The 57,501-nt window shown below is 43.3% G+C and carries 62 protein-coding genes (1 of these 62 only partly in view); 48 read left to right on the forward strand and 14 right to left on the reverse strand.

Annotation, left to right across the window (positions count from 1 at the left end; translation table 11 throughout):
* The 7 genes from P4V41_RS03975 to P4V41_RS04005 form a co-directional block, all read left to right on the forward strand.
* Window positions 1-180 (forward strand): hypothetical protein (locus tag P4V41_RS03975; protein WP_328083520.1); only part of this gene is annotated, 180 nt, incomplete at its 5' end.
* A gap of 50 nt (window positions 181-230) precedes the next feature.
* On the forward strand, window positions 231-1,523 hold the full coding sequence (locus P4V41_RS03980) for a UDP-N-acetylglucosamine 1-carboxyvinyltransferase (protein ID WP_328083521.1): 1,293 nt from the start codon (window positions 231-233) through the stop codon (window positions 1,521-1,523).
* A gap of 84 nt (window positions 1,524-1,607) precedes the next feature.
* A complete protein-coding gene (gene glpX / locus P4V41_RS03985; RefSeq protein ID WP_137791146.1) occupies window positions 1,608-2,576 on the forward strand; it encodes a class II fructose-bisphosphatase in 969 nt (322 codons plus the stop codon).
* A gap of 336 nt (window positions 2,577-2,912) precedes the next feature.
* Window positions 2,913-4,199, forward strand: coding sequence for a transcription termination factor Rho (gene rho / locus P4V41_RS03990; RefSeq protein WP_328083522.1), 1,287 nt, complete (start codon window positions 2,913-2,915; stop codon window positions 4,197-4,199).
* A gap of 104 nt (window positions 4,200-4,303) precedes the next feature.
* A complete protein-coding gene (locus P4V41_RS03995; protein ID WP_066399025.1) occupies window positions 4,304-4,549 on the forward strand; it encodes a type B 50S ribosomal protein L31 in 246 nt (81 codons plus the stop codon).
* Between the two features lie 212 nt (window positions 4,550-4,761).
* A complete protein-coding gene (locus tag P4V41_RS04000) occupies window positions 4,762-5,388 on the forward strand; it encodes a thymidine kinase (RefSeq protein WP_328083523.1) in 627 nt (208 codons plus the stop codon).
* Window positions 5,389-5,710: 322 nt separating this feature from the next.
* Complete coding sequence (locus P4V41_RS04005; RefSeq protein ID WP_328083524.1) at window positions 5,711-6,181, forward strand: hypothetical protein; 471 nt, start codon at window positions 5,711-5,713, stop codon at window positions 6,179-6,181.
* Between the two features lie 49 nt (window positions 6,182-6,230).
* On the opposite strand, the gene P4V41_RS04010 is transcribed toward P4V41_RS04005, so the two are convergent.
* Window positions 6,231-7,565, reverse strand: a complete 1,335-nt coding sequence (locus P4V41_RS04010) for an FAD-dependent oxidoreductase (RefSeq protein WP_328083525.1) — start codon at window positions 7,563-7,565, stop codon at window positions 6,231-6,233.
* A 154-nt stretch (window positions 7,566-7,719) separates the two neighbouring features.
* On the opposite strand from P4V41_RS04010, the gene P4V41_RS04015 reads away from it, so the two are divergent.
* The 4 genes from P4V41_RS04015 to prmC all read left to right on the forward strand — a co-directional run bounded on the left by P4V41_RS04015 (window position 7,720) and on the right by prmC (window position 10,820).
* Window positions 7,720-8,046 carry a hypothetical protein gene (locus P4V41_RS04015; RefSeq protein WP_197128283.1) on the forward strand — a complete coding sequence of 109 codons (327 nt, stop codon included), beginning with the start codon at window positions 7,720-7,722 and terminating at the stop codon, window positions 8,044-8,046.
* Window positions 8,047-8,088: 42 nt separating this feature from the next.
* Entirely contained in the window at window positions 8,089-8,733 is a 645-nt protein-coding gene (locus P4V41_RS04020; protein WP_328083526.1) for an MOSC domain-containing protein, read from the forward strand.
* Between the two features lie 145 nt (window positions 8,734-8,878).
* Complete coding sequence (gene prfA, locus P4V41_RS04025) at window positions 8,879-9,952, forward strand: peptide chain release factor 1 (RefSeq protein ID WP_328083527.1); 1,074 nt, start codon at window positions 8,879-8,881, stop codon at window positions 9,950-9,952.
* Between the two features lies 1 nt (window position 9,953).
* Window positions 9,954-10,820, forward strand: coding sequence for a peptide chain release factor N(5)-glutamine methyltransferase (gene prmC, locus P4V41_RS04030; protein WP_328083528.1), 867 nt, complete (start codon window positions 9,954-9,956; stop codon window positions 10,818-10,820).
* Window positions 10,821-11,154: 334 nt separating this feature from the next.
* On the opposite strand, the gene rbsB is transcribed toward prmC, so the two are convergent.
* Genes rbsB through P4V41_RS04060 form a run of 6 tightly spaced genes read right to left on the reverse strand, consistent with a single transcriptional unit; the run spans window position 11,155 to window position 16,791 of the window.
* Window positions 11,155-12,072: a ribose ABC transporter substrate-binding protein RbsB gene (gene rbsB / locus P4V41_RS04035; protein ID WP_328083529.1), complete on the reverse strand. Its 918-nt coding sequence runs from the start codon at window positions 12,070-12,072 to the stop codon at window positions 11,155-11,157.
* 12 nt (window positions 12,073-12,084) lie between these two features.
* Window positions 12,085-13,041, reverse strand: coding sequence for a ribose ABC transporter permease RbsC (gene rbsC, locus P4V41_RS04040; RefSeq protein ID WP_144696880.1), 957 nt, complete (start codon window positions 13,039-13,041; stop codon window positions 12,085-12,087).
* 1 nt (window position 13,042) lies between these two features.
* On the reverse strand, window positions 13,043-14,524 hold the full coding sequence (locus P4V41_RS04045; protein WP_328083586.1) for a sugar ABC transporter ATP-binding protein: 1,482 nt from the start codon (window positions 14,522-14,524) through the stop codon (window positions 13,043-13,045).
* Between the two features lie 14 nt (window positions 14,525-14,538).
* Window positions 14,539-14,934 carry a D-ribose pyranase gene (gene rbsD / locus P4V41_RS04050; protein WP_328083530.1) on the reverse strand — a complete coding sequence of 132 codons (396 nt, stop codon included), beginning with the start codon at window positions 14,932-14,934 and terminating at the stop codon, window positions 14,539-14,541.
* Window positions 14,931-15,809: a ribokinase gene (rbsK, locus tag P4V41_RS04055; protein ID WP_328083531.1), complete on the reverse strand. Its 879-nt coding sequence runs from the start codon at window positions 15,807-15,809 to the stop codon at window positions 14,931-14,933. Before rbsK ends, rbsD begins: the two co-directional genes overlap by 4 nt.
* Window positions 15,802-16,791 (reverse strand): LacI family DNA-binding transcriptional regulator, encoded by a 990-nt coding sequence (locus tag P4V41_RS04060; protein WP_328083532.1) that lies wholly within the window; start codon window positions 16,789-16,791, stop codon window positions 15,802-15,804. Before P4V41_RS04060 ends, rbsK begins: the two co-directional genes overlap by 8 nt.
* Window positions 16,792-17,178: 387 nt before the next feature.
* On the opposite strand from P4V41_RS04060, the gene spoIIR reads away from it, so the two are divergent.
* From spoIIR to P4V41_RS04075, 3 genes are all read left to right on the forward strand, one after another.
* Entirely contained in the window at window positions 17,179-17,862 is a 684-nt protein-coding gene (gene spoIIR / locus P4V41_RS04065) for a stage II sporulation protein R (protein WP_328083533.1), read from the forward strand.
* Window positions 17,863-18,019: 157 nt separating this feature from the next.
* Window positions 18,020-18,457 (forward strand): GNAT family N-acetyltransferase, encoded by a 438-nt coding sequence (locus tag P4V41_RS04070; RefSeq protein ID WP_066398985.1) that lies wholly within the window; start codon window positions 18,020-18,022, stop codon window positions 18,455-18,457.
* A gap of 123 nt (window positions 18,458-18,580) precedes the next feature.
* The gene (locus P4V41_RS04075; RefSeq protein ID WP_328083534.1) at window positions 18,581-19,636 is read left to right on the forward strand and encodes an L-threonylcarbamoyladenylate synthase; all 1,056 of its coding nucleotides are present in this window, start codon (window positions 18,581-18,583) and stop codon (window positions 19,634-19,636) included.
* 274 nt (window positions 19,637-19,910) lie between these two features.
* On the opposite strand, the gene P4V41_RS04080 is transcribed toward P4V41_RS04075, so the two are convergent.
* Complete coding sequence (locus P4V41_RS04080) at window positions 19,911-22,130, reverse strand: PAS domain S-box protein (RefSeq protein WP_328083535.1); 2,220 nt, start codon at window positions 22,128-22,130, stop codon at window positions 19,911-19,913.
* Window positions 22,131-22,325: 195 nt separating this feature from the next.
* Here P4V41_RS04080 and P4V41_RS04085 point away from each other — a divergent pair, with 195 nt between their 5' ends.
* The 4 genes from P4V41_RS04085 to P4V41_RS04100 all read left to right on the forward strand — a co-directional run bounded on the left by P4V41_RS04085 (window position 22,326) and on the right by P4V41_RS04100 (window position 25,075).
* The gene (locus P4V41_RS04085; protein ID WP_328083587.1) at window positions 22,326-22,868 is read left to right on the forward strand and encodes a manganese efflux pump MntP family protein; all 543 of its coding nucleotides are present in this window, start codon (window positions 22,326-22,328) and stop codon (window positions 22,866-22,868) included.
* Window positions 22,869-23,302: 434 nt separating this feature from the next.
* Window positions 23,303-23,911: a low molecular weight protein arginine phosphatase gene (locus P4V41_RS04090; protein WP_328083537.1), complete on the forward strand. Its 609-nt coding sequence runs from the start codon at window positions 23,303-23,305 to the stop codon at window positions 23,909-23,911.
* A 108-nt stretch (window positions 23,912-24,019) separates the two neighbouring features.
* Window positions 24,020-24,460, forward strand: coding sequence for a ribose 5-phosphate isomerase B (gene rpiB / locus P4V41_RS04095; RefSeq protein ID WP_328083538.1), 441 nt, complete (start codon window positions 24,020-24,022; stop codon window positions 24,458-24,460).
* 42 nt (window positions 24,461-24,502) lie between these two features.
* Entirely contained in the window at window positions 24,503-25,075 is a 573-nt protein-coding gene (locus P4V41_RS04100) for a TIGR01440 family protein (RefSeq protein ID WP_197128294.1), read from the forward strand.
* Between the two features lie 318 nt (window positions 25,076-25,393).
* On the opposite strand, the gene P4V41_RS04105 is transcribed toward P4V41_RS04100, so the two are convergent.
* The gene (locus P4V41_RS04105) at window positions 25,394-25,858 is read right to left on the reverse strand and encodes a GNAT family N-acetyltransferase (protein ID WP_328083539.1); all 465 of its coding nucleotides are present in this window, start codon (window positions 25,856-25,858) and stop codon (window positions 25,394-25,396) included.
* Between the two features lie 177 nt (window positions 25,859-26,035).
* Between P4V41_RS04105 and P4V41_RS04110 the strand changes: the two genes are divergently transcribed.
* The gene (locus P4V41_RS04110) at window positions 26,036-27,574 is read left to right on the forward strand and encodes a gluconokinase (protein WP_328083540.1); all 1,539 of its coding nucleotides are present in this window, start codon (window positions 26,036-26,038) and stop codon (window positions 27,572-27,574) included.
* 16 nt (window positions 27,575-27,590) lie between these two features.
* Here P4V41_RS04110 and P4V41_RS04115 read toward each other — a convergent pair whose 3' ends face one another.
* A complete protein-coding gene (locus P4V41_RS04115; RefSeq protein ID WP_328083541.1) occupies window positions 27,591-28,046 on the reverse strand; it encodes a hypothetical protein in 456 nt (151 codons plus the stop codon).
* Window positions 28,047-28,234: 188 nt separating this feature from the next.
* Here P4V41_RS04115 and glyA point away from each other — a divergent pair, with 188 nt between their 5' ends.
* From glyA to upp, 6 genes are all read left to right on the forward strand, one after another.
* Window positions 28,235-29,470, forward strand: coding sequence for a serine hydroxymethyltransferase (glyA, locus tag P4V41_RS04120; protein WP_066398968.1), 1,236 nt, complete (start codon window positions 28,235-28,237; stop codon window positions 29,468-29,470).
* Window positions 29,471-29,609: 139 nt separating this feature from the next.
* Complete coding sequence (locus tag P4V41_RS04125) at window positions 29,610-30,527, forward strand: ABC transporter ATP-binding protein (protein WP_328083542.1); 918 nt, start codon at window positions 29,610-29,612, stop codon at window positions 30,525-30,527.
* On the forward strand, window positions 30,524-31,270 hold the full coding sequence (locus P4V41_RS04130) for an ABC transporter permease (RefSeq protein ID WP_328083543.1): 747 nt from the start codon (window positions 30,524-30,526) through the stop codon (window positions 31,268-31,270). Before P4V41_RS04125 ends, P4V41_RS04130 begins: the two co-directional genes overlap by 4 nt.
* Window positions 31,271-31,430: 160 nt before the next feature.
* Window positions 31,431-32,795, forward strand: coding sequence for a copper amine oxidase (locus P4V41_RS04135; protein ID WP_328083544.1), 1,365 nt, complete (start codon window positions 31,431-31,433; stop codon window positions 32,793-32,795).
* 72 nt (window positions 32,796-32,867) lie between these two features.
* Complete coding sequence (locus P4V41_RS04140) at window positions 32,868-33,512, forward strand: class F sortase (protein ID WP_328083545.1); 645 nt, start codon at window positions 32,868-32,870, stop codon at window positions 33,510-33,512.
* Between the two features lie 405 nt (window positions 33,513-33,917).
* A complete protein-coding gene (gene upp, locus P4V41_RS04145) occupies window positions 33,918-34,547 on the forward strand; it encodes a uracil phosphoribosyltransferase (RefSeq protein ID WP_328083546.1) in 630 nt (209 codons plus the stop codon).
* A 445-nt stretch (window positions 34,548-34,992) separates the two neighbouring features.
* Here the strand turns inward: upp and P4V41_RS04150 are convergent, their stop codons facing one another.
* A complete protein-coding gene (locus tag P4V41_RS04150; RefSeq protein WP_328083547.1) occupies window positions 34,993-35,403 on the reverse strand; it encodes a DUF3889 domain-containing protein in 411 nt (136 codons plus the stop codon).
* 291 nt (window positions 35,404-35,694) lie between these two features.
* Between P4V41_RS04150 and P4V41_RS04155 the strand changes: the two genes are divergently transcribed.
* The 10 genes from P4V41_RS04155 (at window position 35,695) to P4V41_RS04200 (ending at window position 42,864) form a co-directional block, all read left to right on the forward strand.
* Entirely contained in the window at window positions 35,695-35,919 is a 225-nt protein-coding gene (locus tag P4V41_RS04155) for an AtpZ/AtpI family protein (protein WP_066244770.1), read from the forward strand.
* Window positions 35,916-36,302: an ATP synthase subunit I gene (locus P4V41_RS04160; RefSeq protein WP_144696912.1), complete on the forward strand. Its 387-nt coding sequence runs from the start codon at window positions 35,916-35,918 to the stop codon at window positions 36,300-36,302. Before P4V41_RS04155 ends, P4V41_RS04160 begins: the two co-directional genes overlap by 4 nt.
* Before the next feature lie 6 nt (window positions 36,303-36,308).
* Window positions 36,309-37,019 (forward strand): F0F1 ATP synthase subunit A, encoded by a 711-nt coding sequence (gene atpB / locus P4V41_RS04165; protein WP_197128303.1) that lies wholly within the window; start codon window positions 36,309-36,311, stop codon window positions 37,017-37,019.
* An 83-nt stretch (window positions 37,020-37,102) separates the two neighbouring features.
* Window positions 37,103-37,315 (forward strand): F0F1 ATP synthase subunit C, encoded by a 213-nt coding sequence (gene atpE / locus P4V41_RS04170; RefSeq protein ID WP_066244772.1) that lies wholly within the window; start codon window positions 37,103-37,105, stop codon window positions 37,313-37,315.
* 112 nt (window positions 37,316-37,427) lie between these two features.
* Entirely contained in the window at window positions 37,428-37,946 is a 519-nt protein-coding gene (gene atpF / locus P4V41_RS04175) for a F0F1 ATP synthase subunit B (protein ID WP_144696913.1), read from the forward strand.
* Complete coding sequence (locus tag P4V41_RS04180) at window positions 37,943-38,494, forward strand: F0F1 ATP synthase subunit delta (RefSeq protein ID WP_328083548.1); 552 nt, start codon at window positions 37,943-37,945, stop codon at window positions 38,492-38,494. The genes atpF and P4V41_RS04180 overlap by 4 nt, the downstream gene beginning before the upstream one ends.
* Before the next feature lie 19 nt (window positions 38,495-38,513).
* The gene (gene atpA / locus P4V41_RS04185) at window positions 38,514-40,013 is read left to right on the forward strand and encodes a F0F1 ATP synthase subunit alpha (protein ID WP_198768672.1); all 1,500 of its coding nucleotides are present in this window, start codon (window positions 38,514-38,516) and stop codon (window positions 40,011-40,013) included.
* A 122-nt stretch (window positions 40,014-40,135) separates the two neighbouring features.
* Window positions 40,136-40,987 carry an ATP synthase F1 subunit gamma gene (gene atpG, locus P4V41_RS04190; RefSeq protein ID WP_066398937.1) on the forward strand — a complete coding sequence of 284 codons (852 nt, stop codon included), beginning with the start codon at window positions 40,136-40,138 and terminating at the stop codon, window positions 40,985-40,987.
* A 58-nt stretch (window positions 40,988-41,045) separates the two neighbouring features.
* A complete protein-coding gene (atpD, locus tag P4V41_RS04195) occupies window positions 41,046-42,434 on the forward strand; it encodes a F0F1 ATP synthase subunit beta (RefSeq protein ID WP_328083549.1) in 1,389 nt (462 codons plus the stop codon).
* A 22-nt stretch (window positions 42,435-42,456) separates the two neighbouring features.
* A complete protein-coding gene (locus P4V41_RS04200) occupies window positions 42,457-42,864 on the forward strand; it encodes a F0F1 ATP synthase subunit epsilon (RefSeq protein WP_066398933.1) in 408 nt (135 codons plus the stop codon).
* Window positions 42,865-43,602: 738 nt separating this feature from the next.
* Here P4V41_RS04200 and P4V41_RS04205 read toward each other — a convergent pair.
* Window positions 43,603-43,782, reverse strand: a complete 180-nt coding sequence (locus P4V41_RS04205; RefSeq protein WP_328083550.1) for a hypothetical protein — start codon at window positions 43,780-43,782, stop codon at window positions 43,603-43,605.
* Between the two features lie 190 nt (window positions 43,783-43,972).
* Between P4V41_RS04205 and P4V41_RS04210 the strand changes: the two genes are divergently transcribed.
* The 4 genes from P4V41_RS04210 to P4V41_RS04225 all read left to right on the forward strand — a co-directional run bounded on the left by P4V41_RS04210 (window position 43,973) and on the right by P4V41_RS04225 (window position 48,967).
* A complete protein-coding gene (locus P4V41_RS04210) occupies window positions 43,973-44,518 on the forward strand; it encodes a glycerol-3-phosphate responsive antiterminator (protein WP_066398926.1) in 546 nt (181 codons plus the stop codon).
* 195 nt (window positions 44,519-44,713) lie between these two features.
* The gene (locus P4V41_RS04215; RefSeq protein ID WP_328083552.1) at window positions 44,714-45,541 is read left to right on the forward strand and encodes an MIP/aquaporin family protein; all 828 of its coding nucleotides are present in this window, start codon (window positions 44,714-44,716) and stop codon (window positions 45,539-45,541) included.
* 33 nt (window positions 45,542-45,574) lie between these two features.
* A complete protein-coding gene (glpK, locus tag P4V41_RS04220) occupies window positions 45,575-47,077 on the forward strand; it encodes a glycerol kinase GlpK (protein ID WP_328083553.1) in 1,503 nt (500 codons plus the stop codon).
* A gap of 231 nt (window positions 47,078-47,308) precedes the next feature.
* Window positions 47,309-48,967, forward strand: coding sequence for a glycerol-3-phosphate dehydrogenase/oxidase (locus P4V41_RS04225; RefSeq protein WP_328083554.1), 1,659 nt, complete (start codon window positions 47,309-47,311; stop codon window positions 48,965-48,967).
* 319 nt (window positions 48,968-49,286) lie between these two features.
* On the opposite strand, the gene P4V41_RS04230 is transcribed toward P4V41_RS04225, so the two are convergent.
* Both P4V41_RS04230 and P4V41_RS04235 read right to left on the reverse strand, forming a co-directional pair.
* The gene (locus P4V41_RS04230) at window positions 49,287-49,676 is read right to left on the reverse strand and encodes a DUF1722 domain-containing protein (protein ID WP_328083556.1); all 390 of its coding nucleotides are present in this window, start codon (window positions 49,674-49,676) and stop codon (window positions 49,287-49,289) included.
* A gap of 32 nt (window positions 49,677-49,708) precedes the next feature.
* Complete coding sequence (locus tag P4V41_RS04235; RefSeq protein ID WP_066398908.1) at window positions 49,709-49,906, reverse strand: hypothetical protein; 198 nt, start codon at window positions 49,904-49,906, stop codon at window positions 49,709-49,711.
* A 219-nt stretch (window positions 49,907-50,125) separates the two neighbouring features.
* On the opposite strand from P4V41_RS04235, the gene P4V41_RS04240 reads away from it, so the two are divergent.
* From P4V41_RS04240 to nuoL, 9 genes are all read left to right on the forward strand, one after another.
* On the forward strand, window positions 50,126-50,500 hold the full coding sequence (locus P4V41_RS04240) for an NADH-quinone oxidoreductase subunit A (RefSeq protein WP_066398906.1): 375 nt from the start codon (window positions 50,126-50,128) through the stop codon (window positions 50,498-50,500).
* Complete coding sequence (locus P4V41_RS04245) at window positions 50,491-51,006, forward strand: NuoB/complex I 20 kDa subunit family protein (RefSeq protein WP_137791106.1); 516 nt, start codon at window positions 50,491-50,493, stop codon at window positions 51,004-51,006. The genes P4V41_RS04240 and P4V41_RS04245 overlap by 10 nt, the downstream gene beginning before the upstream one ends.
* Window positions 51,003-52,427 carry an NADH-quinone oxidoreductase subunit C gene (locus P4V41_RS04250; RefSeq protein ID WP_328083557.1) on the forward strand — a complete coding sequence of 475 codons (1,425 nt, stop codon included), beginning with the start codon at window positions 51,003-51,005 and terminating at the stop codon, window positions 52,425-52,427. The genes P4V41_RS04245 and P4V41_RS04250 overlap by 4 nt, the downstream gene beginning before the upstream one ends.
* Before the next feature lie 5 nt (window positions 52,428-52,432).
* The gene (locus P4V41_RS04255; protein WP_328083558.1) at window positions 52,433-53,533 is read left to right on the forward strand and encodes an NADH-quinone oxidoreductase subunit D; all 1,101 of its coding nucleotides are present in this window, start codon (window positions 52,433-52,435) and stop codon (window positions 53,531-53,533) included.
* On the forward strand, window positions 53,530-54,531 hold the full coding sequence (nuoH, locus tag P4V41_RS04260) for an NADH-quinone oxidoreductase subunit NuoH (protein ID WP_328083588.1): 1,002 nt from the start codon (window positions 53,530-53,532) through the stop codon (window positions 54,529-54,531). Before P4V41_RS04255 ends, nuoH begins: the two co-directional genes overlap by 4 nt.
* A 520-nt stretch (window positions 54,532-55,051) precedes the next feature.
* Window positions 55,052-55,471, forward strand: a complete 420-nt coding sequence (gene nuoI, locus P4V41_RS04265) for an NADH-quinone oxidoreductase subunit NuoI (protein ID WP_328083559.1) — start codon at window positions 55,052-55,054, stop codon at window positions 55,469-55,471.
* Complete coding sequence (locus P4V41_RS04270; protein WP_066398893.1) at window positions 55,468-55,980, forward strand: NADH-quinone oxidoreductase subunit J; 513 nt, start codon at window positions 55,468-55,470, stop codon at window positions 55,978-55,980. Before nuoI ends, P4V41_RS04270 begins: the two co-directional genes overlap by 4 nt.
* Window positions 55,977-56,291 carry an NADH-quinone oxidoreductase subunit NuoK gene (gene nuoK / locus P4V41_RS04275; protein ID WP_144696957.1) on the forward strand — a complete coding sequence of 105 codons (315 nt, stop codon included), beginning with the start codon at window positions 55,977-55,979 and terminating at the stop codon, window positions 56,289-56,291. The genes P4V41_RS04270 and nuoK overlap by 4 nt, the downstream gene beginning before the upstream one ends.
* An 18-nt stretch (window positions 56,292-56,309) precedes the next feature.
* On the forward strand, window positions 56,310-57,501 hold the 5' portion of the coding sequence (gene nuoL, locus P4V41_RS04280; protein WP_328083561.1) for an NADH-quinone oxidoreductase subunit L. 677 nt of this gene lie beyond the right edge of the window; the window shows 1,192 of its 1,869 coding nt (coding positions 1-1,192); its start codon is at window positions 56,310-56,312; its stop codon lies beyond the right edge, outside the window.

Genomic DNA, 57,501 nt, shown 5'->3' on the forward strand with positions numbered 1-57,501 from the left:
TCCTGCGGGACAGGTGGGCAGGTGAGACACTTAAGAGTGAAACGTACGAATGTGGCTCACCGCCTGCCCCGCGGAAAGCGAGCACCTGAAAAGGAAATCAACTACTTTCAAACGCAACAAAGCAACACACAAATTTTCATACATGAAAAGAAAATATTGGTAAATAATAGTACTATCTAAAAAGGTAATGCAATCACAACTTTTGTGACTCTTACTGAAAGGAGTTTACCATGGAAAAACTGATGATTGAAGGGGGCTATCCTCTAGAAGGAACGGTCCATATAAGCGGAGCAAAAAACAGTGCGGTGGCGTTGATCCCCGCAACGATATTAGCAGAATCCACCGTTACCATAGATGGTTTGCCTAACATATCAGACGTTCGAATTTTACGTGATCTGTTAGAGGAAATCGGAGGGGAAGCTTACCTGGATGAGAATCAGACTCTAACGGTTAACCCTGAAAAAATGATTGCGATGCCGCTACCGAGCGGAAAAGTAAAAAAGCTTCGTGCTTCGTACTATTTGATGGGTGCGATGCTCGGCCGTTTCAAAAAAGCGGTCATCGGATTGCCGGGAGGCTGTAATTTAGGACCTCGCCCGATTGATCAGCACATCAAAGGCTTTGAAGCGTTAGGCGCAAAAGTAACGAACGAGCAAGGCGCGATCTATCTACGCGCGGACGAGCTCGTTGGTGCACGAATCTACTTAGATGTTGTTAGTGTTGGTGCGACCATCAATATCATGCTCGCGGCAGTAAGAGCAAAAGGGCAAACGATCATTGAAAACGCGGCTAAAGAACCTGAAATCATTGATGTAGCTACCCTTTTAACAAGTATGGGTGCGAAGATCAAAGGAGCAGGAACAGATGTTATTCGTATCGATGGTGTTGACAAGATGCATGGCTGCCGTCACTCGATCATTCCTGACCGCATTGAAGCGGGAACATACATGATTTTAGCAGCATCAATGGGTCAGCAAGTATTGCTAGACAATGTGATTCCTCTACACTTAGAATCTCTCATTGCCAAATTGAGAGAGATGGGTGTATACATTGAAACAAAAGATGATCAAGTGCTCGTTTATCGTGGAAAAGATCCACTGAAGAGCGTTGACATAAAAACGCTCGTCTATCCAGGGTTTCCAACGGATCTGCAGCAGCCGTTCACTTCACTCTTAACAAGCTCTGAAGGAACGAGCATTGTAACGGATACGATCTACAGTGCGCGTTTCAAACATATCGACGAACTTCGCCGTATGGGAGCGAATGTGAAAGTAGAAGGACGTTCTGCTATAATAAATGGGCCAGCGAAGCTTGAAGGTGCAAAAGTGAAAGCTTCTGACCTTCGTGCTGGAGCAGCGCTAGTTGTAGCGGGTCTTATGGCTGAAGGTGTTACAGAAATCTCTGGCCTTGAGCATATCGATCGCGGCTATGAATCTTTAGTAGACAAGTTAAAAGGGCTTGGTGCTAAAGTTTGGCGTGAGAGCTTAGGTGCTGAAGAGATGGAAGAGCTTAAGAATTCATAAGTTAAAGTGAGAAATCACCATCACCTGGTGATTTTTCTTCAGGATAAATATGCAAGCGGTTAAGTTATGGGGAGGGGAACACACATGGAGAGAAGTTTATCGATGGAGCTTGTTCGTGTAACAGAAGCGGCAGCTCTTGCATCAGCACGATGGATGGGAAGAGGAAAGAAAGACGAAGCGGATGATGCAGCAACAACTGCGATGCGTAACGTTTTTGACACGGTTCCGATGAAAGGGACAGTTGTAATCGGTGAGGGCGAGATGGATGAAGCTCCTATGCTTTATATCGGTGAAAAATTAGGGACAGGCTATGGCCCGCGCGTTGATGTTGCAGTTGATCCGTTAGAAGGAACGAACATCGTCGCATCAGGAACGTGGAATGCTTTAGCGGTCTTAGCGATTGCAGACCACGGAAACTTACTTCACGCACCAGACATGTACATGGACAAGATCGCTGTTGGTCGTGAGAGTGTTGGGAAGATTGACATCAACGCACCTGTTATTGATAACTTACGAGCAGTAGCAGAAGCGAAAAATAAGAATATCGAAGACTTGGTTGCGGTAATTCTAGACCGACCGCGTCACGAGAAAATCATTCAAGATATCCGTGAAGCGGGTGCGCGTATCAAGCTGATTTCTGATGGCGATGTTGCGGCGGCGATCAATACAGCGTTTGACGATACGGGCGTTGATATTTTATTCGGTTCTGGTGGAGCTCCTGAAGGTGTAATCGCAGCTGTTGCGTTAAAATGCCTTGGCGGAGAGCTTCAAGGAAAGCTTCTTCCTCAAAACGACGAAGAATTAGAACGCTGCAAACGCATGGGCATCGACGACGTTAATCGTGTATTATACATGGACGACCTTGTAAAAGGCGACGATGCGATTTTTGCTGCAACAGGCGTTACAGACGGCGAGCTTTTAAAAGGAGTGCGTTTTGACGGATCAACGGGTACAACTCAATCCGTTGTTATGCGTGCAAAGTCTGGAACCGTACGATTTATTGATGGAAGACATAGTTTAAAGAAGAAACCAGATCTTGTAATCAAACCATAAGTAAAAGGGAAGGCCGGACAATTTCGTCCGGTCTTTCCGTTACAAATACATGAACAAATTTCGATTTCAGTTGCAAAAGCTCAGCATGTATTGTAAATTCTCGTTAGATAGTCATTTGCTTGAGTTTCTGTTGCTTGATTAAAGACCAAATATGTGGTTAAAATAAGAAGTATGATTCATTAGGTTAATATTTTCTTCATACCCACTAATACCCTTAACTTTCAAAGGAACTCCTTCCATTTTCAAAAACCAAACCAACAAAACAAACACAAAAATCCCATCATAATTTTAAAATATATGTTTAGTTAGTTATTAATAGAAAAGCGTGGTGTCACTATGGGGATAGATTTAGCAACATTAGAGACAAAGAAATTAAAAGAGCTTTATGAGCTTGCCAAACAATTCAATATTCAATATTACGGGAAACTGACAAAGCGTGAGTTGATGTTCTCGATTTTAAAAGCACAAGCAGAGCTTGACGGTTATTCTTTTATGGAAGGTATTTTGGAGATTATTCCGAACGAAGGTTTCGGCTTCTTACGTCCGATCAACTATTCACCAAGTTCTCAAGATATCTATATCTCAGCTTCACAGATCCGTCGCTTCGATCTAAGAAACGGTGATAAAGTATCAGGGAAAGTTCGTCCTCCTAAAGAAAACGAACGTTATTATGGTCTTTTACAGGTTAACGCGGTTAATGGTGAGGATCCTGAAACGGCGAAAGAACGCGTGCACTTTCCTGCACTCACGGCTCTTTATCCGGAAAAGAAAATGGTTATGGAGACAACGAGCAACAACATTTCAACGCGTATCATCGATATGATGGCACCTGTAGGTTTTGGTCAGCGTGGTCTGATCGTCGCTCCTCCAAAAGCAGGTAAGACAAGCTTGCTGAAGGAAATCGCACATAGTGTGACGACGAACAACCCGCAAGCAGAACTGATCGTTTTGCTTATCGATGAGCGTCCTGAGGAAGTAACAGATATTGAACGTTCTGTAAAAGGAGACGTAGTAAGCTCAACGTTTGATGAAGTGCCTGAAAATCATATTAAAGTAGCAGAGCTTGTTCTGGAACGTGCGATGAGACTTGTTGAGCATAAGAAGGACGTTGTAATTCTGCTTGATAGCATCACACGTCTGGCGCGTGCATACAACCTGGTTATTCCTCCAAGTGGTCGTACTCTATCTGGTGGTATCGATCCTGCTGCGTTCCACCGTCCGAAGCGTTTCTTCGGTGCGGCTCGTAACATCGAAGAAGGTGGAAGCTTAACGATTTTAGCAACGGCACTAGTCGATACGGGATCTCGTATGGATGATGTGATCTACGAGGAGTTCAAAGGAACAGGAAACATGGAGCTTCACTTAGACCGCAAGCTTGCTGAGCGCCGTATCTTCCCTGCGATCGACATTCGCCGTTCTGGAACGAGAAAAGAAGAGATGCTTATCGCAAAAGATCATCTTGAAGCACTTTGGTCGATCCGTAAAACGATGGATGATTCGTTCGATTTCGTAGATAAGTTCATGAAACGTATGCGTAAAACAGAGAATAACGAAGAGTTTTTCGAGCTTTTTGAAAGTGAAAAAAAGGGCGCGCCAAAGAGAGCTAAACCCGTAACAAACTAACAAAAAAGTATGGTTGCAAATGGGTTTTGTCCCTGTTATACTATTTTTATGTGTTTATAACTCTGCTTCCGCATAGGAAACAGGGCAGAAGGAGTGGAATTAGAATGAAACAAGGAATTCATCCGAATTATAAAAAGGTTATCTTTGTTGACGCTCAAAGCGGATTTAGCTTCCTTTCAGGTTCAACTTTGTCTTCAAGCGAGACAATGAAATGGGAAGATGGTAACGAATATCCAGTAATCAAAGTGGATGTTAGTTCTGACACTCACCCGTTCTACACTGGACGTCAGAAGTTCTCTGATGTTGGTGGACGTGTTGACCGCTTTAAGAAGAAATACAACCTTAAGTAATTTGTTGCAAGTAAAAGGGCAGGAGTCTTTCTTGCCCTTTTTTCTTTTGTATTTTATAGAAAACAAGAACTCGGTAACTGTTTTGATGGACCGGGTTTTTTATACGCCTTAAAAGGAGTCGAGCACTCCAGTACCGAACGTTTATGTATGGTAAAACATCATGCATTTCGTACATACTAAGGGAAACATTGTTGCGAAAGGGGGAGCAGGCCATGTATGTGATGAAACAAAATGGCTGGATCGAATTGATCTGCGGAAGCATGTTCTCTGGAAAATCAGAAGAACTTATCCGCCGTGTAAGAAGAGCGACGTATGCAAAGCAAAAAGTACAGGTGTTTAAGCCGCTGATTGATAACCGCTACAGCGAGGAATCGGTTGTGTCTCATAATGGAACAGCTGTTATGGCTGAACCAGTTGGGCGTTCTGTTGAGATCTTAAAAAATGTATTACCCGAAACCGAAGTCGTAGCGATCGACGAAGTGCAATTCTTTGATGAAGATATCATACCAGTTGCTCAAGAACTAGCGGACCAAGGACTGCGCGTTATCGTTGCAGGACTTGATCAAGACTTTAAAGGCGAGCCGTTCGGACCCGTTCCGAAGATGATGGCTCTTGCTGAACATGTGACAAAGCTTCAAGCAATCTGCATGGTTTGTGGATCACCTGCGAGCCGTACACAGCGTTTGATCGATAACAGACCTGCTTCTTACGATGATCCAGTGATTTTAGTGGGAGCCTCGGAGTCATATGAACCGCGCTGCCGCCATTGTCATGAAGTACCAGGAAAGAAAAGAAACCTCCTATCAGGCGCAGAGGGCTTAGAAGGTCGGTTGAAATAATATAGTGTGTGATTTGATATGATATCGTCCGGGAGCTTTGTGCTCTCGGGCTTTTTTTGACGTTGGTGGTGCTTGCGGAAGACAGCATGCAGTTGGAGTGGGGTCGGAAAATGTCGCAGTGTGTCGACTCGTGGATAAATGCCCAAAACTTGTGGATTGAATGCAGGAATTTATGGATTGGAGGCCAAAACTTTTGGATTCTAGCTCCAAATTTGTGGATTCATCGCTACTCATCACAATTATCCCCCTAGAAACGGCTCACCACCTAACAACATAATCACCTCCAAAACAGGAAATCCTAACGATATGGGAGGTGTTTATAGTGAAAAAGGCAATGTATGCGCCGCTTTTTGCACTATTGGTAACAACAGCATGTTCACCTATGCAGTCTTATAAAGAAGAAGGGGCTAAAATTGAGCCTGCCGCTCATGAAGATAAACGGGATATTCGGGATAACCTGTTTGGTCATGGGATTATCAATTACCACCTAACCAAAAACGAACCACGAAACAACTTCAGCTATGACACGAATATGAATCCAAATGATTATCGGACGATGAATACCACGCGATTTGACCTGTCCGATGATCAGGATATGATTCGTCAGGCTGTTATTGACTCATCTGGGATCAATCCGCAGATGGTCACAGTAAATGGAAATTATGCACACATTCATGTAAATGTACCGCATGATATGTCCAAGAAAGAACGAGCAGCTACGCATCGTAAAATTATGAACGCCGTAGAACGAGCTGTTCCGAGATATAATTTCTCACTGAAAATCGATCATTAAACATTGTGGGAAATAAAACGGGAAATGGGGTCAGACCCCATTTCCCAATTTATTTCCCAAGTCTTCGAGCTGCTTGCTGAATGGGATCCCACGAACCGTTATATGGAGGAGCGTATGCCAGATCTAAATCTGCCAATTCCTCTACGTCCATCTCATGATAAAGGGCTGTTGCGAGGACGTCGATCCGTTTATCTACGCCTTCTTCACCGACAATTTGTGCACCTAGTAACTTCTTTGTCTCTTTGTGATACGTTAGTTTTATTTCTAATTTCTTTGGATCAGGATAATAACCGGCATGACTTTTCGATGTAATCTTGATCTCTGCAAAAGGAATATTCAGTTTTTCTGCTTCTTTATTTGACAGGCCGGTTTTTCCTAGTGTTAGGTCCATGAATTGTATGATTGACGTTCCGACAATTCCTTTGAAAGGTTTCTTCACACCAACCATGTTCAATCCAGCGATCCGCCCTTGTTTGTTCGCTGTTGTTCCAAGTGGAATATGATCATTTAGTTTCTTAACTCGGTGATAATGGGTCGCGCAATCACCTGCAGCATACACACCATCCACATTTGTTTCCATCGACTCATTTACGACGATAACTCCCTGTTCATTGAGTGCCACGTCCGTATCTTTTAAAAAGTCTGTATTCGGCGACACACCAACCGAAACGATAACAAGATCTGTTGGATAGTCTTTTTTGGCTGTTTTTATGAATTGAACATGATCGTCGCCTTTAAAACCGAGCACTTCTTCTTCTAAACAAAGTTCCATACCATGTTTCTCTGCTTCTTCATGAATGAATGGAGCAAAATCCGAATCAAAGATATTTCCAAGCTGATTGCTGCGCTGGATGATACGTACCTTTTTACCGAGTCTTAGTACGTTTTCAGCCATCTCAAGACCGATGTATCCTCCACCGATGATGGTTACGTGTTGAACATTTTTTAACCCAGCCATTAGATTCTCGGCATCAGGAATCGTCTTAAGCGGATAGATTCCTTGTAGATGCAATCCTGTCCATTGCTTCGGTATGATCGGACTAACCCCTGTCGCAACTAAGAGCTTATCATATGGCACCTCAAAAGATTGCCCTGTCTTCGTATGTATACCAGTCACTTTTTTAGAGGTGGTATCTACAGCTTTTACCTCATGAAACGTACGAGCATCCATGCCGTATTTTTCCCGGAACGTCTCAATACTGCGAGCGATAAGTTCATCAGTAGAAGGGATGAGCCCGCCTACTACATAAGGAAGTCCACATTGTCCATAAGAATAGATACCGCCTTTTTCAAGAACGGTTATGTTAGCATCTTTTTCATTTCGAACAATCTGCATCGCGGCACTCATACCAGCCGCATCTCCACCAATAATGCAATATTTCATCTGATCAGCTCCTTACGTCTCTCTAACCATATAGTATTCCCATTGTTGCGAAAAAAGTAACGTTTATAAGTATGATGCCACAACTCTCTTCACTTTGACCAACAAGAAGTGCAGAGTTAAAACGAACTATGATAGTAGAAAGAGGTGGTGGACTGTGCTAGAGATCAAATCGAACGGAACGGACTGGAACGCACCGGTTCAGCCGATTCATACACTGATAAAAAAGCTTGAACAAAAACCATTGGATCCTGTCTATGAAGGCATGGGCAATTTTATTATTAAATATAAGAATCAAAATCAAACGGACAATCCGCGTTATGTTGGCTGTACGCATTTTCTAGGTCATTTTGCGACCATCCCTTATGTGTTCAATGTGATCACGAACGAAAAAGTGGTGATCGAGGAGCTGACGAAAGCGATTCGAATGAACCAAGAACGTATCGATTACGAGCAGTTGCGTCGCAATATCTTTTCCTATTAATTTCCTTTTGTCCTGTGCTATGCTTTTTGTGAGGTGAGGGGAATGATGGGCAATATAGCATCGTTAAACATTAAGCTGCCAGAAGAAGTTAAGACACAAACTAAAACTTTTTTTACAGCCTATAATAAAACGCCGCAGCAGCAACCTGTTTTTTTACATAAAACTCATTTTGAAGGTGACGGAGTAGGGGATACGAAGCACCATGGTGGAACAGATAAAGCAGTATGTGTGTATCCATCTGAGCACTATGAAAAGTGGACGACTGAGCTGAATTTAAAAGCGCCGTTGTCTGTCCCCGCATTTGGAGAAAACCTTACTGTTAAAGGTCTTTTAGAGGATGATGTTTGTATCGGTGACGTGTTTTCAGTCGGTGAGGCGATCGTACAGATCACACAGCCTCGTCAACCTTGTCAGACACTAGCTTCTATACTTTGTCGACCAGATATGATCAAAAAGGTAGTAGATACAGGGCGAACCGGTTATTACCTGCGTGTTATAAAAGAAGGATTGGTTGCAGCAGGTGATGAGATGGTCTTAATTGAAAAACACCCTGCGCGTATTTCAGTTACAGAATCCAACAGAATCAAGTATGGCTTTTTAAAAGATGCTGCGAAGGTACAAAGATTGATCAACGTGAAAGAATTGGCAGAATCGATGAGAGAGTCGCTGCAAAAACGAAAAATGTAAATATCGTCTTTAAGTTTCATAAAGGCTCTCTTTTTAAGGAAAGGGCGGCCTTTTTTATTGATTTCGTTCCTTTTTGCTTTTGACTGTAACACCTGTAATAGTCTATAATTATAATGTTATGCATATAAAACAGAGGTGAAAAACCATGTTAGAACGTTTAGAGACGATCGAAGCAAGATATGACAAGTTAAATGAATTACTCAGTGACCCTGAGGTTATAAATGATACGAATAAGCTGCGCGATTATTCAAAAGAGCAATCTTCCCTTCAAGAAACGGTAGCTGTTTACCGTGAGTATAAAGAAGCGAAAGAGCAATTAGATGAAGCAAAACTAATGCTTGAAGATAAGCTTGATGCTGAGATGACTGCGATGGTAAAAGAAGAGATCTCTGGCCTTAACCAACAGATCGAAGAATTTACGGCTCAGTTAAAAATTCTATTGCTTCCAAAAGATCCGAACGATGACAAGAACGTTATCGTCGAGGTTCGTGGTGCAGCAGGTGGAGACGAGGCAGCACTTTTCGCTGGCGACCTTTACCGTATGTACACACGCTATGCAGAGATGCAAGGATGGAAGTCTGAAGTAATCGAAGCTTCATACACAGAGCTTGGCGGATACAAAGAAATTATCTTTATGATCAATGGTGCCGGTGCTTATTCGAAGCTTAAATATGAAAACGGAGCACACCGTGTTCAGCGTGTCCCTTCAACTGAATCAGGCGGACGTATCCATACGTCTACAGCGACGGTTGCTGTACTTCCAGAGGCTGAAGAAGTTGAAGTGGAGATTCATGAAAAAGACGTTCGTGTTGATACGTTTACATCTTCTGGTCCTGGAGGGCAGTCTGTAAACACGACTCAATCAGCGGTTCGTTTAACACATGTTCCTACAGGTACAGTTGTATCGTGTCAGGATGAAAAATCACAGATCAAGAACAAAGAAAAAGCGATGAAGGTTCTTCGTGCACGTGTATATGATAAGATTCAGCGCGAAATTCAAAAAGAGTATGATGAAACACGTAAGAGTGCGGTTGGATCAGGTGACCGTTCAGAGCGTATTCGTACGTACAACTTCCCGCAAAACCGTGTGACCGATCACCGTATCGGTTTAACGATTCAAAAGCTTGATCAGATCCTTCTTGGTAAGATGGATGAGTTCGTTGAAGCATTGATTACAGAAGACCAAACAAGCAAGATGAAAGCTCAGGCGGACGCGTAAAATGAGTACAAAAGTTCATGAAGCCCTCGCGTGGGCTTCTTCTTTTTTAGCTGAAAACGGACGGGAAAGCTTTGCAGCAGAAATTTTGATGAGACATGTTTTAGGCGATGTGAACAGAACGGAGATGCTTATGCGTCTTCATGATGTGATGAGTGAAGAGATGGAAGCGCAGCTTAAATCTGCGGTCGCTCGCCACGTTGAAGGAGAGCCTGTTCAGTACATTACCGGTAAAGAGGAATTTTACGGTCGAACGTTTTCTGTGAACAAAGAAGTTTTAATTCCGAGACCAGAAACAGAAGAGTTGGTAGAGCACACACTAGCGCTTATTTCAGAACATTTTCGTGAAGATGAGCAGGTGGATGTTGCAGATATCGGAACAGGTAGCGGTGCCATTTCGATCTCGTTAGCACTGGAGAATGAACGACTGAACGTTTTCACGGTTGATATAGCAGAGGAATCGATTGAGGTAGCAAAAGGAAACGCAGAACGACTTGGTGCAGAGGTTACATTCCTGCACGGTGACCTTTTACAGCCTTTTATCAGTAGTGGGAAAAAACTTGATGTTGTCGTATCGAATCCGCCGTACATTCCTGATCATGAGATCGCGGTCCTTGAAACGATCGTAAAAGACCGTGAACCGATGAGGGCATTAAGCGGTGGGAAAGACGGTTATGTGTTCTATAGACGATTCATGGAAGAATTGCCTCTCGTTCTAAAAGAAAAAGCGATCGTAGGCTTTGAAGTAGGAGCAGGGCAGGGTGAGACGGTAGCGGGCATGCTTCGTGTCACGTTCCCTGGTGCGGATGTGTATGTAAAGGAAGACATCAGCGGCAAGGACCGCATGGTGTTTGCCCTCCTCGGGAAATAAAGTGGGAAATGGGGTCTGACCCGGGTCAGACCCCAAAGACAAACGGCCGACATAATCCGTCGGCCGTTTGTGTGAAAATTAAACATTCTTAAATAATGAGTGCCTTTTACGGTACGTGTATTTATTATTATTACACGTTCGCACACTTTTAGGTCATTTACACTCACTTTAAGGAACTTTGCGCACGTTTTAATATCAACTCCACACTATTCGACATAACTTTCGCACACTTCATCTAATTTTACACACATCAGCCACATACGTTAATGAATGAAAACTAAAATCCGGAGAAGTACATGGTACTTCTCCGGATTTTAGTTACTTTTCTTTGCTCTTATTCTTTCACCATCAACTTCAGAGGTGCTGCAATCTTCTTTTCTACTTTCTTTCCTGCAAGTACGTCTGATGCTGCTTTTACAGCGAGTTCACCGATCAGGTCAGGCTGCTGTGCGACGGTTGCTGCGAGTTTTCCTTCTTTTACAGCATTGATCGCATCTTCATTTCCGTCAAAGCCAACAACAAGAACATCACGTCCAGAGCTGTTGATCGCTTGAAGTGCGCCCAGCGCCATTTCATCGTTATGCGCGAACACGGCTTTAATATCTGGATTTCCTTGAAGGACGTTTTCCATGACGTTTAACCCTTTTGTACGGTCGAAGTCAGCCGTTTGTTTAGCTACAACGTCTAACTTTTCATCAGCTACATTGTGGAATCCTTTTCCGCGTTCACGTGTTGCCGAAGCTCCAGGAACACCTTCTAATTCAGCCACTTTTGCACCTTCACCGAGCTTTTCTGCTATAAAGTCACCCGCCATCTGGCCACCTTTTACATTATCAGAGGCAACAAGAGTGGCGACATCTCCTTTATCTGTTGAACGGTCGAGTGTGACAACTGGAACATCCAGGTTGTTCGCGGATTGAACAGCCGTTGAAATTGCTGCTGAATCAGTTGGATTGATCAACAGAGCGTCAATGCCTTGCTGCAAAAGGTCTTCTACATCGTTTACCTGTTTCGCAGAATCATTCTGTGCATCGACAACAATCACTTCGGCACCTTGCTTTTTCGCTTCATCAATCACGCCATTTTTCATAGATACGAAGAACGGGTTGTTAAGCGTTGAAACGGATAAACCGATTTTAATCTTTTCTCCGTCACCTTTTTTAGCCGGCTTTGCCCATGAAGGGGGCTCTAATGAACAGGCACCTAACAAGAAAACAGATAAAGACATGATGAGTATTAAAGCTTTTTTCATTTAGAAACCCTCCTACGCTGCTTTTTTACGGTCGATCAATACCGCGATCAGAATAACGATCCCTTTTACGACCATTTGGAAGAATGATGATACACCTAATAGATTCAAACCATTGTTCAACGTCCCGATGATCAATGCACCGATCAATGTTCCGACGATCAGTCCACGACCACCGGATAAGCTTGTTCCACCAAGAACAACAGCTGCGATCGCATCGAGTTCATACGATGTGCCGGCAGTCGGTTGAGCAGAGTTCAGACGCGACGTAAGGATGGCCCCAGCCAGTGCAGCTAATAGTCCTGCTAGTGAATAGATCATGACTTTAACTTTTGTCACTTTGATACCTGAGATAATCGCGGCTTTCTCGTTTCCGCCAATCGCATACGTTTTTCGACCAAACGGTGTTTTATGAAGGATCACCCAAAACGCTGCAAAAGCAAGCATCATTGTAATCGCTGGAACAGGTATGCCTAAGAAATAACCGCGTCCAAAAAGTTGGAACATATAGCTCTCGCCAAGACCCGTGATCGGATTACCATCTGTATATACTAACGTTAGTCCACGGAAAATGGTCATCGTTGCGAGTGTAGCAATAAAAGGAGCCATTTTTCCTTTTGTGATCAAAAGGCCGTTGATCGCACCCATTACAGCACCTAGCAAACAGCCGATTAAGATCGCTAGCATCGGATCGACGCCGGATACGATCATTCCCGCCATCAGTGCACTCGATAACGCGAGTATGGCACCAACGGATAAGTCGATTCCGCCTGTTAGAATAACGAATGTCATACCAAAGGCGATAAGTGCGTTTATTGCGACTTGTCGCAGCAAGTTTAATAAGTTTAGTGGTTCTAAAAAACTAGGATTTAGAATCGAGACAATCGTGACGAGAATCAACAGTCCTAATAGAGGTCCAAGTTTTTGCATTAAATTTTCTACATGATTTACTTTAGCCGGTGACGTTTTCATTTTATTGTCCTCCCGTTGCATATGTCATAATTCTTTCTTGTGTCGCTTCAGTCTTCGTGAGCTCACCGCTGATCTGTCCTTCGTGTACGACAAGAATGCGATCACTCATACCAAGAATTTCTGGAAGTTCTGACGAAACCATGATGATCGCTACACCACGATCGGTGAGTTCGTTCATCAACTGATAGATCTCCCGTTTCGCACCAACGTCAACGCCTCTTGTTGGCTCGTCCAATATCAATACTTTCGGTCCGATCCCAACCCATTTCGCGATTACAACTTTTTGCTGGTTGCCACCGGAAAGGTTCTTGGCGTTCGTTTCGCCCGATTCGGTTTTAATCTGTAATCGCTTGATAAGCATGTCTACAAAGTCAGTCTCTGTTTTATAATCGATCACGCCATTTTTAGAAAAACTTTTCAAGTTCGGCAGCGCCATGTTTTCACGTATCGAAAAATCGAGCACTAAGCCTTCGTTCTTTCTGTCTTCAGTAATAAAACCGATCCCACGTTTCACTGCTTCGTATGGGTTTTTGATCGTTACCTTCTGACCGCTAACTAAGATCTCGCCAGAATCAAGCTGATCGAGACCGAATAATGCGCGCATGATCTCCGTACGACCTGCACCCATTAGGCCTGAAACGCCAACGATCTCACCGGCCCTTACTGAGAAACTGATATTTTCAAAGATCCCATTTCTCGTCGCGTTCTTTATTTCTAAAACAGTCTCACCAACTTGCGGATTTCGTTCCGGAAAGCGATCTGTAAGCTCACGGCCTACCATCTTTCGCACCACTTCATCAAAACTAGTCTCTGAGATTGCTTTAGTATCAACCGTTTTACCATCCCTCATCACCGTAATACGGTCACAAATCGCGAAAATCTCTTCCATTCGGTGTGAGATGTAAACGATCGATACACCATCTTTTCGTAGGGCGTTGATCACATCAAACAATTTTTCGATCTCACGCTCTGTAAGGGCAGCGGTCGGCTCATCCATAATGATAACTTTGGCGTTTGTCATAAGCGCCTTCGCGATCTCGATCATCTGCTGTTGTCCAACTGAACAGAGTCCTGCGTCTTTTTCAAGTGGAATGGTGACGGCTAGTTTTTCAAATTGCTTTTTTGCCAACGCTTTCATTTCTTTTGTTTTTAAAAGACCGAACGGTGACCGCAGCTCTTTTCCGATAAAAAGGTTATCGAGCACGGTCATGTCAGGCCATACGTTCAATTCTTGGTGTATGAACGCGACTCCGTGCTTCTCAGCTTCTTTCGGGTTATCAAAATATTGTTCTTGTCCATCGATCTTGATGGTTCCCGAATCTCGTTTATGAAGTCCGGTTAAAATGTTCATCAATGTTGATTTCCCGGCACCATTCTCACCCATTAGGGCATGCACTTCGCCTCTTTGAAGGTCGAAGTCAACACCGGATAAAACTTGATTGGCACCAAATGCTTTATATATGTCGTTCATTTGAATGTGCAACACGATCACCTCTTTTAGAAGATTACACCTGCTTGCAGGATACAGTTGGCATATGGTGTCATTTCACCGGTTCGAATGACTACTTTCGCCTGCTTTGTTAATTGTTTGAACGCTTCGTGAGAAACGAATTTTTTTTCTGTTTCAGAGAAAGTTTCGTTTATAAACATCAAAGTTTTCTCATTTTTCTCTTTGATCTCACTTGCAAGTATCACTTGTTCCACGACCATATCATTTGATACAGCGGAAACAACATCTGTAAAGCTCGGTACGCCAAGCGTGAGTGCCAGATCGATCCGCGGAACATCGCTTGGAATAGGAAGACCAGCATCCGCGATCACGATAAGATCGGTGTGGCCGAGGTCACTTAACACTTTTGAAATATGACTGTTTAAGATGCCGTGTCGTTTCATAGAGATTCCTCCACTTCTATACGATTTGGCATGCCGCCTTGAGCACCGAACTTCGTAACGGATAGGGAAGCGGCTCGGTTAGCGAACTGCAAACTTTCAGTGATGTTTTTACCTTCTGCTAAAGCAACAGCTAATGCCGCATTGAACGTATCTCCAGCACCGGTCGTATCTATCGCCTCTACTGTGTAAGAGGGAACGGTGATCTCTTTTTCACCATCAAAATAACGAGCGCCTTTTTTTCCTTCTGTAATAAACACTTTGTTCGAATACTGTTTCAGTGCTGACTCTGTTGATAGGCCATTGAAAAGAACAGCAGCTTCATGCTCGTTCGGTGTAATGTAGCTAGCCGAGTCGATCACTTTTTTAGAGAGTGGGCGAGCTGGTGCTGGATTCAATAACAATGGAACATCAAGCTCCTTGCAAAGCTCACTTACATATTCTACCGTTTCTTCAGGAATCTCTTGTTGAATGAGTACCATATTCGCTTGTTTGATGAGTGATTCTGATTTTTTTACATATTCAGGTGTCACATAGTCATTTGCACCTTTTACGACGACGATGCTGTTATCACCTTCAGCTAAAATAATATGAGCTGTACCACTCTCTGTATCTGTAACCGGTTCCACATTCGTTACATCAACACCGTTTTGTTTAAAGTTCTCTAAGATCGCCGCTCCATAATGGTCGTCGCCCACGCATCCAATCATGTAAACATCCGCTCCAAGACGAGCAGCCGAGACTGCTTGGTTCGCTCCTTTTCCTCCGGGTACGGTTTTAAATGAACGTCCGAGAACGGTTTCTCCTGCTCCTGGACGTTGATCAGATGTAACGACGAGATCCATCGAAGAACTTCCGATAACTACGATTTTAACCATTTTCATCAACCTTTCTTGTTGTGTTTCGATCTATAAATGTAACAGGCAGTTGAACTTGATGTTGCTGGATTTTTTCTTGATTAGTGATCTTCATAAGCAGCTGTGCCGCTTCTTTTCCCATCTCATAAGCCGGCTGACGAATGGTAGAAAGGGAAGGGAACAACAAACTGCTCTGCGGAATATCATCAAATCCAATGATCTGCAGTTCTTCCGGAATTGATTTTCCGAGCCGAAGAGCTTCATGTAAGACGGCTGTGGCGACAATATCGTTGCTCGCTAACACACCATCTGTATCAGGATACGTTGCAAAAAGCTCTTTCGCCCATTTCTCTGCGTCTTCAAAGGCAAAAGACGTAGTCGACATCACATGAAAATCAATGTTCGATTGACTTAAAACTTCTAACGCGCCTTGAAAACGATCTTGAGCAGGCTGGATGTGCGCGGGACCTTTTAAAATCGTGATCCGCTTGCTGCCTCTTTTTACAATCTCTTCTGCAGCCATTCTTCCACCTTTTTTTCCATCCGCATAGACCGATGGATAATCAGTCGATGTTCGGTCTAGGAAGACTACAGGAATGGAAAGATTTTTATAGTTGTCTTTTGCTTTATTGTTCGTGGCTGAGATGATGCCTACTACATTGTTTTGAATAAACGTGTTCAAATAATCTAGCTCTTTCTCAGCATTCTCATCACTGTTTCCAAATAAAATACGATAACCGCCTTTTTGCATCTCGTCTTCCACACCTCTTGCCAGCTGTGGAAAGAAGGGGTTCGTGATGTCCGGCAGCAACAAACCGACCAGTTTGGATTTCTTTTTATAGAGGGAACGGGCGACTTCATTTGGGCTGTACTTCAGTTCATCAACAGCAGCCATTACTTTTTTTCGCGTATCTTCATGAACGTATCCATTCGCATTCAAAACGCGAGATACCGTCGCAATCGATACACCTGATTTCTTTGCCACATCACGAATGGTAACCAAATTTTCGCCTCCTCTAAAACTAATATGTAACCGTTTACACATTTAAGTTAACAGAAAAAGAACCAGCATGCAAGTTGGTAAATTTTTCTCCTGTTTGGTTGTCTTTGAAAAGACTTTCTTCAGGTCTTACTCTCCCACATCTTTGAAAAGTTGATTGAAGTGAAAGATGCGAGACTCCTGGGGGATCAGCGGGACAGGTGAGACACCTAACAGTGCAGAGCGCTAGGTGGCTCACCGCACGCCCCCCGGAAAGCGAGCATCTGTAACGGAAATCAACCACTTTTAACGAATGTCGAATCAGACAGAACGAAATTTAGTAGATTACTAGTATGAAAAAATCCCACCGTGTCCAAACTGTGGTTAGATACGACGGGGGAGGAAAAAACAATGAAAAAACGCAATCATTTCTTTATTCTAGTTCTTATCTCTTTAGCGGTGATGTTCTTATTTTTTGAAACACAAACCAAGGTGGCGAACGCAACAATGAACGCCTCTGTTAAAATACCTGAAGAGTCGATCAGACTTCGCATTCTAGCAAACAGCAATACAGCTGCTGACCAAAAGCTGAAGCGCGAGATCCGTGACGAAGTGAACGCCCAGATCACAACTTGGGTGGATGAGTTATCTACGATTTCTGAAGCACGTGAGATCATTCGTAAACAACTGCCAACGATTGAAAAGATCGTTCAAAGTAAGCTAGATGAAGCAGGCCTTGAGAAGACGTTTTCTGTAGAGTTAAACAAAGTGGCTTTTCCTACTAAAATGTATGGCGATTTCATCTATCCAGCCGGACAATATGAAGCAGTATTGATTACACTTGGTGAAGGTGAAGGGAAGAACTGGTGGTGTGTACTATTCCCGCCATTATGCTTCCTAGATTTTGAAAATGGCGATGCTGTAAAAGAGAACAAAGAAGGCAAAAGTGATGCAGTAGATACGGCTGCTGATGCAGGTGCGGATGAAGCGGATCAAGCAGATCAAGCAGATCAAGCTGAGGAAATAGAGACGAAATTCTTTGTGGTAGAACTATTTGATAGCCTGTTTAGCTTTGTAGGCTCCTTATTCTCTTAAAATGTGCATATTTTCCTCCCTATTTTCATAGATTATAGAAAATGAAGAAGGTAACCGAATGGTGGTTAGCCTTCTTTTTTTAAAAATGATTTTCGGATGAAGTGATGGAAAACAGCCGAACGAAGGCTGAAATTATATAGGAATAGGGGAGTTAGTGATGACGATTATTTTAAGGCAGGCTATGCAACACGAAGCAAAAGATCTTTTACAGCTAGTCGGAAAAGCTGGACTTCAGTCAGAAGGCATCAAAGATAGCATCGAAAATTATTTAGTCGTGGTAAACGATCAAGGCGAGACGATTGGTACAGTAGGTTTGGAGAGAATCGGAAACGACGGTTTGCTCCGTTCTTTCGTACTGAAGCAGAAATATTCCTCAGAGACGCTTCTGCTTAAACTCATTGATAAAATTTTGGTATACTCAAAAGATAAAGGAGTCGAAACCCTTTATTTACTTACGAAAGCTGTTCACATGTTTGAGCAACTTTCGTTTAAAACGATTCCTAAAGATAAAGTGCCTCCACATATTGAGAGTGCAGATCATATAAAAAATAACGCAACATCAGGAGCAGAACTTTTAGCTTATGCACTGGATTAATCAGAGATTGTCAACAAGTTGTCCACAATTTCCGACAAAATGTGTATAACTCTGTGGATATAAAAGTTTTGTAATCGACCTTTCCGTATCATGTCGACCTGAGTAATAGAAAGGATTTATCATATGAAATCATTCCAAACGGAACGCTGGCCTGTGGATAAAATAGAAAAATCTTTAATAAATCATCCACATATTATTCAAGCTTCCCTGTGGATAAATAAGAACGAAGTAGTCGCTATCCCAACAGAAACGGTCTACGGATTGGCTGGAAATGCGAGAAGCGATGATGCGATTAAACGCATCTTTGAAGCAAAGGGAAGACCAAGTGATAACCCTCTGATCGTTCATATCTCTGATACCTCGCAATTGGAAGGTCTAGTTTCTTCTGTTTCAGACACTGCTCAGAAATTGATGAATGCATTTTGGCCGGGACCTTTGACGATTGTTTTGCCAAAAGGTGAAAACGTTAGTGAAAGAGTGACGGCAGGGTTATCCACAGTTGCGGTAAGGATGCCAGACCATGAGATCGCACTCGCCGTTATCGCAGCTTCAGATGTTCCGCTTGCAGCACCAAGCGCGAACCTATCTGGAAAACCAAGTCCCACTTCAGCTCAGCATGTTTATGAAGATCTGAAAGGCAGGATTCCGGGAATTGTAGATGGCGGCTCAACAGGTGTTGGCGTTGAATCTACGGTTGTTGAATGTACAGGTGAGGTTGTCACAATATTAAGACCTGGCGGAATCACGTTAGAAGAGCTAGAAAAAGTTGCCGGTGCAGGGCGAGTTGTTGTTGATCCGGGATTAGAGAACGAAAAGCATACACCGAAATCGCCAGGTATGAAATACACACACTATGCACCTGACGCACCGTTCGTTCTTGTGGACGGAAGTGTGGAATTTTTGCAGAGACTTGTGGATAAAGAGCGCGAAGCAGGAAAGCGGATAGGAATTTTGACGACAGAGGAAAGAGCAGATGTTTATAAAGCGGATTGTGTGATTCCAGCTGGCAATCGTTCCAACCCAGAAACGGTGGCTCAACACCTATACGAAGCGTTGCGAGCATTTAACGAAGCGGATGTAGATCAGATTTTCGGAGAGGTTTTTCCGAAAACAGGCGTTGGAGTCGCGATTATGAACAGACTTGAAAAATCAGCAGGTGGGAATGTCATTAAAGAGTAGCTTTATGGTTCTGATTCAATGTTTATTGATTGAATCAGAGCTTTTTTTGTTCAAAAAACTAGGAAGTACCAAAAGTAAGGCAGCGACACTAACTTCAACGTATTCTGAATGCCTCTTTAAAAGATAATTACGAGGTAATCCATAATAATTACGAGGTAATCCCAAAAATATCCGTAAATAAAAGCAATATATCCGTAGATAAAAATTTTTATCGGATTTTCGACAAACCGCGGGCTAAACCAAGAGCCCCAGAAGAAAACAAGCCCGCGTCTCCTTAAGACGCGGGCTTGTTTTTATCGATCGGAAGCAGGATGGAGAAGGTCGTTCCTTCATCAATCTTGCTGTTGATCAAGATTTTACCATGATGGTTCTCTACAATCTTATAACAGATCATGAGGCCGAGGCCGGTACCTTTTTCTTTTGTGGTATAAAACGGCTCACCTAAGGTTGGTAGACGTTCTTCTGAAATTCCACAGCCATGATCGATGAAAGAAGCGACTACGTATCCGCCTTCTCTCTTTAAATGGATATGTACAGAGCCACCGGTTGGCATCGCTTCGATCGCGTTTTTTAGCATGTTCACGAACACTTGCTTGATTTGATTGTCCACACACCATATTTCTGGAAGATCAGGTTCACTCTCAAAATAGATCTGAACATTCGTTAAAATCGCCTGTGTATCAAGAATCGATATAACGTGTCGCAACAATTGGCGAAGATCGGTTTGTGTAAAGTTCATCGCTTGCGGTTTGGCGAGTAACATAAACTCTCCGACGATGCTGTTGATTCGATCGATCTCTGAGAGCATGATCTCGTAATAATCTTCATTCTCTGAAGCCTTCGATTGCAGAAGCTGAAGAAAGCCACGAATTGAAGTAAGTGGATTGCGGATCTCGTGCGCAACACCAGCTGCAAGCTGACCGAGTACAGAGAGTTTGTCAGACTTTCTTAGCATTTCTTCTGTCTTTTTTCGTTCAGTTAGGTCGCGGGCTACAACAACGAACGAGTCAGGCTGGTCTGAATCGTTTGCGATCGGGGTCGCATTCGCTTCAAGGGTTACCCAATGTCCATGAGCATGCTTGCATCGGACTTCAAACTTCACAGGCTTTTGAGTTTGAACCATCTCGTTCATCGCCATTCTTACTTTTGCCCGATCATCTGAATGAAAGAATCCTTGAATCTTTTTTCCATCATAAAGCGACGGATCAAAGCCGAGTAGAAGACGATTGGATGGGGATACGTATTTGACGTTTCCTTCTAAGTCGACGACACCAATTAGATCCGTCGTGTTCTCTGCAATAATCCGATATTTTTCTTCGCTTTCTTTCAACGCTTTTTCTTTTAGTTTTTTATCCGTAATATCTCTTGAGATCGCAGAGAGTGCGACGACTTCACCTTTCTCGCCATAGATCGGACTTAAGGAAAGGCTTACATTTAATCGTTTGCCACACTTCGTCAATCGTATGGTCTCTACACCTTTTACGTAGCCTCCATGCTTGACGATCGTCATCAGTCTTTCAGATTCAGCTTCTTTATCTTCAGGTACTACGGGAAGGATATGTGAAGTCAGGTTGCTGAGCTCTTCTTGAGACCATCCGTATATGAATTCGAACGCCGGATTTACTTTTACAGAGTAATCAGTTAAGTGGACGACAGAAATCGCATCACTAGAATGATAGATAACAGATTCCAGAAGATCCTTTGTTTCGCGGAGTTCTTTTTCCGCTTCTCTTTTTGCTGTTACGTCTTTAGCGATCCCGAAAACACCCAGCACTTTATTAAGAACGATGATTGGGGTAAGAGTGAACATGATCTGACGCGTTCCGCCGTTCTTTTGCTGAATCCGCGTTTCATACATTTTGGATTGTCCTTTTAGCGCATCCTTAAACTGATCGATCGCAGCCGCTCTTCGATTAGGCATCATGAACGGATTAAAAGTCATGTTTAGAAGCTCTGTCTCACTATAACCGCTCAATGTCGTACACGCTTTATTGACCGTTGTAAACTTGCCTTCGAGGTCCAGTGAAAACAGAGCATCGATGTTATGGTCCATCAATGATCTAAAACGCTGTTCGCTTTCGGCTAGCTGTGTTTCAACCGATACCCTTTCTGTTAGATCTACACAAAAACCATACACTTCTGAGACAGTTCCATCTTTATTATAAATAGGTCCGATCGCAGCTAAAAAGGGAATACCATTGAGCTCAGACTCGTACGTAAGACTCTCGCCATTTAACGCTCTTTCGTACATTTCCTTTTTAAATTCTGCCATCTCTTTAGGGAAGATGTCTTCTATTCTCTTTTGCAATACGTTTTCCCGCTTGAGGCCAAACAAGTCAAACAGTTCACCTTCGCTCTCGGTCATAATGAGATTTTCATTATGCTTCATACATCGAAAAGTCATGCTTTTTTGGCGTGATAGGCCAGTCGGGAATGGCGACGATCGCCACATGTCTTTTCCGTTTTCCGTTATGGCCGATGCGTTATGGACCATGCTTGTTCCTCTCCTTTACATACAGATTCACTTCCTTTTATATACGATATAAATCACATTATCCCTTCCTCTAAAGCGGTAAAGAGTTCAATTTTTCACCTCCTTAACAGCTTGTTTGTTTTTTAGTCTTTTTAAAAGTAGACATGCATAGGCTGAAAGTATGATGGATAAGGGAGTGGGAAGTATTTGGCAACCATGGGAGAATGGATGACACTTTTATTTATGTCAGTTGCGCTAGGTATGGACGCTTTTTCGATCGGCCTAGGGATGGGGATGTTATCTCTTCGATTTAAACAGATTATGAAAATAGGAATTACGATAGGGATTTTTCATATGCTGATGCCACTTGCAGGAATGTCGATAGGCAAACAGATCTCCGTTCATTTCGGTAGTATCGCGGCTATCATAGGTGGAATCTTGCTTGTTATTCTAGGTGTTACGATGATTCGGTCCTCCTTTTCGAGTGAAGATGAACCGTTTGTGCGCCCTGTTGGACTTGGTCTATTCGTCTTTGCGATGAGCGCTTCGTTAGATAGTTTTTCAGTTGGTCTATCTTTAGGGATCTATGGAGCAAAAACATGGCTCACCATTGTGATGTTCGGCATGATGAGCATGATCTTAACTTGGGCTGGATTGATCATGGGAAAAAAAGTGCAGAAGTGGCTCGGTTCATATGGTGAAGCGTTCGGCGGCTGCATCCTGCTTGCTTTTGGGGTGAAGATTTTGTTTCCGTTTTAGAAAAACGCAGATGCTGCAAGGAAGAGTTGATTTCCGTTTCAGGTGCTCCCTTTCCGGGGGGCGTGCGGTGAGCCTATTAGCGCTTTGCACTGTTAATAGTCTCACCTGTCCCGCTGATCCCCCAGGAGTCTCGCACCTTACTCTCCCATCAACTTTTCAATGAAGTCAACGGCACTGTAAGACAAAAGTAAGCGTGATGAAGAATGTGACACTTTGTTGCTCTTGTGAGTCATTATTATCGCTACTTGTGCAAGACTCGAAGGTAAAAAGTGAATTATCAAGCTCTATGATTTCGTTACAGATAATGAAACCAAGATCTTAAAAAGCGCAGCAACTTCCTATATTTTTTATTCCATGATCCGATGATATACTTATTAATAAGAGCGTTAACCTATAGAAAAATAGGGAAAGATAGAATATGAGGTGAATTCACCATGAATGTTTTATTTATTTGTACAGGCAATACTTGTCGCAGTCCGATGGCTGAGGCCATTTTACGCAAAAGAGGAAAAGGTAAGTTCAACGTAAAATCAGCTGGTGTATTTGCTGGAAACGGTGCCGTGATGAGCTCGAACGCGACACAAGCTCTTTCAGAAAGAAGTATTAAAGAGAGTCATCAGTCACAAGGCGTGTCAGATTATTTGATCGAGTGGGCAGACCTTATTTTAACGATGACCGAGAGCCATAAGCATGCGCTCGTCGGACGCTGGCCGGATGCGGTTAATAAGACGTATACATTAAAAGAATACGTTCTGGACGACGATGAGCAGAAAAAAATTGAAGAGATCTATGAGCTCTACACAGAGATCGAGATGCTGAAGCTTCAATACATGTCTAAGGATTCTGCAGATGAAGAAGTGAGACAGGCGTTTGAAAGGGAAGTAAGGCCACTCGTTGAGAGAAGGATGAAGTTAGAAAGTGAAGTACCTTCTTTAGACATTACAGACCCGTTCGGTGGACCACTTCACCTTTATCAAGAAACAAGAGATGAGATCGAAGCGCTTATTGAAAAATTAATGAAAAAAGACGATAGCAAGAAGTAGTAAGACAAAATGAGGTAAGGCTGTCCTAAATGGCCTTGGAGTGACATTGAACGGGCTATCTGGACAGCATATAATGAAAAAAAGTATGAGAGAGCAGGTGCACGCAACATGAAAGTAGCAATTGGATCAGATCACGCCGGAATTGAATTAAGAAAAGAAATCATCAGCATGATTGAAGAGCTGGGTATGCAAGTGGAGGATGTTGGCTGTGAATGCGACACATCTGTAGACTATCCAGATTATGCGATTCCTGTAGCAGAAAAAGTAGCCAACGGTGAAGCTGATCGCGGAATTCTAATCTGCGGTACGGGCATTGGAATGAGCATCGCAGCGAACAAAGTCAAAGGAATCCGCTGTGCGCTTGTTCATGATCTATTCAGCGCAAAAGCTACAAGACAGCATAATGACAGCAATGTACTTGCAATGGGTGAACGTGTCATCGGGCCGGGTCTCGCACTCGAAATCGCAAAAGTATGGCTAACAACAGAATATGAAGGCGGACGTCACGGTCGCCGTGTAGATAAAATCTCTCAATATGAAGGCCAATAGCAATAAAGCTATAAACCTATAAAATGAAGGGAAGACCATCTCATGAGCGATGAGCTCCAACAAATTCAAGACCAAGTCCTGAATGTTTTGCAAGATCTGCAAAAGCATGCACAATTAAGACCGTCACAATTATTAGTAGTAGGCGCAAGCACGAGCGAAGTAATTGGTGAACGAATTGGCACATCAGGCACGATGGATACAGCAGGTGCACTTTACCGAGGTATCTTAGCGTTTCAAGAGGAAACAGGCGTGGCACTTGCCGTGCAATGCTGTGAACACTTGAATCGTGCGCTTGTCATCGAGCGCGAAGAAGCTGAACGACGAGGCTATGAAGAAGTGCGGGTCGTTCCAGCGCGATCGGCTGGAGGTGCGTTGGCAACACATGCCTACCACCATATGAATGAACCCGTGATCGTTGAATATATAAAAGCCGACGCAGGCATCGACATCGGTGATACCTTTATCGGTATGCATCTGAAGCATGTGGCCGTGCCGGTTCGCAGTGAAGTGAAAAAGGTCGGCGCCGCACACGTGACGCTAGCGAAGACGCGTCCAAAGCTCATAGGCGGCGAACGCGCGGTGTATCCGAGTAAAGAAGACATACGGTGTTTTTAATTAGTGGTGGAAAGCCCTCTTGGTGAGGGCTTTTTTCTTTTGTGACGTGATGTGTGGCGCGATGATGGTGGGTTGTCGTAACGTGTCGAGGATTGTAGACTCGTCGATAAACCGTCAAAACTTGTGGATTCGGAGGCAAAACTCGTGGATAAACCACCAAAACTCGTGGATAAACCACCAAAACTCGTGGATAAAACACCCAAACTTGTGGATTCCAAGCCAAAACGAAGGGGTTCACTGCTATTTTGTATAGGATTACGGTTAACAAGCCTCTGTTCAGCAGCTTCTAAGCCTCGCATAGTTCCCTTATCTTTCTACTTAATGTTCAATCTCGTAATGAATCCACTCTGAATTGATGTTTTTTCCGCCCATTTTCTTATAAAGTGCTTGAGCAGACGTATTATCGATCGCGGTTTGCCATGACATGTACGCGTAGCCTTCCTTTTTCGTGTATTCCAGCACATGCAGAAACAGCTTCTCCCCTAAACCAGCACCACGGAAATCCGCATCTACAAAAAGATCGTTCAAAATAGCGATCTTCTGCAACCGGGTCGTGCTGAACGAAAAGTAGAGTGTTGCGAATCCTGCTAATCTGCCATCCTTTGTCTCAGCAACAAATTGAGTTCCAGCTTCCTCTGAAACGAGGAGATGCTTAATATGATCCTCCAGCCTTGATCCCTCAGGAGTTTTTCCTTTATAAAAATCAACAATGTAACGATGCATCAATTCCTTCAACTGAACTACATCTTCTAAAACGACAGGACGAATTCTAAAATTACTCATCGTTCTTCATCTCCTTTAATCTGACTTCCCAAATTAAAAAGCGGTCATTTTACATCTATATTAAGTGATTCTTGCTAGTCTGAATAGTATGATGATATGGGCGATATAGAATGATGTTTTCTTTAGGAAGGGCATACTAGAGCTGCTTCCTTTTTTAGGTGAAAGGAGAAAGTGATTATGAGTAATTATGCGATCGGAATAGATATTGGTACAACGAGTACAAAGGTTGTTCTTTTTGATGAAAAAGGAGCGGCTGTCGCTCACCATTCGAAAAATTACCCGTTACTGTCAGAAGAGCCAGGAGCGGCCGAACAGAAGCCGGATGAAATTTATGAAGCAGTGAATGAATCCTTACGAGAAACGGTGCGAAAGAGTGGAGATCTGGCGAATCAGATAAGCTTCATTTCTTTTAGTACAGCCATGCATTCTCTGATTGCGGTGGATTCTGAAGGAACACCACTAACGAACAGCATCACTTGGGCAGATATCCGTAGTGAATCGTATGTAACAGCATTTAAATCGGATTACGGTAAAACTGCGCTTGAACTTTATAAACGAACCGGAGTCCCTCAGCATCCGATGACACCGCTTTTTAAATTACAATGGCTAAAAAATGAACGTCCTGACATTTTTCAAAAAGCAGCTAAATTTGTAGGAATTAAAGATTACATACTGTTTCGCTGGTTCGATGAGTGGAAGACGGACTTTGCAACAGCCGCAGCAACAGGTCTTTGGAACATGCAAAGCAAAACGTGGGATGAAGAAGCGCTGATACTTGCAGATGTCACACCAGAAAAACTTCCGAGCCTTCAGCCGACCACCTATTATTGGGAGGAGCTGTCTGACGTTCTCACGAAGAAATCGGGTCTCGACCCCTCTGTAAAAGTGGTGATTGGGGCAACGGACGGTCCGTTATCTAACCTTGGTGTCGGAGCAATCTCGGCTGGAGATGTTGCCGTGACGATAGGAACGAGTGGTGCGATTCGAACTACCTCAGCTACACCAATACTTGATACAGATGGCCGCACGTTCTGTTATCCGCTCACGGAAAATCATTGGGTATCAGGCGGACCGGTTAACAACGGTGGAATCGCGTTTCAATGGATTCATGATATCTTGCAACAAGAGGGTGACAGTGCGGCATATGAAAAGCTGTCTAGAGAAGCTGAGCAGATTCAGCCTGGTGCAGAGGGCTTAATCTTTCTGCCTTATCTGACTGGAGAACGAGCGCCGTTATGGGATGCACAAGCAAAAGCATCGTTTATAGGGCTGACACTTCGCCATGATCATAATCATATGGTGCGGGCTGTACTCGAAGGAACGATTCTTAACTTATTCAGCGTGTACTCACTAATCAAAGGTCAAGTGGCAGACATGGAAGTGAAGATCTTTGCAACTGGAGGCTTTACGAATTCGCCGCTTTGGAAACAGATCTTGGCAGATATTTTTCAAACGAAAGTGAGCATTCCTGAACATACGGAAAGTTCGTGCTTAGGAGCGGTCTTGCTCGGCCGATTTGCCATCGGTGAAACAAAAACGCTTGAAGAAGCGCCTGTTGAGACGAAGCAGTACGAAGAAATCACGCCTAATCCTGATCATAAGACAATCTATGAAGAGCTGTTTCACCTTTATCAATCTCTATCAGATTTGATGCAAACACAATATAAAGCCCTTCATGATTTTCAAAATAAACATAAAAAAGAGAGCGGAGAATGATTCCGCTCTTTGTTTCTTAGTTGATATATGTCGCGTTGATCAGCGGGAGTCCAGTCTTAGCATCCTTACCTGTCTTAACGTTTCCGAATACGGTGATTTCAGAACCTTTTTCAAAACCGCTGCCCATCGTAAAGTTCATCACTCTAAATTTTGTTTCTCCAACTTGAAACTCGAAGCTTCCGCCCATTCCTTTTTCGTTATCCGTTAGCACTTTTCCAGTTGCTTTAATGATTTTTTCTTCGTACGTTTTTGGGTCTCTTTCAAGTGCTTTTGGATCTAATTGAACGGCGTTTTTTTCCATGTTCTTAATGATCTCAGCTTGTTGGCCTGCAAGATCATCTGTTGTGCTTTGTTCTTCGTTATCTCTTGTTTCTACTTTTTCCTTTGCTTCAGGCTTTGCTTTTTCCTCGCTACAGCCAGCCAAAGCTAGTACAAGAATAAGGAGACTCGCTCCAAACCACTTTTTCATCATGTTGATAACACCCCTTATTAATAGCTCTCTCTCTATTATGTATCATCATACCATGTTCATCCCTATCAAATAAAATGAATTTTCACACTTGTGCATTTCCTCTTACAACTTAAAGCTTTAACGTGTAAGATAGAGGGGTATGTTACAATCATAATCATTTTTTCACATAAGGTAAGGGGGAAGCGAAATTGAACCATTTGAAAACAGCTGATCAAGAAGTTTACCAATCCATCATGGATGAATTGCACCGCCAGCGTACGAAAATTGAATTGATTGCTTCTGAAAACTTTGTAAGTCAAGCCGTAATGGAAGCACAAGGCTCTGTACTTACAAATAAATATGCAGAAGGCTACCCGTCCAAACGCTATTATGGCGGATGTGAACACGTGGATGTTGTTGAAAACCTAGCAAGAGACCGCGCGAAGGAAATCTTCGGTGCCGAACACGCTAACGTTCAACCTCACTCAGGTGCACAAGCAAACATGGCTGTATACTTTACGATCCTCGAGCAAGGAGACACCGTTCTTGGTATGAACCTTTCTCATGGCGGCCACTTAACACACGGAAGTGCCGTTAACTTTTCTGGAATTCAATATAACTTTGTGGAATATGGCGTAGATGCAGAAAAGAATGTTATCGATTATGAAGATGTTCGTCAAAAAGCACTAGAGCACCGTCCGAAGCTGATCGTAGCTGGAGCAAGCGCGTATCCGCGTGCGATTGATTTTGCAAAGTTCCGCGAGATTGCTGATGAAGTTGAAGCTTATCTTATGGTGGATATGGCCCACATCGCAGGACTTGTTGCTGCTGGCCTTCACCAAAATCCAGTTCCTTATGCAGATTTTGTAACAACGACTACACATAAAACACTTCGCGGCCCTCGTGGCGGTATGATTCTTTGTAAAGAAGAATTCGCGAAAAAAATTGATAAATCGATCTTCCCAGGCATCCAAGGTGGTCCTTTGATGCACGTTATCGCAGCAAAAGCGGTATCGTTCGGTGAAGTATTAACAGATGAGTTCAAAAGCTACGCAGAGCAGATCGTGAAGAACGCGAAGCGCTTAGCAGAATCCCTGAAAAAAGAAGGCATCACCCTCGTTTCTGATGGTACAGACAATCACTTGATCCTGATCAATGTGAGTGAACTTGCACTAACAGGAAAAGTGGCTGAAAAAGCATTAGATGATATCGGAATCACAGTTAATAAGAACACGATTCCGTTTGATAAAGAAAGCCCGTTCGTAACGAGCGGAATCCGTATCGGAACAGCTGCGGTTACATCCCGTGGTTTTGTTGAAGAAGATATGGACGAGATTGCTTCTATCATGGCGTCTGTTTTGAAAAACATCGAGGACGAATCGGTGTTGAAAGATGCAGAAACACGTGTTGAGAAGCTAGCAGGTAAATATAAATTGTACGAATAAGATAGATAAGATGAAGACCCTTCTGCATGCAGCAGAGGGGTTTTTCTGTTTTTTAATCATGATTTTGTTTGATTTGAAATAGGATGAAACTATTGTTAGCAATACCCGTAATGTAAAATTAAGGTAAAGGAGTGATAACGTGGAAGACGTAATTATAGTACGTTCACTTATGAAGTCCTACGGAACAAAAAAAGCAGTGAACAATCTTTCTTTTTCTGTTAAGAAGGGTGAAATATTTGGCATTATCGGACCGAACGGAGCAGGAAAGACGACCACGATCGAAATCATGGAAGGTCTTCGGAAAAAGGATAGCGGCGAAGTGTCTATTTTAGGCATGAATCCGGAAAAAGATCGGAAGGTGCTGAACCATAGGATTGGTGTTCAGTTTCAGGCGACTTCTATCCAAAAGAAAATGAAAGTAAAAGAAGCGCTAAAGTTATTTGCTGCGATCTACAAGAAAAGTAATACGGGTGATGAGATGTTGAAGCTGCTCGGTTTAGAGGAGAAGATGGATACATACTTTGATGACCTTTCTGGTGGACAAAAGCAGAGATTAACATTGGCCTTAGCTACTTTACATGAGCCTGAGATTATCTTTTTAGACGAGCCGAGTATGGGACTTGATCCGCATGCTAGGCGTGAGATGTGGAACATTATCCGTTCGCTGCGAGATCGAGGCACAACGATTGTAGTAACAACACATTACATGGAAGAAGCGGAAAAGCTCTGTGACAGGGTCGCGATGATCTATAACGGAGAAATTCGTGCACTAGATGAACCGAGTCGATTGGTAGAAGATATCTCTGCTCATTTCATCAGCTTCCGAAGTCCAGATTTTCCTGTCGCTCAACTTCATCAGATGGACGGTGTTATCAAAGTTGAACATGATGAAGAGTTAGATGCATTCAAAATTTATACCGAGGATCTTCAGTCTTGTTCTTATTTCTTATTTAAAATCGCACAGGAAGAAAATTACCATATCTCCGAATACAAATTTGAACGAGGCACACTAGATGACTTGTTTGTTCACTATCTACAAGGAGGGGAATCCGCATGACAGCTCTATGGCAACTAACATTACTTGAGACGAAGATGTTTTTTCGAGATAAGCTGCAGGTGTTCTGGACGTTTTTGTTCCCCGTCCTTATGATTTGGTTGTTCGGCTCGATGTTTGAGAACCAAGCTCCCGAAGGTTTCTCTTTTGCGAGTCTCTATATTCCCTCATGGATTGGGGTAAATATCGTTACTACCGCATTTTTTACACTAGGAACGGTCCTTACCGGATACCGGGAAACGGGAGTTCTTCGCCGATATCAATCCACACCTCTCGCTCCATGGAAAATTCTCTTCGCCCACACGATTCAAGGGACAGTGATCTTTAGCTTCTCTGCGGTCGTTCTTGTAGTGTTCGGAACGCTCATGTTTGACCTTCACGCGCCAGTCTATTTAGGAAGTACGCTTATCGCTTTATTGCTTAGCATCCTTGCCTTCTTTCCGTTCGCACTCTTCTTAACATCCCTAGCGAAAAACGTAGGAACAGCCGCGGCAATCAGCTCACTCTTTTTGAACCTTATGCTATTTTTGTCAGGAGCTACATTTCCGTTAGAGATGATGCCTACTGTTCTCCAATATATCGCAAAGATCTTACCTCTTTACTATGTGATTGAACTGCTGCGTGCCACATGGAACACGTCACCTTTATGGGAGAACTGGACACCTGTTCTCGTACTAAGCTGTATTGCGCTCGTATCAATCGTGTTGTCATCTGTGTTTTTTAAGTGGAGTGGGAAGGCGGAATAATTAAGCAATTGCTAATCTATGAAAAAGTATTGGACATGACGTAAATCAACCAATACTTTTTTTTTCGACATAAATCCAAAAAAAATTTTTATTAAGAGTGATCCAAAATAAAATTCTCTCCGTTAGCTTATTGAAATTAACTAAAAAGGAGAGATTTCAAATGAAAATGAAAAAAGCACTTTTAGCAGTACCGTTAAGTGTTTCTTTACTAATACCTACATTCACAGTGGCAAATGCACATGGTCATGAAAACCATAGCAAAGGACCTATGTCTGCAGAAGTTTCGAACCCGGCAATCGATCTTCGCGCTTCATTGGATACTCTTCTTTCAGAGCATGCATTTCTAGCTGTAGTAGCGATGCAAAAAGGAATCGATGGTAAAGAAGACTTTGAAGCAGCGGTTGGACAGCTGAACCAAAATACAGAGGCATTGTCAAAAGCTGTGGGATCTGTTTACGGTGAAGAAGCTGGAGCACAGTTTAAAGAAATCTGGAGCAGTCACATCGGCTATTTTGTCGACTATGTAACAGCTACTGCTGAAAATGATGAAGAAGGCAGAAAACAAGCGCTCGCTGAATTGGACAAATACCGCGTAACACAAGCTGATTTTTTAGATAAAGCAACAGAAGGTAGATTAAAAGCGAAAGATCTTGAAGAAGGATTGAAAGTTCACGTCGACCAATTGATTTGGGCATTTGAGAGCTACAGAACTGGGGACTATGACAAAGCGTATGACAACATTACAGAAGCGATGCACCACATGTTCATGACGGGTAAAGGTCTTTCATGGGCGATCACAGATCAGTTCCCAGACAAGTTTGAAAACAAATCAGTAGATACACCTGCAGCTGATCTTCGTGCTGACTTGAACAGTGTGTTCTCTGCCCATGCAGCGTTGGCGGCATTAACGATGCAAAAAGGAATTGACGGTGCAAAAGACTTTGAAGCAGCGGCAGCTGAGCTGAACGAAAATACAGATGATATCACAGCAGCTGTAGAATCCGTTTATGGAGCAGAAGGAGCCGCACAATTTAAAGAGATCTGGAGCAGCCACATTGGTTATTTCGTAGATTACGTAACAGCAACTGCAGAAAAAAATGAAGAAGGCAAGAAACAAGCGATGGCTGAACTGGACAAGTACCGTATGGAACAAGCTAAATTTTTAGATACGGCAACTGAAGGGCGTTTAAAAGCTGATGATCTAGAAGAAGGCTTAAAAGTACACGTTGACCAGTTACTAGCTGCATTTAACAGCTACACAGGAAAAGATTATCCAGCCGCTTACAAAAACATCTCTGAAGCGTATACTCACATGTTCGGAGTAGGACAATCCCTATCTGGTGCGATCGTTGATCAATTCCCAGATAAGTTTGCTGGTCAAAAGCCATCCGATATGCCGAAAACAGGTATGGGCGGAATGAGCCAATCAACAAACGACACTATCCTTTGGAGCATGTTCGGATTGATTTTAGCTTCTGCAACAACAGCAATGATTCTTCGCAAAAAAGCAACGAACAATTCTTAAGAGTTAAGAGTGGAGGACAGCAAACCTGTTCTCCATCTTTTCTATCTAATTGAGATGGAAAGGAAGGTTTTTATGACGAAGGTGTTTCGTGGTCTATTGCTCGCAGGACTATTATTAACCGGTTGTGCAGCTCCAGAAGATAGGGAGAATAATAATGTTTCTAAATCTAGTGAGCTCATGAAAAATCAAGAACAAGAGAAAGAAGTAAGATCTGCATCAACTGAACTAACACCACCTGAAGGATTAAAATTAAAAGCAGATACTGAGGGAATCGCACCTTCTACGATTGAAATTCCAGCACTAGGAATAAACACGGAAATTGAGAAGGTAGGCAGGCTAGACAATGGTCAGATGGGTGTTCCAAAAGGAATGGATACCGTAGGCTGGTTTAGTGATGGTGCGAAACCGGGATCTCCAGGAAACGCTGTAATGGCAGGCCATGTTGACAGCAAGACGGGTCCAGCTGTTTTTTATAAGCTAGAAGACCTCGAAAAAGGTGATGAAGTGATTGTTAAGGATAAAGAGGGAAAAACATTAATCTTTGAAGTAACGGGAAAAGAAAAATACGGCAGAAAAAACGCGCCTGTTGATAAAATATTCGACTATTCGTATGGCAGCAAGCTGAACTTGATCACGTGTACCGGTAACTTTAATCGTGATGAAGGGACACATGAAGAGAGATTAGTTATTTATACAGAGTTGAAAGCGGATGAGTAAAAAAAATTTATCGTTACCTAAAAGCATCCATTCATATGGGTGTTTTTTGTTGTGCTGAAAACTAAGTGGACAGTATTTTTGCAGAAGTGGACAGTAAAATATGAAAAGTGGACAGTATTTATGTAGAAGTGGACAGTAAAGTCAGTAAAGTGGACAGTATTATTGCAGAACTGGACAGTAAATTACATTTAGGGCTCTATCATGCGAGGTATATAGAACGTTTTTTTAGGATTTCCCCTATGAATTCAGGGAATAGTAGTAGGGGAGTTTGTATGTAAAATTTGGATGCAGAAAACTATCACATCTGTTGCTGATTTTCCTTGAAGTGAAGGTTGTTTTTCTGTACAATGCTAGAGATGCTTTTTGAACGAAAATAAATGTTACATAAGGAGAGGTGCTTAAAACATGAGCAATGTATATGTCCTTGATCATCCGTTAATTCAGCATAAATTAACATACATCCGTGACGAACGTACGGGTACGAAAGAATTTCGTGAGCTTGTTGATGAAGTAGCGGGGCTTATGGCTTTTGAAATTACACGTGATCTTCCATTGCAAGAGGTAACGGTGAAAACGCCGGTTGCTGAAGCAACTATGAAGACGATCGCTGGGAAAAAGTTAGGGCTAGTACCGATCCTTCGTGCAGGATTAGGGATGGTAGACGGGATCCTTAAACTCATTCCAGCAGCAAAAGTTGGACATGTTGGGCTGTACCGTGATCCTGAAACATTAACACCGATCGAATACTATGTGAAGCTTCCTTCTGATGTAGAAGAGCGTGATTTTATCGTGATCGATCCTATGCTTGCAACAGGTGGATCTGCAGCAGCAGCGATTGAATCAATCAAGAAACGCGGCGCGAAAAACATTAAGCTTATGTGTTTAGTGGCAGCTCCAGAAGGCGTAAAAGTTATTCAAGACGAGCACCCAGACGTTGATATTTTCTTAGCAGCACTTGATGAAAAATTAAACGATCATGGTTACATCGTACCAGGTCTAGGCGATGCTGGAGACCGTTTGTTCGGAACTAAATAAGATAAAAAGTAAAACTGACTTCTGCAGAGGTGAAAATTGCCTGTGCCGGGTCAGTTTTTTTGTTTGTCATTATTCAAATTTGGTGGAGCAACATGATTTATGCTCGTTCCCGGGTTTTTATGCTCGTTCCCAGGTTTTTATGCTCGTTCCCAGGTTTTTATGCTCGTTCCCGGAGTTTTATGCTCGTTCGCAGGGTTTTATGCTCGTTCCCGGGTTTTTATGCTCGTTCCCGGAGTTTTATGCTCGTTCGCAGGTTTTTATGCTCGTTCCCGGAGTTTTATGCTCGTTCACAGGGTTTTATGCTCGTTCCCGGAAATTTATGCTCGTACACAAAGTTTCACCTCGCTCACGAAACTAATGCTCACTCACCGCACTTTTCATGCCACCAAATTAAAAGCAGCCCACTCATTATACGGGCTGCTTACACATGTTAGGCTAAAATCAATCAATTCAACTCTTCAAACTTCATATCCACTAGCTTTTCATCCGTATGCATGACGCCGACTTTCACTAATCGTTTCTTCCCGTTTTCGTTAACCGTAAAATCGAAGAAATCAGAGATAGTACCATCTTGGCTCACGCGGCGTGTGTCGTATTGGTAATCACTCACATCACTGTTCGGATACTTTTTTTTCGTTTCAGCTAGCGCCATCTTCCCCCATTTGCCGTAATCTACTGTTGTCCGATCAGTAGGGGTCTGGTCATTATACTGAACGCTCAATGGTTTGGTACGATCACTTTCCTCATTATTTCTCATGTCTGTAGATTCTTCCGTAGGCTTTTTGTCATTATTCATGCAGCCGCCAGCCACTAAGATTCCGATCAACGCGAATAAAATAATTAATTTTTGTTTCATGTCGAACAAGCTCCTTCCATATATTTAATGTAAGTATTTATCAAATAGGGTGATTTATTCAGGAATATGGAAAGTGCAGGCAGAAGTAGTAAACAAAGTGAATAATAAACCATTGAAACAAGCCACAAAATTTCCACAATTTATTTAATAAACCGTCCCGTAAGTCGTTGACATAGAAATGTCACTATTGTATTCTTACAAAGGGAATATGGTAAGGTTTACATTCTTGTGTTTACAAGGGTTTTCAAGAAAATTATTACCAAATTTCCAGAAGGAAGGAGTCCATACGATATGAGCAACGGGAAACGCCCTTATAAAGCGATGGCTTTAATGTCTGGCATTCTTTCTCAGCTTGTTGGATGCATCTTAGTTGGACTTTTTGGAGGGAAATGGCTGGACGAGAAAGTCGGTAATGAATTTCCAATCTTCCTTATCATCGGGTTGTTTCTAGGTCTTGGAACAGGTGTTTACGGGATGATCCGCTTAATATCGAAGTTTTCAGGGGACGGGCAATGATGAATGAGTACAAATCGGTGTTTTTCAAATACATAAAGTACACATTATATCTTCTCTCTCTTTTTTTCGTCGGTTATGCTGTCACTCCTTACAAAGCTATCTTTTTAGGACTAGCTCTAGGAACTGCTTTTAGTCTCTATAATCTTTGGAGCATGTATTCGAAGATCGACCGCATGGGACAAGCAGTGATTCAGCAGAAAAGAGTGAAAACACTCGGTTCACTTTCAAGGCTCCTCTTTGCAGGGTTAGCGGTGCTCATCGCGATGAAATACCCGGAACATTTTCATTTATTAAGTGTGGTAGTGGGATTGATGTCAGTCTACATTATCATGTTAATAGATTCACTAACTCAAGTTACACGTACTCCAAAGGAAAAGAGGTGAACATAGGTGGAACATGGTGCAGTTACAGCTGATTTTCTAGGTTTGACGTTTAACCTGTCAAACGTACTAATGATCACAGTTTCATCCGTTATTGTTTTCCTTATTGCGGTACTCGCTACTCGAACCCTGTCAATGCGACCAGGAGGAATGCAAAACTTCCTTGAATGGGTAGTCGATTTCGTAAAAGGAATCATCAACAGCACAATGGATTGGCATACGGGCGGACGCTTTTTAGCTTTAGGACTTACATTAATCATGTACATTTTCGTTGCCAACATGCTGGGATTACCTTTTGCAGTAGTAGTCGACCATAATCTATGGTGGAAATCCCCTACTGCAGACCCAACTATTACTTTGACTCTAGCAGTTATGGTAGTGGCGCTATCACACTATTACGGTGTGAGAATGAAAGGGTTCAAGGAATATGGAGCTGAATTCTTCAAACCGATGAAGTTCTTGTTCCCATTAAAGATTATTGAAGAGTTTGCGAACACTTTAACGCTTGGTCTTCGTCTTTACGGTAACATTTTCGCAGGTGAGATGCTTTTAGGTCTATTAGTAGGTTTGACTAAGATGGGTATTTTTGCTGGCGTACTTGGAATCTTCCCATTAATCGTGTGGCAAGGCTTCTCAGTATTCGTTGGTGCAATCCAAGCATTTATCTTCACAATGCTAACAATGGTTTACTTGGCACATAAAGTAAGTCACGATCACTAATCTTTAGGAAATATCAAGCTTCTATACATAGAAGCCCATTTTCATAAAAACTTTAAGGGAATTCAGAAGGGAGAAATTTTATCATGAATCTTATTGCAGCTGCAATCGCGGTAGGTCTAGCGGCACTTGGTGCTGGTATTGGTAACGGTTTAATCGTAGGACGTACAGTTGAGGGGATCGCTCGTCAACCAGAACTACGTGGTACTCTTCAAACAACAATGTTCATCGGGGTTGCATTAGTTGAGGCACTTCCAATCATCGGTGTGGTTATCGCGTTCATCGCGCTTGGTTCTTAATCCTTAAAACAACCACTGTTTATTACGATTTCTATAATGGCGAAGCAAGTTTCCCTATAGGGACTACCCTTCGCCATTCCTTATGTATGATTGATTGAAGGGAGGAAATGGTGTGCAAAACTTAATTCTAGGTGCTGCTGCAGGTGGAGGCCTGAACACAGGTGATATCCTTTACCAATTAGCTGCATTTTTAATCCTACTAGTATTATTGCGTAAATTCGCATGGGGCCCGTTAATGGGAATCATGAAGGAGCGCCAATCACATATCAACAGCGAAATTGATGCGGCTGAAAAATCCCGTCAAGAAGCTAAGAGCTATCTTGAAACTCAAGTTGCTGAGTTAAAGAAAGCGAAAGAAGAAGCAAAGTCTATTATCGACAATGCTAAAAAGCAAGGCGAAGCACAAGGTGAAGCAATCATTAAAGCATCTCGTGATGAAGCTGAGCGTGTGAAAGAAGCTGCATTAGCTGAGATCGCTTCTGAAAAAGAAAAAGCAGTTGCTACACTTCGTCAAGAAGTTGCTGCTCTATCCGTTAAGATCGCTTCTAAAGTTATTGCAAAAGAACTTGATGAGAGCTCTCAGGAGAAGCTTATTAACGAATACCTTCAAGAGGTAGGCGAGTCTCGATGAGCAAAGATCAAGCAATCGTAGCAAAACGTTATGCATTAGCACTTTTTGAAGTAGTGGGTGTTACGAAACTTGAAGATACAGTTTCAGAATTGCGTCTTGTGAAGAACGTACTGGAGCTTAACAAAGAGCTTCAAAAAGTTCTATCACATCCAAAAGTATCAAAAGATCAAAAGAAAGAATTGATCAAAGAGAGCGTTGGAGCTGACCTTTCTACAGCAGTAATGAACACGATCTATCTGATGGTAGATCGCAACCGTTACACATACATCACAGAGATGGCAGCGCAGTTTATTGAATTAGCAAATGAAGCACAAGGCATTGCCGACGCAAATGTATATTCTGTACGTCCTTTATCAGACTCAGAGATACAGAAGTTGGAGCAAACGTTTGCTGCCCGAGTCGGCAAAAGAGCGTTGCGCATTAATAATATTGTAGATTCTTCTCTTGTTGGAGGAATTAAAATCCGCATAGGCAACCGTATTTTTGACGGAAGCATCAGCGGAAAGTTGAATCGAATGGAACGTCAATTAGCTTCTAACGGAAGCTGAGAGGATAGGGGTGAAATTCATGAGCATTAAAGCTGAAGAAATCAGTGCTTTAATTAAAAAACAGATTGAAAACTATCAATCTGAGATCGAAGTTAATGATGTGGGTACAGTTATCCAGGTCGGTGACGGTATTGCCCGTGCCCATGGATTAGATAACGTTATGGCTGGTGAGCTAGTTGAATTTTCTAACGGTGTAATGGGTATGGCCCAAAACCTTGAAGAAAACAACGTAGGTATCATCATTCTTGGGCCTTACCAAGAAATTCGTGAAGGTGACGAAGTAAAACGTACAGGACGTATCATGGAAGTTCCTGTAGGTGAAGAGCTTCTTGGCCGTGTAGTTAACCCTCTTGGACAGCCTATTGATGGTAAAGGTCCAATTGCTACTACAAAAACACGTCCTATCGAGCAAAAAGCTCCAGGCGTAATGGCTCGTAAATCAGTACATGAGCCACTTCAAACTGGTATCAAAGCGATTGACGCTCTTGTGCCAATCGGACGCGGACAACGTGAGCTTATCATCGGTGACCGTCAAACAGGTAAAACAGCTGTAGCGATCGATACGATCTTGAACCAAAAAGATCAAGATATGATCTGTATCTATGTAGCGATCGGACAAAAAGAATCAACAGTTGCGGGCGTTGTAGAAACACTTCGTTCACACGGAGCGCTTGATTACACAATCGTTGTATCAGCATCAGCTTCTCAACCTGCACCAATGTTGTTCCTAGCTCCTTATGCTGGGGTATCTATGGCTGAAGAATTCATGTGGGCTGGCAAGCACGTATTGATCATTTATGATGATCTTTCTAAGCAAGCTGCTGCATACCGTGAGCTTTCCTTGCTACTTCGCCGTCCTCCAGGCCGCGAAGCTTATCCAGGGGACGTATTCTACCTTCACTCTCGCTTGTTAGAGCGTGCAGCGAAGTTGAATGACGAGCTAGGTGGCGGATCGATCACAGCGCTTCCGTTTATCGAAACGCAAGCATCTGACGTATCTGCTTATATTCCAACAAACGTTATCTCTATCACAGACGGACAGATTTTCTTACAATCTGACTTATTCTTCTCCGGTGTTCGTCCGGCGATCAACGCAGGTATCTCCGTATCTCGTGTAGGGGGAGCAGCACAGATCAAAGCGATGAGCAAAGTATCTGGTACACTTCGTCTAGATCTTGCTTCATACCGTGAACTAGAAGCATTCGCTCAGTTCGGATCTGATCTTGATAAAGCGACTCAAGCAAAACTTAACCGTGGTGCACGTACAGTTGAAGTACTTAAGCAAGGACTTCACAAGCCACTAAAAGTTGAGCACCAAGTTGCAATCCTTTATGCATTGACTCGTGGTTACATCGATGATGTAGCTGTTGAAGATGTAAACCGCTTTGAAGAAGCGCTTTACGCTCACATGGAAGCAAACTCTAAAGACGTTCTTGATGCAATCAAAACGACTGGTAAACTTCCTGAAGGTGACAGCCTAGACGAAGCGATCAAAGCATTCAAAAAGACATTCGCGTAAGATATATAGACTTTAAAAGCAGAGGTGCAGTTGCAGTGATGAGCTGCGCCTTGCAACCAGCTTACTATGTTTAAAATGAGGTTAACCGATTTTTAAACTACCAATAAAGGTGGTGAAAATGAATGGCATTAAAAGATATTAAAGCACGTATAGACTCCACTAAAAAGACCATGCAGATCACAAAAGCGATGGAGATGGTTTCAGCTGCAAAGCTAAACCGCGCTGAGCAAAATGCGAAATCTTTCGGCCCTTACGTGGACAAGATCCAAGAAGTGGTAGGAAGCATCGCATCAGGAAGCAACGCGAAACACTCTATGCTTTTAACACGTCCAGTGAAAAAGACAGGTTACTTCGTCGTTACAGCGGACCGTGGATTGGCAGGAGCTTATAACTCGAATATTTTACGCCACGTTTACCGTACGATTCAAGAGCGTCACAAATCAGCAGATGAGTATGCATTGATCGTGATCGGTAAAGTCGGTGTGAACTTTTTCAAAAGCCGTAAGATGTCTATCTTGGACAGCATCACAGGCGTGGCAGATCAGCCATCCTTTGCTGAGATCAAGGCAATCGCATCAAAGGCAGTCGGTCTTTATGCGGACGGAACATTTGATGAGCTTTACATGTATTACAACCATTTTGTAAGTGCCATTCAGAGCGATCTGACGGAGAAGAAGCTTCTTCCGTTAACAGATATCGCTGCAACAAAATCAAAATCTTCCTATGAGTATGAACCATCAGAGGACGAGATCCTTGAAGTGCTTCTTCCTCAATATGCGGAGAGCTTGATTTATGGTGCTTTACTTGATGCAAAAGCAGCTGAGCATGCTTCTCGTATGACTGCGATGAGAAATGCAACGGATAACGCTAATGAACTGATCGGCCAATTGAACCTCTCGTACAACCGTGAGCGTCAAGCAGCCATCACTCAGGAAATTACGGAAATCGTCGGCGGTGTAGCAGCTCTAGAATAGACTTTTTTAAAAAGTGATTTTAGCAGCTAATGTGCAAAATAAGATAGGAGGGAAACCGATGAATAAAGGCTATATTACTCAAATTCTTGGACCGGTCGTTGACGTTAAGTTCGAAGGCCAGCTTCCAGAATTGCTTAACGCTTTAACTGTTAGCGCTGAGGGTGTTGACTTAACACTAGAAGTAGCACTTCACCTTGGTGATAACATGGTTCGTACAATCGCAATGGATTCAACGGATGGTCTTGTTCGTGGAATGGAAATCGCTGACTCAGGTAAGCCGATCTCTGTGCCAGTAGGTGAAGCAACTCTTGGACGTGTATTTAACGTAACAGGTGATCACATTGACCTTGGTGAGGCAGTACCGGCAGAAGTTCGCCGTGACCCAATTCACCGTTCAGCACCTTCTTTTGAAGAATTAACAACAAAAACTGAGATCCTTGAAACAGGGATCAAGGTAGTTGACCTTATCGCTCCATACGTAAAAGGTGGAAAAATCGGTCTTTTCGGTGGTGCGGGTGTAGGTAAAACGGTTCTTATCCAGGAGCTTATCAACAACATCGCACAAGAACACGGTGGTATCTCCGTATTCGCAGGTGTTGGTGAGCGTACTCGTGAAGGAAATGACCTTTTCCACGAGATGAGCGACTCTGGTGTTATCAAGAAAACGGCGATGGTATTCGGACAAATGAACGAGCCGCCTGGAGCACGTGCACGTATCGCTCTTTCAGGTTTGACAATGGCTGAATTCTTCCGTGACGAACAAGGACAAGACGTTCTTTTCTTCGTAGATAACATCTTCCGTTTCACGCAAGCAGGTTCTGAAGTATCTGCCCTTCTTGGCCGTATGCCATCAGCGGTAGGTTACCAGCCAACTCTTGCAACTGAGATGGGTCAATTACAAGAGCGTATCACATCTACGAAAAAAGGTTCTGTAACATCTATCCAAGCGATCTATGTACCTGCCGATGACTATACGGATCCGGCTCCAGCTACAGCGTTCGCTCACTTAGATGCAACAACTAACCTTGAGCGTAAACTTACAGCTATGGGTATCTATCCAGCGGTAGATCCACTAGCTTCAACTTCACGTGCACTTTCTCCTGAGATCGTTGGAGAAGAGCATTACGAAGTAGCTCGTAAAGTACAGGCGACTTTACAGCGTTATAAAGAACTTCAAGATATCATCGCAATCCTTGGTATGGACGAGCTTTCTGAAGACGACAAGCTAGTTGTACACCGTGCGCGTCGTATCCAGTTCTTCTTATCTCAAAACTTCCACGTTGCAGAACAATTTACAGGACAAAAAGGTTCATACGTTCCTGTTAAAGAAACAGTTCGTGGATTCAAAGAAATCCTTGAAGGAAAATACGATGATCTTCCGGAATCAGCGTTCCATCTCGTAGGCTCTATTGAGGATGCTATTGAAAAAGCAAAAACTTTGGCCTAATGCCTGAAAGGGGTAAGATTGGATGAAAACCATTCAAGTCAGCGTAGTAACCCCTGATGGTCCTGTGTTTGAAGGAAATGCGAAAATGGTCAGCGCGAAAGCAAAAAGTGGGGAGCTTGGAATTCTTCCAGGCCATATCCCTCTTGTAGCTCCTTTAACGATCAGCGCCGTGCGTGTTCACGACGTTGATGGGAAAACACAATATGTGGCCGTTAGCGGTGGATTTATTGAAGTGCGACCTGAAAAAGTCACGATTTTAGCAGAAGCTGCTGAGATCGCTGGCGACATCGAAGTAGATCGTGCACGTGCAGCAAAAGAGCGTGCCGAACAGCGTCTTGCTAGCAACAAACAAGACAACCTAGATGCAGCTCGTGCGGAGTTTGCGCTTAAACGCGCAATGAACCGTATCGACATAGCAACAAAACGTTAAGTTAAAAGCCCTTCAGCTCTCTTTATCGAGAGTTGGAGGGCTTTTTTTGTGTTTGTAGGGGGTATGTGAAGGTATAGGGAGTGCGAGCAATGTCGAGGACTGTAAACTCGTGGATAAAGTAGCAAAACTTTTGGATTGAGGACTAAAATTCGTGGATAAACAGGCAAAACTTCTGGATAAACAGTCTAAACTTTTGGATTGCACAAATTTTATACCCCATATGGTATATTGATTGTACAGTTTCGGGAACCGAAACTGTACCTGATCTTCTTCAGAACTCAAAAACCCCTTCGACTTGTCCAAAAACAAAGTCAAAGGGGCTTTATACGAATACATCACGTTCAGTTTGAGAAGGTTGAACACTGGATGGATTTTTTTTATTTGGCTCTTTTTTGCTAGATTGTTGCTATTTGGATAAATATTTATTTTCTCCATATGCAAGTTGATTGAAGCGTAAGGTTGCCGACTCCTATGGGATGAGCGGTCAGTCCGAAAGCGGAAGTGGCTCGTTCAGCACCGACAAGCAAAAGGTGAATGGGCCAGGAAGGTGCAATTTGACTTCTTGACCATTTAACTTTTGACCTCGAGGGGCTAGCCACTGCAACTGGTCAGGTGGAGACTCCTAATGGCGCAAAGCCGCAGGAGGCTCACCGTTCGCCCCATGGAAAACGCGCAACCTGGAGCGGAAATCAACTTACTTCCGGATAGCTACATCGCATATGAAAACAGCTTTCTATTTTAGTTTCTTCCAAGATTCGGCGGAGCACATGAAACCCTACGTAACCATAGCTGGTCGCCATTTTCATCAGTCATCGCGTTCATTTCTGCTACCTCTTCCATTTGAACGACTTCATCTCCAAAGGGATTCTGAAAATCACCAACAGGAGAGATAACAGTTTTTTTTCTTTTTTTAATCATGCTTTTCACCTCCTCAAGCAAAGGAAGTGCTTAAAATAGAGCTCTATTTAAAAGCTATATACTATTAAATGCTCGTCCGTCAGTAGTTGTATGTGTTATTATCACTTAATATGTAAAAAAGGCGGTTTACTGGGGTTTTGCAATAAAATGTGAGAACTGGTGAATGATATGAAAGTAAGGGGTGTGCAAGATGAGCTTCCATGGACAAAAAGTTTTGCCGGCAGCGAGAAAGATGAAAGATTTTGAGAAGTTATTAAATAGCAAATACACATATATCGTTTGTTTGGACACGCATATCAGTCAGCTGAAATTTATGATCGCTATGGCGAACGAACGAAAAAAGAAAGTTTTGGTTCATCTGGATCTGATCAACGGATTGAAAGCAAATGAGTATGCAGTCGATTTTTTAGCACAAGAAATGAAACCAGCCGGAATCATTTCAACGCGATCTAACTGCATCATGCGCGCAAAAAAGAAAAACATGATCGCTGTTCAGCGTTTGTTTTTATTAGATTCATTAGCTCTTGAAACGAGTTACAAAGTCATTGAACGTGCTCAACCAGACTATTTAGAGGTTTTGCCAGGCATCATGCCGGAAATAATAAAAGAAGTGAGTGAACAAGCGGGTATACCAGTAATCGCTGGTGGATTGATTCGTACAAAAGTAAATGTGATGGAAGCACTTGAAGCAGGTGCAGAAGCAGTGACGACTTCAAACCCTGAATTGTGGATTTAATGTTCATGTGAAATAACGTTTGACAACGTTTTCATCCTTGTTATAATAGAGACAAGTTCATAAACGTGACGGAGAACATGGAGATCCACAAGGGTTACTTATAGCAAAACTATAGGTATCTTTTGCTGGGTCTTTTTTTGATGAAATCCGTACACACGTGCACTTGTTTGCGATTGCACAAAGGAGGAATTATACATGTCAACATTTATGGCAGAACTGATAGGAACAATGATCCTAATCATATTTGGCGGGGGCGTTGTTGCAAACGTTTCCTTAAATAAATCAAAAGCTCAAGGCGGCGGATGGATCGTTGTCGCACTTGCTTGGGGACTAGCTGTTGCGATGGCGGTCTATGCAGTCGGAAGCTTTAGTGGTGCGCACCTTAACCCAGCAGTTACGCTTGGCCTTGCATCAATCGGTGAATTTGCTTGGGCAGATGTGCCAGCTTATATCCTTGCTCAGATGCTCGGAGGAATGCTCGGAGGAATGGTAGTCTATTTCCACTTCCTACCGCACTGGAAAGCAACGGATGATCCAGCGGTAAAATTAGGAGTTTTCTCAACTGACCCTGCAATTCCGCATACGTTTTCGAATCTTTTATCAGAATTTATTGGAACTGCGGTTTTACTAGTAGGATTATTGTCAATCGGAGCGAATAAATTTTCAGATGGCTTGAATCCGTTGATCGTCGGATTCCTAATCGTAGCAATCGGGTTGTCACTTGGTGGACCAACTGGATATGCGATCAATCCAGCACGTGACCTCGGTCCAAGAATCGCACATTTTATCTTGCCTATTCCAGGCAAAGGAGGATCCAACTGGACATATTCATGGATTCCTGTTGTAGGTCCGATCCTTGGGGGAGTTTTCGGAGCATTGTTCTATCAAGCTGTTTTCACAGGAAAAGTTACAACGTTATTCTGGATCTGGACAGTGGTATCACTAGCAATCTTTGCAATAACGTTCTTCTTAGGAAGTAAAGGTACACAAGCATTGCCTCATGGAGATCAAATAGAAAACTAAAAAAATAACAAACCAATTTGGGAGGGTTTACTTATGGAAAAGAAATATATCATAGCACTCGATCAAGGGACGACAAGCTCTAGAGCAATCCTTTTTAACAAAGCAGGAGAAGTCGTTGAGATCTCACAAAAGGAATTCAAGCAGCACTTCCCGAAGCCAGGCTGGGTAGAGCATGATGCACAAGAAATCTGGGGAACGATCTTAGCAGTAGTGGCAGAGGTTCTTTCAAAAACAGATACAGACCCAGGCGAGATTGCCTCAATCGGTATTACGAATCAACGTGAAACAACGGTTGTTTGGGACAAGAACACAGGAAAACCGGTTCACAACGCAATCGTATGGCAGTCACGACAAACGGCTGAGATCTGTGATGAGCTGAAAGAACAAGGCTTAAATGATAAATTTCGCGATAAAACTGGATTGTTGATCGATGCTTATTTCTCCGGAACAAAAGTTAAATGGATTCTTGATAACGTTGACGGTGCGAGAGAAAAAGCGGAAAACGGCGACCTATTATTCGGTACGATCGATACGTGGCTAGTTTGGAAACTAACAGGCGGAAGAGCGCACGTAACTGATTACTCAAATGCTTCACGGACACTCATGTACAATATTTACGATCTGAAATGGGATGACGAGCTTCTTGAGATTTTAGGCGTTCCGAAATCAATGCTTCCTGAAGTAAAATCATCATCAGAAGTTTACGGTGAAACGATTGATTATCATTTCTTCGGTAAAAATATTCCGATTGCAGGTATCGCGGGCGATCAGCAAGCGGCACTTTTCGGACAAGCTTGTTTTGAAAAAGGAATGGCGAAGAACACGTATGGAACTGGCTGTTTCATGCTTATGAACACAGGAGAAAAAGCAGTTAAGTCAGAGCATGGCCTACTAACAACGATTGCTTGGGGCGTAGATGGAAAAGTTGAGTACGCACTTGAAGGAAGTATCTTTGTAGCAGGATCGGCGATTCAATGGCTGCGTGACGGACTTCGTATGCTAAAAGATGCGGCTGACAGTGAAGATTATGCAGAGCGCGTTGCATCAACAGACGGCGTGTATGTTGTTCCAGCATTCGTCGGCCTCGGAACTCCATACTGGGATTCAGAAGCACGCGGTGCAATCTTCGGACTGACACGTGGTACAGAAAAAGAACACTTCATTCGTGCGACACTAGAGTCACTTGCGTATCAAACGGCTGATGTATTAACAGCGATGGAAGCAGACTCAGGTATCGAGTTGAAAAAACTTCGTGTAGATGGCGGAGCTGTTAAGAACAACTTCTTGATGCAGTTCCAGAGCGATATTTTAAACGTTCCTGTTGAGCGTCCAGAGATTAACGAAACGACTGCACTTGGTGCTGCATATCTTGCAGGTCTTGCTGTTGGTTTCTGGGGAGACCGTCAAGAAATCGCAGATAAATGGAAAGTGGACAAAGACTTCGACGTAAACATGAAAGAAGAAGAGCGTAAAGAGCTTTATGATGGCTGGAAAAAAGCTGTTGAAGCAACGATCGCATACAAACCGAAAGCATAACCCTTTCAAAATCTTGAAAACTGCGTTATACTAAACCCAAGTTGATATTGAACCGGTTGGAGATCAGGAGAGACCACAAAACCTCGTACAAACGTTGCGGGGTTCTTGTGGTCTTTTTTTGCGTACCAATACACTTAAATGTTGAAAAACGCGTGTTGGGTTCGCTGATTCCGGGAAAACTACCCGTATTATATACGTCCAACGGTTCTGTACAGAAGGAGTGAAGAGAAAATGACAGCATCATTTTCAACATATAAAAGAGAAGAAATCATCACAGGTATGAAACAAGAGAAGCTGGACCTTCTCGTAATCGGTGGAGGCGTGACTGGAGCAGGAATTTTGTTAGATGCGCAAACTCGCGGTATGAAAGTAGGTCTTGTAGAGATGCAGGACTTTGCTGCTGGAACATCTAGCCGATCTACAAAGCTTGTTCACGGTGGACTTCGTTATTTAAAACAGTTCGAAGTGAAGCTCGTTGCAGAGGTTGGTAAGGAACGTGCGATCGTGTACGAGAACGCGCCGCACGTAACGACACCAGAATGGATGCTGCTTCCGTTTTACAAGGGTGGTACGTTCGGGAAGTTCTCTACTTCCATCGGTCTAAAAGTGTACGATTTCTTAGCAGGTGTAAAACGAAAAGAACGCAGAAAGATGTTTTCTGCAGAAGAAACATTACGCCGTGAACCACTTTTAAAAAAGGATAACTTACTTGGCGGCGGATATTACGTTGAATACAAAACAGATGACGCTCGTCTAACGCTTGAGATCATGAAAGAAGCGGTAGCACGCGGAGCATCAGCAGCGAATTACGCGAAAGTTACAAGCTTTATCTATAACGGAAAAAGAGCGGTAGGTGTAAAAGTAGAAGATCAGCTTACTGGTGAAATTCATGAGATCTATGCGAAAAAAATCGTGAACGCAACAGGTCCATGGGTAGATGAATTACGCGAAGAAGATCGTTCAAAAACAGGTAAAGAGATTCATCATACGAAAGGGATCCACCTTGTTATTGACGGCTCTAAGTTTCCACTAAAACAAGCGGTTTACTATGACACAGAAGATGGCCGTATGGTGTTCGCAATTCCCCGTGCAGGTAAAACGTATATTGGTACGACAGATACAGATTACAAGGGAGACCTTGCAAACCCTGGCATGACAGAAGAAGATCTTCAATATGTATTGAACACGATCCATTTTATGTTCCCAGACGTGAAGATCACGCGCGACGATGTTGAATCATCATGGTCAGGACTACGTCCATTGATTCACGAACCGAAAAAAGGGCCTTCAGAAATCTCACGTAAAGATGAAGTGTTCCACTCTCCATCAGGATTATTAACCATCGCTGGTGGTAAGCTAACAGGCTACCGAAAAATGGCTGAAAAAGTTGTTGATATCGTTCGTGATCAGCTTGGTGAAGAAGAAGGGGCAAAATTCCCTGGATGCCGTACGCAACACATGGAATTATCAGGCGGTAAGATGGGCGGAAGCCAAAACTTTGCAGACTTCCTTCGTACAAAAGTACAAGAAGGGTTAGCGTTAGGTTTAGATGAAGCAAAAGCTCGCGAGCTCGTTCAGCGCTATGGTACAAACATTGATATCGTTTATGGTTATATGAAAGAACGCGGTGAAGAGGCGAAGAGCTACAACTTGCCAGAAAGCTTGTACGCATCCCTACTATACGCATTAGAATATGAGATGACATCAACACCATCTGATTTCTTGATCCGCCGTACGTCTGCTCTATACTTTGACATCGATACGGTATATGAGTGGAAAGAAAGTGTAATCAACTGTATGGCAGACAAATTGGGTTGGGATGCAGAACAAAAACGTGAGCATGCGGAAGATTTTGAAGAGCAATTGCGATTGTCAGTTGAGGCGATCTGATAAAAAGTTGAGAGTTATGGCAGAGAGGCATCCCGCTTGGTTGAGCGGGGTGTTTTTTTATGTGTGGGGTATATGAGGGGTTATTTGTATCCGAAGGGTGTCGAGATTTGTCGACTTGAGGATAAATAGCCAAAACTTTTGGATTCAAGCTAAAAACTCGTGGATTGCACACCGATTTTTGTGGATTGGAGGCTTAAATTTATGGATTGATTGTCGGATATACCCAACAGGGTATACATAAGAAGCAGTTTAGTTCACCGAAACTGCACCTATTTTAGCCAAAACAAAAGGATTATCCCACACAACTACGGGAGCATCCTTAATTTTTGATAAATGTTGATCGTGATAAGTAATCTGAAGGGTATTTTTGCAGCAAAAACTCCAGAAACAGATGAATTTCATACGGCATTTCATCATAATACTCTTCATCTGACTTTCTCAACGTGTCCAGCAGTGAAAAAAAGTGCTGTTTGTCCACTTCTTCAGCTGATTTTTTAAAATAACCCCAGACATGTTCTAACGTGTTGCATAAAGCACGTCGCTCAAAAGGTTTCTGATTCAACTCAGCAAGCAACAACCTAACTTTTTCATAGTCGGGGTCAGATTGAGCATCTCTCATCAACCCTTGAATCTCTTTATAAAAGTTGTAGCCCTTAGCCATAACGGTGTATTTTTCACTCGCCCACAATTGTTCGGTCTCTTTTTTCAAATGAGATCACATCCTTTAAAAGCAGCATTTCATTAAAGATAAATGTAGAGTGCAAGTGCGATGATCGATACAAGAATCACCACTGCATAGATGAGGGTGAGTCGCACAAGGTTTTGTCTTGTTGAACTTCCGTATTTTTCGTCTTGTGTTTTAGAAATCATGATCGTACCGACTAAACCAGCGATCGAGATTACGACGATCAAGAAATAAGCGATCCACCAAATATCCATTACGAATCTCCCCTTTACACCTATCATACTGCTAACAGTCTATCGTCACATCCAAAAAATTTACAGGATTATGAACATTTCTATAGAAAAATAAGGGGGAGACCCTAATATAGTGTAAGTACCATATGTGAAGAAGCACATCGACACAAAATATGGAATTTGCTATAATTAAAGCGGTTACAGAATTTATAAAATTCTGAAGATTAGGAGGTAGTCAGAATGGATTTTTATCATCTGTATCAAAACAATTACCTCATTGTGGCTGTATTTTTATTTTTAGGGGTCCTTCTGCCGGTAGTCGCACTAACTGCAGGCCGTTTGTTGCGCCCTTATAAACCATCTGCAGAAAAATACACCACCTACGAAAGCGGAATTGAGCCTTTTCATCAAAGTTGGGTTCAGTACAATGTCCGCTATTATCTGTTTGCGCTCATGTTCGTTATTTTTGATGTTGAAACTGTATTTTTATACCCCTGGGCCGTTGCCTATGAAGAGCTAGGCGTGTTCGCTCTGATCGAGATGGGGATTTTTGTTGTTCTTTTAACGCTAGGTCTTGTATACGCTTGGAAAAAGAAGGTGCTAAAATGGACATAAAGTGGGAACTTACGGCTGAGGAACGCGCCGAACTAGACCGCAACGTATTCATGGTAACACTCGAACAAGTGAAAGCCTGGGCCAGAAGTAACTCGCTATGGCCGTTAACTTTTGGACTCGCCTGCTGTGCGATTGAAATGATGGGCACAGGTTCGTCGCATTACGACCTGGACCGTTTCGGGAGTATATTCCGTACGTCACCTCGTCAATCTGACGTAATGATTGTTTCGGGAACCGTCACGAAAAAAATGGCGCCCGTTTTAAAACGATTATACGAACAGATGCCAGAACCGAAGTGGGTCATCGCGATGGGATCATGCGCTACAGCCGGAGGTCCATACATTAAATCGTATGCCGTCGTAAAAGGCGTCGATCAAATCGTACCAGTGGATGTATACATACCAGGATGTCCACCTAACCCTGCTGCACTCATTTATGGCATCAACAAGCTTCAGGAAAAAATCCGTTATGAAGCGAAGACAGGCAAGAAGGTGATGAGCGAATGACAGATAAGCAGAATGATTCTAATGAAGGATTATCGATAGAAGAACAAAAGAAAAAAGCGGCCGCAGAGGCAAAGGCAAAAGCCCTCGAGCTCGCAAAACAAAGGCAAGCTGAAAAAGCAAAGACGGCTGAACAGTCAGAGCCAACAACAGCCGAGCCAGAATTAACAAAAGAAGAGCTGAAGAAAAAAGCTGCAGCAGAAGCGAAAGCAAAAGCACTTGAACTTGCGAAACAGCGCCAGGCTGAAAAAGCGAAAGCGGCTGAACAGTCAGAGATAACAACAGCCGAGCCAGAATTAACAAAAGAAGAGCTGAAGAAAAAAGCTGCAGCAGAAGCGAAAGCAAAAGCCCTCGAGCTCGCGAAACAGCGCCAGGCTGAAAAAGCAAAGGCGGCTGAACAGTCAGAGCCAACAACAGCCGAGCCAGAATTAACAAAAGAAGAGCTGAAGAAAAAAGCTGCAGCAGAAGCGAAAGCAAAAGCCCTTGAACTCGCGAAACAGCGTCAAGCCGAAAAAGCGGATACTCCGGAAGCTCCACAGACGGATGAGTCAGCGGATGATCTTGCGAAACAAAAAGCACTCGCCGCCGCGAAAGCGAAAGCAGCCGCAGCAGCAAAGGCGAAGGCAGCAGCAGCCGCAAAAGCAAAACTAGCAAGAGAGAGTGGAGGCAACACGTCCACTGAATCTGCTTCAGACGACGAAAATGCGAAAGCAGCTGCAAAAGCAAAGGCCGTCGCAGCTGCAAAAGCAAAAGCTGCAGCCGCAGCCAAAGCGAAAGCATCTCGTGAAGCCGGAGCAGATGCATCAACAGCTGAGTCAGCAGGTGATGATGAAAAAGCGAAAGCGATCGCAGCAGCAAAAGCAAAAGCAGCTGCAGCCGCAAAAGCACGTTCTGCTGCAAACGCCAAAGGTGCAGCAACAGAACCTGCGGCTGAAGAGAAACCATCACCAAACCAACCTATCCTCGATACCTACATAAAAGTCATCAAAGAACATCTAGGAGAAGATGTACTCGAAGATTCCTATATTAACAGACTGTCAAAAGACGTTCCTACCTTAGTTGCAAAACCTGATTCCTATTATAAAATTGCGGAGTTTTTAAAATATAACGACCAGCTTCGTTTTGATTATTTATCCGAAATGCACGGTACCGATTTTGAAACGCATTTTGAAGTCTATAACCATCTGTATTCTTACAATCATCGCCAGTCGGTTGCTTTAAAAGTAAAAATAGATAGAAATAGCGCTACTACCCATTCCATTACCCCGTTATGGGAGGGAGCAAACTGGCCAGAGCGTGAAACGTATGATCTTTTAGGGATTCATTTTGAAGGACATCCGAACTTAACGCGCATTATGCTGCCGGACGATTGGATAGGACATCCACTTAGAAAAGATTACGAACCACATGACGTGGAGGTGTAGAGACATTGATCAGAACAGAAGAGATGCTCCTCAACGTTGGGCCTCAACATCCAAGCACACACGGCGTTTTTCGAATCGTACTCAAAATTGACGGAGAAACGATCATTGAAGCCACGCCAGTGATCGGCTATCTTCACCGAGGCACCGAGAAGCTAGCAGAAAACCTTCAGTACACGCAGATTATTCCATACACAGACCGCATGGATTATTTAGCGGCCATGACGAACAACTACGTAATCTGCCATGCGGTGGAAACGATGATGAGTCTAGAGATACCAGAACGAGCGGAATATTTGCGAGTGATCGTGATGGAACTTGGCCGCATCGCAAGCCATCTCGTCTGGTTCGGTACATATTTATTAGATATCGGGGCGATGAGTCCATTTCTATACGCGTTTCGTGAACGAGAAGCGATCATCAATATGCTGAACGAGATTTGTGGGGCACGCCTAACGTTCAATTACATGCGTGTTGGCGGTGTGAAGTGGGACGCACCAGAAGGATGGATCGAGAAAGTGCGAGATTTTGTTCCGTACATGAGAGAAGAGCTTGCTGGCTATCACGACCTTGTGACAGGCAACGAAATCTTCTTGAACCGTGTAAAAGGAATCGGCTACTACACGAGGGAAGAAGCACTGAACTTTTCATTAAGTGGCGCAAACTTAAGATGCACCGGTACGAATTGGGATCTTAGAAAAGATGAACCATATTCGATCTATGACCGTTTTGATTTTGATGTACCGGTCTTTCATACAGGCGATGCATGGGCGCGTTATCAGTGCCGCATGCAAGAGATCGAAGAATCACTCAAGATTGTAGAACAAGCGGTGAAACAGTTCCCAGAAGAGGGTCCTGTTATGGCAAAAGTGCCAAGAATCATCAAACCACCAAAGGGTGAAGCCTTTGTGCGCATTGAGTCGCCTCGCGGAGAGATCGGCTGCTACATCGCGTCTGAAGGAAAAAAAGAACCGTACCGCTTAAAGTTTCGCAGACCATCTTTTTACAACCTTCAGATTCTGCCAAAACTTTTAGTCGGTGAAAACATCTCCAACTTGATTACCATCTTAGGCGGGATTGATATCGTTCTCGGGGAGGTTGATGGCTGATGGAGGAGCTTTTATACGCACAGCCAGGCTGGATGCATGTTGCGATTTTCTTTGCGCTAGGCGCGGCACTACTCGTCACGGTTCTCGGGTTCGTAACTTACGCGATTCTAGCCGAACGAAAAGTGCTCGGATTCATGCAAATGCGTACAGGGCCGAACCGGGTTGGAGGAAGATTCGGTCTTCTTCAAACGGTAGCGGATGTTTTTAAACTTTTGATAAAAGAAGACACTATACCAAAACTAGCTGATCGGCCACTATTCGTATTGGCACCAGTCATCGCGTTTGCTCCAGCGTTCATGGTGCTCGCGACGATTCCCTTTTCAGAAAACATGCAGTTCGCAGACCTTGGCGTCGGACTTCTGTATTACGTAGCCGTTTCAGGAATTTCAACGATCGGCATCTTAATGGGTGGCTGGGCATCAAACAATAAATACTCGCTCCTCGGCGGCATGCGTGCTGCAGCACAGATGATTTCATACGAGATTCCGCTCGTTATCTCTGTGATTGGAGTAATTCTGTTCGCTGGCAGCCTGAACTTAAACGACATCGTAAGAGGACAAGAAAACATTGCTTACATCTTCTTAACACCGATCGGATTTTTCGTATTCTTGATCTCCTCAATCGCGGAGTTGAACCGTACACCGTTCGATTTGCCTGAAGCAGAGTCAGAGCTCGTCGCCGGTTATCACGTTGAATACTCAGGATTTCGTTGGGCGTTCTTCATGCTCACAGAATATGTGTACCTGTTTGCGATGGCTTCTTTAACAACCGTTCTTTTCTTAGGAGGCTGGAACCCGATTCCGTTCTTAGATTTTATTCCAGGGATGTTGTGGTTCGGCGTCAAATTCAGCATCGTCGTGTTTTTCATGATCTGGATCCGCGGAACACTGCCACGACTCCGCGCCGATCAACTGATGAGCTTCGCATGGAAGGTCCTATTGCCGCTAGCACTGCTAAACATTTTTGTCAGTGCAGCAGTTAAGGAATTGTTCTTATAAAAGAGCTTAGTGCAGCTCTCCTGATGTTTTTTGAGGGTGTTGATTTCCGCTCCAGGATGCTCGCTTTCCGGGGGGCGTGCGGTGAGCCTCTTAGTGCCTTGCACTATTAAGAGTCTCACCTGTCCCGCTGATCCCCCAGGAGTCTCGCACCTTGCGCTCCAATCAAGTATGCGAGGAAGTATGTTTGCAATACATCCAAAGATTTCATAGCCGACCTTCGAAATTCAAAGCGATGGCTAAGGTCATTCTATAAGATTTTTTTCTAGAAGTTTCTAGAAGCTTGTTGCTGTAATCACTTTTCGACTTCCTTGAACGGTTGGTTGTAGTGAAAGGTGTGAGACTCCTGCGGGACAGGTGGGCAGGTGAGACACTTAAATGTAAAACATTCGAATGTGGCTCACCGCCTGCCCCGCGGAAAGCGAACGCCTGTAACGGAAACCAACTCCCACAATAACCAGCGCAATGCTAAAACAATGCTCTATCAATCGAAAGACCAACGCATAAGGAGCGTGATCTCAGGATGAAAGGTCTTGTAAAAGGTTTAAGCTATACCGTCAAAAACCTAACAAAGCAAAACATCACAACAAGCTATCCAGACGTGCCGATCCAGATGCCTGACCGTTTCCGCGGCATCCAAAAGTTTTATCCCGAAAAATGCATCGTCTGTAACCAATGCGCGCAGATCTGCCCAACCGACTGCATCCAGTTAAAGGGTAAGCCCCATCCCGACCCTGCGAAAAAAGGGAAGATCATCGACACGTACGATATTAATTTTGAAATCTGCATACTATGCGACCTGTGTACAGAAGTTTGTCCGACTGAAGCAATCGTGATGACGAATCAGTTCGAGCTTGCTGAATACAGCCGTGATGAACTTTTCAAAAACCTCGAGTGGCTCGATGAGAACGACGAGAATGTCAGAAAGGAGAACAAAGCATGACCGGTGAAATGATCGCTTTTTTCTTTCTAGCCTTAACAGCCATTGCCGGCGGCGTTCTTCTTATTAACCTATCAAATGTCGTTCACATGGTTGTTGCTCTTATTTTTACGTTCATTGCCATTGCAGGAATCTACATCACACTATCAGCAGAGTTCGTAGCTGTCGTGCAGGTGTTAATCTATTCAGGCGCGATCACCATCATCATGTTGTTCGGGATCATGCTTACACGTCATCAGGAAAAAGAAAAGCGTGCACCACGATTAAAAGTCATCTTAACCGGGCTTGCGATCGGACTTTTCTTTCTGATCATGTACGGCAAGATCAAAGACCTTGATTTTGGTCAGCAGAACGCAGAGCTTCACATCGATAATACGAAAAAGATTGGAATCGAGCTGTATTCGCATTATGTGATTCCGTTTGAGTTAACTTCCGTCTTGCTGCTTGTTGCCTTGATCGGTTCTATCATTCTGGCAAAGCGGGATGACGATGAAAAGGAGGCAAAAAAATGAGCTCTGTCCCTTTAGCAGCTTACTTGATGCTTGCCTTAATCCTGTTCTGCATCGGTTTGTTTGGTGCATTAACTAAACGAAATGCGGTCATCGTACTCATTTCAATCGAATTGATGCTGAATGCTGTAAATATTAATCTCGTGGCTTTTGCCAAATACTCAATAAATCCTGGTTTAACAGGTCAGATCTTTTCGCTGTTTACGATCACGGTTGCTGCTGCAGAAGCGGCAGTCGGACTTGCGATTCTCATAGCACTGTACCGCAACAGACAGACGGTCAACGTGGATGAGATGGATACGATGAAGCGATAAGGAAGGAGATGGACGATTATGTTGCAGAATAGTTGGCTTATACCGTTGTTCCCGCTTTTATCCTTCGTTTTATTGCTGTTTTTCAGAAAATCAAAAAGTGAGGGCACTGCATGGATCGGTGTGTCTCTAACCGGATTATCGCTCATTCTTTCCATCGGGGTTTGGATCGCGGTGTGGCAAGGTGAGGGAATTAAGGTTGAAGGCACTTGGTTCGAAATCGGTGAACGTGCCATCACGATGGGATATGAAGTTAATCCGCTGAACGCCCTTATGCTTGTGATCGTTTCACTCGTTAGTTTTCTTGTACATCTTTACTCAAAAGGTTACATGCATGGCGATGAACGGTTTCCTGTTTTCTTTGCGTATTTGGGATTGTTTTCCTTTGCGATGCTCGGACTCGTTCTTTCTCCGAATCTATTACAGCTTTATATGTTTTGGGAGCTAGTTGGACTGGGTTCGTTTTTGTTGATCGGATTCTATTATTTTAAACCAGAAGCAAAAGCCGCAGCGAAAAAGGCATTTGTGATGACCCGAATCGGGGACGTTGGTCTATTTATCGGTATGGTTTTGCTATTTTGGCAGGTTGGTAGTTTTGAATATGACGAAATTTTTGCTTCTGTTCGAAATGGCGATATATCATCTGGCATGCTCACACTTACGGCACTATGTATCTTTGTAGGAGCGATCGGAAAATCAGGTCAGCTGCCTCTTCATACGTGGCTTCCGGACGCGATGGAAGGTCCAACACCAGTATCAGCACTTATCCATGCGGCAACGATGGTTGCAGCTGGGGTGTACTTGGTCGCTGCGATGTATCCGCTCTTCCAAGCTTCAGAAACGGCATTAACGGTCGTTGCTGTAGTAGGGGGAGTCACGGCAATCTTTGCCGCTTCAATCGGTCTTATGCAAAAAGACATCAAACGCGTGTTGGCATACTCAACGGTCAGTCAGCTAGGGTACATGATGCTAGCACTTGGAGCTTCGGGTTATGTGGCAGGTATCTTTCATCTAACCACACACGCATTCTTTAAAGCGTTATTGTTCTTAGCTGCAGGAAGCGTGATTCATGCTGTACATACACAAAACATCGAAGAGATGGGTGGACTTTGGAAAAAGCTTCGACTTACTGCGCCTCTCTTTTTAATCGGCGCCCTAGCCATCTCAGGAGTTCCGCTATTGTCCGGTTTCTTTTCAAAAGATGAGATTCTAG

This window comes from Fictibacillus nanhaiensis (genome assembly GCF_036213205.1).
GTDB lineage: Bacteria > Bacillota > Bacilli > Bacillales > Fictibacillaceae > Fictibacillus > Fictibacillus nanhaiensis_E.

Coding starts and splice junctions, on each gene's coding strand:
- P4V41_RS03980 (WP_328083521.1), top strand. CDS start 231: ATGGAAAAACTGATGATTGAAGGGGGCTATCCTCTAGAAGGAACGGTC.
- glpX (WP_137791146.1), top strand. CDS start 1,608: ATGGAGAGAAGTTTATCGATGGAGCTTGTTCGTGTAACAGAAGCGGCA.
- rho (WP_328083522.1), top strand. CDS start 2,913: ATGGGGATAGATTTAGCAACATTAGAGACAAAGAAATTAAAAGAGCTT.
- P4V41_RS03995 (WP_066399025.1), top strand. CDS start 4,304: ATGAAACAAGGAATTCATCCGAATTATAAAAAGGTTATCTTTGTTGAC.
- P4V41_RS04000 (WP_328083523.1), top strand. CDS start 4,762: ATGTATGTGATGAAACAAAATGGCTGGATCGAATTGATCTGCGGAAGC.
- P4V41_RS04010 (WP_328083525.1), bottom strand. CDS start 7,565: ATGAAATATTGCATTATTGGTGGAGATGCGGCTGGTATGAGTGCCGCG.
- P4V41_RS04020 (WP_328083526.1), top strand. CDS start 8,089: ATGATGGGCAATATAGCATCGTTAAACATTAAGCTGCCAGAAGAAGTT.
- prfA (WP_328083527.1), top strand. CDS start 8,879: ATGTTAGAACGTTTAGAGACGATCGAAGCAAGATATGACAAGTTAAAT.
- prmC (WP_328083528.1), top strand. CDS start 9,954: ATGAGTACAAAAGTTCATGAAGCCCTCGCGTGGGCTTCTTCTTTTTTA.
- rbsB (WP_328083529.1), bottom strand. CDS start 12,072: ATGAAAAAAGCTTTAATACTCATCATGTCTTTATCTGTTTTCTTGTTA.
- rbsC (WP_144696880.1), bottom strand. CDS start 13,041: ATGAAAACGTCACCGGCTAAAGTAAATCATGTAGAAAATTTAATGCAA.
- rbsD (WP_328083530.1), bottom strand. CDS start 14,934: ATGAAACGACACGGCATCTTAAACAGTCATATTTCAAAAGTGTTAAGT.
- rbsK (WP_328083531.1), bottom strand. CDS start 15,809: ATGGTTAAAATCGTAGTTATCGGAAGTTCTTCGATGGATCTCGTCGTT.
- spoIIR (WP_328083533.1), top strand. CDS start 17,179: ATGAAAAAACGCAATCATTTCTTTATTCTAGTTCTTATCTCTTTAGCG.
- P4V41_RS04070 (WP_066398985.1), top strand. CDS start 18,020: ATGACGATTATTTTAAGGCAGGCTATGCAACACGAAGCAAAAGATCTT.
- P4V41_RS04075 (WP_328083534.1), top strand. CDS start 18,581: ATGAAATCATTCCAAACGGAACGCTGGCCTGTGGATAAAATAGAAAAA.
- P4V41_RS04080 (WP_328083535.1), bottom strand. CDS start 22,130: ATGGTCCATAACGCATCGGCCATAACGGAAAACGGAAAAGACATGTGG.
- P4V41_RS04085 (WP_328083587.1), top strand. CDS start 22,326: ATGGGAGAATGGATGACACTTTTATTTATGTCAGTTGCGCTAGGTATG.
- P4V41_RS04090 (WP_328083537.1), top strand. CDS start 23,303: ATGAATGTTTTATTTATTTGTACAGGCAATACTTGTCGCAGTCCGATG.
- rpiB (WP_328083538.1), top strand. CDS start 24,020: ATGAAAGTAGCAATTGGATCAGATCACGCCGGAATTGAATTAAGAAAA.
- P4V41_RS04100 (WP_197128294.1), top strand. CDS start 24,503: ATGAGCGATGAGCTCCAACAAATTCAAGACCAAGTCCTGAATGTTTTG.
- P4V41_RS04105 (WP_328083539.1), bottom strand. CDS start 25,858: ATGAGTAATTTTAGAATTCGTCCTGTCGTTTTAGAAGATGTAGTTCAG.
- P4V41_RS04110 (WP_328083540.1), top strand. CDS start 26,036: ATGAGTAATTATGCGATCGGAATAGATATTGGTACAACGAGTACAAAG.
- P4V41_RS04115 (WP_328083541.1), bottom strand. CDS start 28,046: ATGATGAAAAAGTGGTTTGGAGCGAGTCTCCTTATTCTTGTACTAGCT.
- P4V41_RS04130 (WP_328083543.1), top strand. CDS start 30,524: ATGACAGCTCTATGGCAACTAACATTACTTGAGACGAAGATGTTTTTT.
- P4V41_RS04135 (WP_328083544.1), top strand. CDS start 31,431: ATGAAAATGAAAAAAGCACTTTTAGCAGTACCGTTAAGTGTTTCTTTA.
- P4V41_RS04140 (WP_328083545.1), top strand. CDS start 32,868: ATGACGAAGGTGTTTCGTGGTCTATTGCTCGCAGGACTATTATTAACC.
- upp (WP_328083546.1), top strand. CDS start 33,918: ATGAGCAATGTATATGTCCTTGATCATCCGTTAATTCAGCATAAATTA.
- P4V41_RS04150 (WP_328083547.1), bottom strand. CDS start 35,403: ATGAAACAAAAATTAATTATTTTATTCGCGTTGATCGGAATCTTAGTG.
- P4V41_RS04155 (WP_066244770.1), top strand. CDS start 35,695: ATGAGCAACGGGAAACGCCCTTATAAAGCGATGGCTTTAATGTCTGGC.
- P4V41_RS04160 (WP_144696912.1), top strand. CDS start 35,916: ATGATGAATGAGTACAAATCGGTGTTTTTCAAATACATAAAGTACACA.
- atpE (WP_066244772.1), top strand. CDS start 37,103: ATGAATCTTATTGCAGCTGCAATCGCGGTAGGTCTAGCGGCACTTGGT.
- P4V41_RS04180 (WP_328083548.1), top strand. CDS start 37,943: ATGAGCAAAGATCAAGCAATCGTAGCAAAACGTTATGCATTAGCACTT.
- atpA (WP_198768672.1), top strand. CDS start 38,514: ATGAGCATTAAAGCTGAAGAAATCAGTGCTTTAATTAAAAAACAGATT.
- atpG (WP_066398937.1), top strand. CDS start 40,136: ATGGCATTAAAAGATATTAAAGCACGTATAGACTCCACTAAAAAGACC.
- atpD (WP_328083549.1), top strand. CDS start 41,046: ATGAATAAAGGCTATATTACTCAAATTCTTGGACCGGTCGTTGACGTT.
- P4V41_RS04200 (WP_066398933.1), top strand. CDS start 42,457: ATGAAAACCATTCAAGTCAGCGTAGTAACCCCTGATGGTCCTGTGTTT.
- P4V41_RS04205 (WP_328083550.1), bottom strand. CDS start 43,782: ATGATTAAAAAAAGAAAAAAAACTGTTATCTCTCCTGTTGGTGATTTT.
- P4V41_RS04210 (WP_066398926.1), top strand. CDS start 43,973: ATGAGCTTCCATGGACAAAAAGTTTTGCCGGCAGCGAGAAAGATGAAA.
- P4V41_RS04215 (WP_328083552.1), top strand. CDS start 44,714: ATGTCAACATTTATGGCAGAACTGATAGGAACAATGATCCTAATCATA.
- glpK (WP_328083553.1), top strand. CDS start 45,575: ATGGAAAAGAAATATATCATAGCACTCGATCAAGGGACGACAAGCTCT.
- P4V41_RS04225 (WP_328083554.1), top strand. CDS start 47,309: ATGACAGCATCATTTTCAACATATAAAAGAGAAGAAATCATCACAGGT.
- P4V41_RS04235 (WP_066398908.1), bottom strand. CDS start 49,906: ATGGATATTTGGTGGATCGCTTATTTCTTGATCGTCGTAATCTCGATC.
- P4V41_RS04240 (WP_066398906.1), top strand. CDS start 50,126: ATGGATTTTTATCATCTGTATCAAAACAATTACCTCATTGTGGCTGTA.
- P4V41_RS04245 (WP_137791106.1), top strand. CDS start 50,491: ATGGACATAAAGTGGGAACTTACGGCTGAGGAACGCGCCGAACTAGAC.
- P4V41_RS04250 (WP_328083557.1), top strand. CDS start 51,003: ATGACAGATAAGCAGAATGATTCTAATGAAGGATTATCGATAGAAGAA.
- nuoI (WP_328083559.1), top strand. CDS start 55,052: ATGAAAGGTCTTGTAAAAGGTTTAAGCTATACCGTCAAAAACCTAACA.
- P4V41_RS04270 (WP_066398893.1), top strand. CDS start 55,468: ATGACCGGTGAAATGATCGCTTTTTTCTTTCTAGCCTTAACAGCCATT.
- nuoK (WP_144696957.1), top strand. CDS start 55,977: ATGAGCTCTGTCCCTTTAGCAGCTTACTTGATGCTTGCCTTAATCCTG.